Genomic DNA, 57,671 nt, shown 5'->3' with positions numbered 1-57,671 from the left:
GGGCGACGCCGCGGATATCCTCGATCTCGGCCCGGGTCGCCGGCTGGTGATAGGCAATAATCGCCAGCACCTCCAGCGCCGCACGCCCCAGCCGGCGGGGTTCGATCACCCGCGCCTGAAGATGGGCCGCCAGATCGGGTGCGGTGCGGAACGCCCAGGCATCGTCGCGTCGCACCAGTTCGATGCCGCGGCCGACATAATCGGCGGTCAGGTGGTGCAGCAGCATATCCACCGGCGCACCGGCCGGCAGATACTCGGCCAGACGGGCACGGGGCACCGGATCGGGGCTTGCGAACAGCACCGCCTCGATCACCCGCATGGCATGGCGGCGCTCCGACGCGTCATCCCCCGACGCGTCGTCGGCCGTCATGGGTGGCTGGTCGTCAGTCATGCGGCCCCTCCCCATCGACAGGCGCGGATATGGCATCACGGTCCGGGTGGATCATCAGCCGGGCCCCTGGTCGGGCCTGCGACATGGCGAGTTGGCCCTGCCGCGCCAGTTCCAGCACCGCCACGAAGCTTGCCGCCAGGGCCGAGCGGCGTTCCAGCCGCCGCACCCGGGCCGCTGCCGCCTGCCCCGCCGCGGCCGTCAGCTCATCCGCCCCGTCATCACCCGCCAATGACGATGCGCCGGCCGATGACGATACACCGGCCGATACGGGCAGGGCCGGAAGCAGGGCGATCAGCGGCACCCAGCGCCGTGGCAGGCCGGGCAGCATCGCCTGAAGCCGCTCGATCGCCTGATCGATGGTCATCAGCCGCGACGGCGTCACCGTCAGCACGCTGCGGAAGCGGCGTTCGGCGATGCGGGCATAGGCCGCGATCAGATCGCCCAGCCCGTCGGTTGCCTGGCGCCGCACGATCCGGCCGGGCGCGTCGGCGCCACCGGTGGGAAAGCGATCCAGCCACAGAAGCGGACGGCCGCGCAACGCCTCGCCCGCCCGCCGCATCGCCTCCAGCCGCCGCAGACGCTGGGCCAGCGCCTGGGCCATCTCCTCGGCACTCGGCTCGTCCTCGTCGCCGGGGGCATTGGCATCGGGCAGCAGCAGCCGCGATTTCAGATAGGCCAGCCATGCGGCCATCACCAGATAATCGGCCGCCAGTTCCAGATGCATCCGGCGGGCGGCCGCGATGAAGCCCAGATACTGATCGGCCAGACGGGTGATCGAGATACGGGCCAGATCGACCTTCTGGTCGCGGGCCAGCGACAGCAGAAGATCGATCGGCCCCTCGAAGCCGTCGAGGTCCAGCACCAGTTGCATCGGCCGTCCGGCGCCCGGCGCCGCAGTGTCGGCGATGCCTGGATCCATCATTGTTCAGTCGCCGATCAACCCGCTCAGCGCCTTGCGGTCGGCGGCGGCATCGATGCGGGGCTGACGGCGCCTGGCCGACCAGGCCGCCGCGGCATCCAGCCGGCGCCGTGCCTCGACGGCGACCGGCGCCACGGCCTGAAGCACGGCGCGGGTCTCGGCGGCGGCACCGCTGCAATGCAGAACCGCATCGCAGCCGGCGGTCAGCGCCGCCACAGCGCGCGACGGCATGTCGCCATCCAGGGCATCCATGCAGACATCGTCCGACAGCAGCACGCCGTCGAAACCGATCTCGCCGCGGATGATCTGCGAGATGACCGCGGGTGACAGGGTCGCCGGCAGGTCGGGATCGATCGCCGGATAGGCGACATGGGCGGTCATCGCCCAGGGCAGCCGGTTCAAGGCCACGAAGGGTGCGAAATCGGCCGCCCGCAGATCGTCGAGCGAGGCACCGACCACCGGCAGTTCCGCGTGGCTGTCAGCCGCCGCACGTCCATGACCGGGGATGTGTTTCACCACCGGCTGCACACCGGCCTCGCCCAATCCCGCCGCCATGGCGCCGGCCAGTGCCGCCACCTTGACCGGGTCGGTGCCATAGGCGCGGTCGCCGATCACCTCATGGGCGCCGGTGAAGCGGACATCGGCCACCGGCGCGCAATCGACGTCGATGCCAAGCGCGATCAGATCGGCACCGATCAGCCGGCCCACCAGCCGCGCTGCGGTCAATCCAGCCGCCGGATCCCTGCGGTGCAGATTGCCGATCGCCCCGGCGGGTGGCAGGGCATGCCAGAGCGGCGGCTTCAGCCGGCGCACCCGCCCGCCTTCCTGATCGATCAGCACCGGCGCATAGGGATTGCCCACCGCGTCGCGGAATTCCGCGACCAGGGCCGCCACCTGTTCCGGCGTGTCGACATTGCGGGCGAACAGGATCAGCCCCAGCGGCTGCTCGCCCGCGATCATCGCGCGCTCGTCAGCCGTCAGCCGGTGACCCTGGCAGCCGATGATCACCGGCTTCACGCCGGGCGGACAACTGGGAGAGGCGGCGCTCATGGTGCCACCGGGAAGCAGGCGAGCTTCGCCTTGGCGAACCGCTCGCACAGCGCCTTGGCGGCACCACCATCGGCAAGCGGGCCGGCCTGGAGTCGATACAAGGTTCCCTTGTCCTTCACCTTGACCGGAACGATCGCGGGTTGCAGCCCGGCGACCAGTTCCTTGTTGCGGGCGCGCAGCGTGTCCCAACCCTTGCGGGCCGCGGCCTCGTCGCTGAACGCGCCCAGCTGGACCTTCCATCCGGCGATGCCCGCGGTGGCATCGGCCCCGGTGCGCACATCGCGCAGATCCGGCGCCTTGGGCGGCTCGACCGGCTTTGGCGTCTCGACGGGTTTCGGGACGTCGACCGGCTTTGGCGTCTCGACCGGCGCCGGTGTGGGTTTCACCGCCTGGGGTGCCGGTGTGGGTGCCGGTGTCGCCGGTGCCGGCGCGGCGGGTTCCGGCGCCGCCGGCGCGGGTTCAGGCTCAGGCGGCACCGATGCCTGCGGCTCGGCCGGCAGCCCGGTGGCCTGATCCGGCATCTGATCAGGTGCCATGGCCTCGCCCGCATCGGCCAGCGCCGCCTCGTCGTCGGACGGCTCAGGCAGGATCGGCTCTTCCGGAGGCGGCAGCAGGCGTTCGACCGGCGCCCGCTCGGGTTCCGACGACGGCGCGGTGCCACTGCCACCCAGGGCGTCATAAACGGTCTTGTCGCGATGCGGCACGTCCATGCCGCCCGGTTCCTTGGGCAGTGTTTTCATCGGCGTCGAATCGGCGGCGATCAGCGGCGGCGGTGCGTCGCGCATCGAGGCATCGCGCTGGTCGAAGGCGTACCAGACCAGGCCTGCGAACAGCAGCGCCGCCGCCGCCACGGCGAAGGGGCGCAGCCGGTGCCGGCGCGACGCAAGCCGGGTGGCCGGTTCGAAAGCCTCGGTCCGCGGTGGTCGCGGCCCGCCGGCCGGCCGCCGCGGCTCGGCGCGAAGCCCGCCCTCGTCGTCGTCACCGTTGAGCGGCGGTTGCGCCATCAGTGCAGCTCCTCGACCGGTTGGACACCCATCACCTCCAGCGCCGACGCGATGACCAGACGGGCCGCCTCGATCAACGCCAGACGGGCGGCGACCAGTTCCGGGTCGCCGACGACGATGATCCGCAGGCTGTCATCCTCGCGGCCGCGCGTCCACAGCGCATGAAGATCCGCCGCCAGATCCTGGAGATAAAACGCGATCCGGTGTGGCTCGTGGGCCTCGGCCGCCCCTTCGATCAGCCGCGGCCATTCGGCGATCCGGCGGATCAGCGTCAGCTCCGCGTCATGGGTCAGCCGGTGCAGCGGCGCCGTTCCGGCCGCCGGCACCGCCACGCCGACCTGCTCTTCCGCATTGCGCTGAACCGAGCGGGCGCGGGCATGGGCGTATTGCACATACCAGACCGGATTGTCGCGCGACTGCTCCACCGCTTTCGCCATGTCGAAATCCAGCGAGGCGTCGTTCTTGCGGGTCAGCATGATGAAGCGGACAACGTCGCGGCCGACCTCGTCCACCACCTCACGCAGGGTCACGAAGGTGCCGGCACGCTTCGACATCTTCACAGGCAGGCCGTTGGCCATCAGATTGACCAACTGGCAGAGCAGGACGTCGAGTTCCGCATCGCCGCCTGAAATCGCCTTGACCGCCGCCTTCATCCGCTTGACATAGCCGCCATGGTCGGCGCCGAGCACGTCGATCTGCTCGGGCCAGCCCCGCCGGTATTTGTCGAAATGATAGGCGATGTCGGCGGCGAAGTACGTGTAGCTGCCATCCGATTTCTTCAGCGCCCGATCGACGTCGTCGCCGAAGGCGGTGGCGCGGAACAGGGTCTGAGGTCGCGGCTCCCAGTCATCGGGCAGCTTGCCCTTGGGCGGCTCCAGCACGCCTTCATAGATATGGCCGGCATCGGTCAGCGTCTTCAGCGCGGCATCGATGGCGTCGCCGTCATGCAGCGCCTTTTCCGAACTGAACACATCATGGACCACGCCCATCGCCGCCAGATCCTCGCGGATCAGCGCCATCATCGCCTCGACCGACCGGGCCTTGAACAGCCCCAGCCAGTCGGCGTCCGGCGCATCGACGAACCGGTCGCCGAATTCGGCGGCCAGCGTCTGCCCCAGCGGCACCAGATAATCGCCCGGGTACAGGCCGGCCGGGATCTCGCCGATCGTCTGGCCCAGCGCCTCGCGATAGCGCAGGTGAACCGACCGGGCCAGAACCTCGATCTGATTGCCGGCGTCGTTGATGTAATATTCGCGACAGACGTCATAGCCGGCCTTGATCAGCAGGCTGGCCAGCACGTCGCCGACCACGGCACCGCGAGCATGGCCGACATGCATCGGTCCGGTCGGGTTGGCCGAGACATATTCGATGTTCACCCGGCGCCCGGCGCCGATGGCGAGCGTGCCATAGCCGGTGCCGGCGGCGAGCACGTCGCGCACCAGCCCCTGCCAATAGGCGGGCAGCAGACGCAGATTGACGAAGCCGGGCCCCGCCACCTCGACGCCCTCGACATCGCCATCGGTGGCAAGCCGCCCGGCCAGCAGGGTCGCGATGTCGCGGGGCTTCATCCGGGCCGGCTTGGCCAGCACGAGGGCCGCATTGGTGGCGAGGTCGCCATGGGCCGGGTCGCGCGGCGGCTCGACCGCGATCGCCGCGGTGGCGAGACCCTGCGGCAGCAGCCCTTCGGCGCCCAGTGCCTCGACGATGCCGACGATCCTGGCGCGAAACTCTTCGAAGACGCTCAACATCACGTCCTGACGAATGGGTTGAACAAGGTTTCATACTCGTCGCGGGCAAGACGGTCGGTCATGCCCGCAACATAGTCCACGACCACACGGGCCGTCACCGCGGTTCCAGGCCCCTCGGTCCGCTCACGCCAGCCATCGGGCAGGCATTCGGGCTCGGCCAGAAACAGCGCCACCAGATCGCGCACCACCCGACGTGCCTTCGACGTCATCCGGTTGACCCGGACATGCCGATAGACCGCGCCGAACAGGTACGACTGGACCGCGCGCCTGTCTTGGTCCATCTGGGCGGAAAACGCAACCATCGGCGCGCCGGCATGGCGTGCATCATCGGCATGGCCGATCTTCGCGGCAGCGATCCGACCACGGGTTTCCTCAATCAGATCAGTCACCAGACGGTCGATCAGCCGGCGCAGAAGCTCGCCGATCAGCCGGCGCTGCTCCAGTCCCGGATATTCGGTGATCAGCCCCGCCAGCAGCGGCCCCACCAGCGGCAGCGCCGCCACCTGGTCGATCGACAGCAGCCCGGCACGCAGGCCATCGTCGATATCATGGGCGATATAGGCGATGTCGTCGGCCAGAGACGCGACCTGCGCCTCGATCGACGGCCAGCCGTCGAGGTCGAGCGGCTTCACCGCCGCGATCGCCGCCAGCGTTTCCGACACCACCGGCGGACGCTGTCTGGGTGCGGCATGGGGGCCGGTCAGCGGGCCGTTATGCTTGGCCAGACCCTCGATCGTCTCCCAGGTGAGGTTCAGGCCGTCGAAGGCGGCATAGCGGCGTTCGAACATCGTGACGACGCGCAGCGCCTGAACATTATGGTCGAAGCCACCGAACGCCGCCGCGGCGAGCGCCAGCGCATCCTCGCCCGCATGACCAAAGGGCGGATGGCCCAGATCATGGGCCAGCGCCACCACCTCCGCCAGATCCTCGTCCAGCCGCAGCACCCGCGCGATGGTGCGGCTGATCTGGGCAACCTCCAGGCTGTGGGTCAGGCGGGTGCGGTAGTGGTCGCCCTCATGGCTGACGAAGACCTGGGTCTTGTACATCAGCCGCCGGAACGACCGGGCGTGAACCACACGGTCCCGATCGCGCTGAAACGGCGATCGGATCCGGCTTTCCGGTTCATCGATCAGGCGGCCGCGGGCCGGGCGGCAGGCATAGGGGGCCAGATGGTCGGCGTCGGAGACAGGCAAGGCAGCGACCTTCGGGCAGATGCGGGCAGAGGGCGGGCAGCGGGTGCGCGAGGCCAAGGCTACCCCCAAGACCGGCCTGCTTCAACCACAGCCCCGAATACCGGCGGCCATCGGGCGGCGGCCATCGGGTGCTGGCGGCCATCGGGTGCCGGCGCCCCGGGGCCCGCGCAGAACAGCCCTGCCCCCGATCTGGTTGACCTGCCCCCCCGCCTTGCCTACATGATGGGGCAATGCGGCGACAGTTCCGGCCGCCGGTCCAGATTTTGTCAGGAGGTCATCCATGGCCGCTTCCGACGCCACCGATACCCTGGTCAGCAGCAGCGCGCCCGCGGGTGGTCTGCCGCCATTGACCCTGAGCGAGCGGGCCGCGCGCCATATCCGGCGGATTTCCGACAAGGAAGGCGCGCCGGTGCGGTTGCGCATCGCGGTCTCCGGCGGCGGCTGCTCGGGCTTTCAGTATGAATTCTCGATCGACAAGGGCGCCGTCGGCGCCGATGACGTGATCATCGCCCGTGATGGCGCGGAAGCCCTGATCGACGAGGCCTCGATCCCGTTCGTGCTGGGCGCCGAGCTGGACTTCACCGAGGATCTGACCGGTTCACGCTTCGCGATGACCAATCCCAACGCCACGGCCTCGTGCGGCTGCGGCACCTCGTTCAGTGTGTTCTGAGCGGCGGGCCCCCGGTTGATCATCGCCACCTGGAACGTCAATTCCCTGAAGGCCCGCCTCACCCATGTCCTCGACTGGCTGGGCGAGGCCGAACCCGACATCGTTCTGCTTCAGGAACTGAAGCTCGAAACCGACCGCTTCCCGGCCGCCGAGATCGAGGCGGCCGGCTATCATGCCGTGGCCCATGGCCAGAAGACCTATAATGGTGTCGCCATTCTGGCGCGCGCACCGATCCGCGACGTCACCCGCGGCCTGCCCGGCTTCGACGACGATCAGGCCCGCTGGATCGAGGGCACCGTGGCGCTGGGCGACCGCGATATCCGGGTCGCCAGCCTGTATCTGCCCAACGGCCAGTCGGTGACCTCGGAGAAATTCCCCTACAAGCTCCGTTTTCTGGATGCCTTCGAAGCTCACGCCCGGACGATGCTCGCCGATGCCGCGCGGCCGGCGGTGATCGGTGGCGACTTCAACATCGCACCCGAAGCGGTTGATCTTTATGACCCCAAGGGCTGGGCGGGCGATGTTCTGTTCCATCCTGAGGAACGCCGCCGCTATCGCGCCGTGCTGCATCAGGGCTGGACCGACGCGTTCCGCGCGCTGCATACCGAAGCCGGCCGCTATAGCTGGTGGGATTACCGCGCCGGCATGTGGCAGAAGGATCATGGTCTGCGCATCGACCATCTTCTGCTGTCGCCCGAAGCGGCCGACCGGCTGGAGGCCAGCGATATCGACCGCAGCCCGCGCGGCCGCGAGAAGGCATCGGACCACACGCCGGTCTGGGTGCGGCTCGCCGACAGCATGCCCGCCGGCGCGCCCTATGGCCCGCCGGAGGCGATGACCGAGGCCGTCGCCGTCGGCTGAACCAGCCGCTTTCATTTGACCGCCTGAGTGGCATAATATCACCAACAAATCACCTTTTGATGTTGGAGAGACGATGCCGGGCAGCGATTTCGAAGGCGGCTGCTTCTGCGGCGCGGTTCGCTATGCCGTGCGCGGTCGCCCGTGGTGGGTGGTCAACTGCCATTGCAACAGCTGCCGCCGGTCGACCGGCGCGCCCTTCTCCACCTATGGCTGCTGGCCCGAACGACAGTTCGATCTGCTGGCCGGCCGGCCATGCCGCCATGACGGCGGCAACGGTACGGTGCGCGATTTCTGTGCCGATTGTGGCACCACCCTGGCATTGCGCGGCCGGCGCTGGCCGGGCGAGGTTCACATCCTGACCGCCAGCCTGGATGATGCCGCAGATTTCGCGCCCAGCATGCATGTCTGGACGGAAGATGCCTTGCCCTGGGTGGCGCTGGGTGGATTGCCGTCGTCACCCCGCAGCGGCTGATAGCGCTTGACCGACTTATGCTCATTCTGACTATATAAGCGGGACACCGGCTTCGGCCGGTTTTTCCAGTCCCTGTAAATGCTCGATTTGAGCATAAACGTCTGCCGTTCCACAGCCGGACGGCGACAGGAGATGCCCGATGGCCAGCCTTCAACCCGCCCGCGCCGCCCGTTCCATCCCGATGCCGCCAATGCTGCGCCATGTGATGCCCGAGATCGAATGGGCGGTTCATGCCGAAGATGTCGCGGCGATCCGGCAGTTGAAGCGGGACCGCGACGCGATCATCCTGGCCCACAACTATCAGACGCCCGAAATCTTCCATGGCGTGGCCGATATCGTCGGCGACAGCCTGGCGCTCGCCCGTGAGGCGGTTACCGCCAAAGCCTCGGTGATCGTTCTGGCCGGCGTGCACTTCATGGCCGAGACCGCGAAGATCCTGAATCCCGGCCGGACGGTGCTGATCCCCGATGCGCGCGCCGGCTGCTCGCTGGCAAGTTCGATCACCGCCGCCGATGTCGCGGATCTGCGGGCGCGCCATCCCGGCGTGCCGGTGATCACCTATGTCAACACCTCGGCCGAGGTGAAGGCCGCATCCGATATCTGCTGCACCTCCGGCAACGCGCTGAAGATCGTGGAAAGCCTGGGCGTGCCGCGGGTGATCATGATCCCCGACGGCTATCTGGCCCGCAATATCGCCGCCCGCACATCGGTCGAGATCATCACCTGGGAGGGGGCCTGCGAGGTTCACGAGCGCTTCACGCCGGCCGACATCGCCGAGATCCGCGCCGGTCATCCCGGTGTCGCCGTGGTTGCCCACCCGGAATGCCCACCCGAGGTGGTGGCGGTGGCCGATTTCGCCGGATCGACCGCCGAGATGATCGATTTCGTCGCCCGCGACCGTCCGAAGCGGGTGGCGCTGATCACCGAATGCTCGATGAGCGACAATGTCGCGGCCGGCTTCCCTGAGATCAGTTTCGTGAAGCCGTGCAATCTGTGCCCGCATATGAAGCGCATCACCCTGCCCGGTATCCGCCATGCGCTGGAGACCCTGACCCATGAAGTGACGGTGCCCGATGCCATCGCCGCCGGCGCCCGGCGGGCGGTGGACCGCATGCTGGCGGTGCGGTGATGACCGCGCCATCCCGTCACGGGTCATCGACGCCACAGGCCGTGGTCGTCGTCGGGGCCGGCGCCGCCGGGCTTGCCACGGCGCTGAAACTGGCGCCGCTGCCGGTTCTGGTGCTGTCGGCGGGCCCGATCCTGGCAGACCGGCCGGGGGCAGGCAGTGCCGCCACCGGCTGGGCACAGGGCGGGATCGCCGCCGCGATCGATGCGGACGACCATCCGGGCCTGCATGCCGCCGATACCATCGCCGCCGGCGCCGGACTGGTCGATCCGGCGATGGCGGCGCGGATCACCGCCGCAGCACCCGCCTGCATCGACTGGCTGATGGCGATCGGCACCCGTTTCGACAGCGATGCATCCGGGCGGCCGACACCGGGCCTGGAGGCTGCCCATAGCCGACCCCGCATCCTGCATGCCGGCGGTGATGCCACCGGCCACGCGATCCTGAGCGCCCTGCTCGCCCGCACCCGCGCGACCCCTTCGATCCAGATCATCGAACACGCCCGGGCCACGGCCCTGTACCGCGATGCCGCGGGCGGCATCGCCGGGCTGGGTGTCATCATCGCCGGCCGTCCGGCCACCATCGCCACGCCAGCCGTGGTGCTCGCAACCGGCGGCATCGGCGGTCTTTATGCCGCAACCACCAACCCGCCCGGGGCCACGGGCAGCGGGCTCGCCCTGGCCGCAGGTCTGGGTGCCCGGCTGCGTGATCTGGAATTCGTGCAGATGCACCCGACCGCGATCGATATCGGCCGCGATCCGATGCCACTGGCCTCGGAAGCCCTGCGCGGGGCCGGCGCGGTGCTGATCGACGACCGGGGCCACCGGCTGATGGCCGGGGTCGATGGCGGCGATCTGGCGCCGCGCGACGTGGTGGCACGTGCGGTTGCCGCCGCGACCGCACGGGGCCGGGGGGTGTTCCTGGACGGCACCGAGGCCATCGGCCGTGATTTCGCCCGCCGCTTCCCCAACGCCCATGCCGCATGCGTGGCCGTGGGGCTGGACCCGGTGCGGCAGCCGATCCCGGTTGCCGCCGCCGCCCATTACCATATGGGCGGCATCGCCGTGGATGATCGCGGCCGGACCTCGATCGATGGGTTGTGGGCGGTGGGTGAAGTGGCGGCCACCGGGCTGCACGGCGCCAATCGCCTGGCGTCGAACTCGCTGCTCGAAGCCCTGGTCTGCGGGGGCTGGGCGGCCGAGGACATTGCTGGGCGGCTGCCCGCACATCAGCCACCCGGCGCCATGGAGGTACCCGCCAGTGCGCCGATAGGCGCCCCGACCTGCCGGAGCCGGATGATCGCCCGAACACTGCGCCGGATGATGACCGCCACCACCGGCGTGATCCGCGACCGCGACGGTCTCGATCGCATGATCGCCCAGGCGGATGCGGTGATCGATGATCCAACCCTGCCCGGCACATTGCGCGACCGGGCGCTGGTCTGCCGGCTGATCGCCGAGGCGGCCCGCGACCGGCCCGCCAGCGTCGGTGCCCATTATCGCCGCGATAGCGGTGCCGACGATGACAGTGTCCCCGATGACAATGCCACCGCATGGCAGCCGCCGCTTGAGCGTTCCGCCATCGTCAGTCAGCCTGCCCATCCATAAGCCGCGGGAAGCGAGCCCCATGAACCAGACCAGCATCGCCACCGAAATCGACCTGCCGCCATTGCCCGACATCCTGACCGAACCGGTGGTGCGGGCGGCGCTGATCGAGGATCTGGGCCGGGCCGGCGACATCACCAGCATGGCGGTGATACCGGCCGATGCCCGCCTGCGCGGTACCATCGCCACCCGCCAGCCGGGCGTGATCGCGGGGGCGGGCATCGCGGCGCTGGCCTTCCGTCTGCTCGATCCGGCAATCCGGGTCGACATCCAACGGCCCGACGGCACACGGGTCACAGCCGGCGATGTCGTGCTGACCATCGACGGCCCCGCCCGGTCGGTGCTGGGGGCGGAACGGGTGGCGCTGAACCTGTCGTCGCGGCTGTCGGGCATCGCCACGGCCACCGCCGGGCTGGTCGATGCCGCACGGCCCCACAAGGCGCGCATCACCTGCACCCGCAAGACCACGCCGGGCCTGCGGGCGCTGGAGAAATATGCCGTGCGGGCGGGTGGCGGCGCCAATCACCGCTTCGGCCTGGATGATGCCGTGCTGATCAAGGACAACCACATCGCGGTCGCCGGCGGTGTGACACAGGCGATCACCCGCGCCCGCCGCAGCATCGGTCATCTGGTGAAGATCGAGGTGGAGGTGGACCAGCTGGACCAGCTGGTGCTGGCGCTGGAGGCCGGCGTGGACGCCGTGCTGCTCGACAACATGACGCCCTCCATGCTGGCGGACGCCGTGGCGATCACCGCCGGCCGGGCGATCACCGAGGCGTCGGGCCGGATCAGCCGCGACACCGTCGCCGCTGTCGCCGCAAGCGGGGTCGACCTGATCTCGGCGGGCTGGCTGACCCACAGCGCGCCGATCCTCGACCTTGGTCTCGATGTCGGCTGATCAACCGCTGATGCCCGCCCTGTAAACGATTTCTCAATGATGTTCCGCTATGCATGACACAGTGAGTGTCATAGCGGCGGATACAACCCATCGTGGCAGGCCAGGGCGGTATTGACGAGGAAAGGCGGCCCAGCACGGTCGCAAGACTGCTGCTCGACGCGTCGGATCAGGATCTGGTCGATTTCGTTGAACTGGTGGCGACACCGGCTTTCGTGATCGATGCCGTGGAGGATGGCTTCGTGTTCCGGGCCAGCAACAGCCTGCACGAACAGGCGACCGGCATGGACCGCGCGACGATGATGGGCCGGCGTATGGACATGCCGCTGATGGCCGATATCTCGGCACAGGTCGCGCCCAACTACCGGACCTGCATCACCTCCCGGCAGATCCAGACCTATGACGAGTGCCTGACGATGCCGAACGGCGTGCGCTGGTGGCGCACCACCCTGATTCCGGTGCCATCACCCGACGGTTCGATCGGGCGCATTTTCGGCTCGGCGCTGGACATCACGCCCCTGCACGACCTGGAAGAGCGGGCGCGCCGGCTCTCGGCCGATCAGGATGCCCTTCAGGCGCGCCTGACCCGAACCCTGCGCACCGCCGTCGATGCCCTGGCAACCGCCGTGGAGACCCGCGACCCCTATACCGCCGGCCATCAGCATCAGGTATCGGAACTGTCGGTCGCCATTGCGGCGGCACTGGGGATCGACCAGGAAACCCGCGAAATGATCAGGCTGGGCGCGCTGCTGCACGATGTCGGCAAGCTGGGCGTGCCCACCAGCCTGCTGGTGAAGCCCGGCCGGCTGATCGACGAGGAACTCGCCCTGATCCGCGCCCATGCCCGTATCGGTGCCGACATGACCGGCAATCTGGACCTGCCGCAGACGGTCCGTCTGATCATCTCAAGCCATCACGAACGGCTGGACGGCAGTGGCTATCCGTGCGGCCTTGCTGGCGATGACATCCCGCTGCCGGTCAGGATCGTGATGGTCGCCGATGTCATCGACGCCATGCTCACCGACCGGCCCTATCGCCGGCATCTGTCCTTGTCGGCGGTGGACGCTGAACTGGCGCGCAATGACGGGCGCTGCTATGACCAGGACATCGCGGCCGTGGCACTGGCGGTCGTGCGTGGCGACATGCCGGGTTTCGCCCTGCCCGACAGTTGGATGTTGCAGCGCATCCCCCGCGCAATGGCATGATGGTCGTCCACCAGAAAAGCGCATCGGCGGGGGCCCTGGCTCCAGCCGCCGATGCACCACGACCGGGAGGACGACCCGATGCCCCGCAATCCCCTCGACGACTTCACGGTCGATCGTGCCCTGATCGGCACGATCGGCCACGATCTGCAACGCCCTGAATGCATTCTGGCCGAACCCGACGGCACACTGTGGGCGGCGGATGCCCGCGGTGGTGTCACGCGCATCGCCGCCGATGGCAGCCAGCGCTTTATCAGCCAGCGGGCCGATTCACGCTTCGCCGCCGCCGAGCAGGCATCCACAGCGGCGCTGGAAGCCAAGTTCACCCAGGGCACCCTGCCCAACGGCCTGGCCTTCGCGCGCAATGGCGACATCCTGATCGCCAATTTCGGCACCGATCTGCTGGAGGTCATGTCGCGCGACGGCGTGGTGCGCACGCTCTATGACCAGATCGACGGCCAGCCGATCGGCAAGGTGAACTTCGTTCTGCGCGACACCAGGGACCGCGTCTGGCTGACGGTCTCGACCCGGGTCAATCCATGGACCACGGCGGCATTGAGCCGTGTCAGCGACGGCTATATCGCAGTGATGGACGAACACGGTCTGCGGGTCGTGGCCGACGGCTTCGCCTTCACCAACGAGATCCGGTTCGATGCGGCGGAGGACTGGCTCTATATCGTCGAGACGACCGGCCCGCGCATCAGCCGGATGCGGGTGGTGGAAACCCCGAAGGGGGTCGCACTCACCGACCGCGAGGTCTTCGGCCCCAGCCATCTCGGTGGACCGCCCGACGGTATCGCCTTCGATGCCTATGGCAATCTGTGGTGTACATTGATCATGGTCGACCGTCTGGTCGCCATCACGCCCGAGGGCGATCTGCGCATCCTGCTGGATGATGGCGATCCCGAGATATCGCGCGACTATATGGCGAAGATCGACCAGGGGACCGCCACGGTCGACGACATGATGATGGCGCAGGGCACCTTGGCGCCATGGATGGCCAGCGTCACCTTCGGCGGCCCGGATCTGCGGACGGTGTATCTGGGCAGCCTGAGAGGCACCACGATCCCGTTCTTCCGCGCGCCTGTGGCGGGTCTGCCCATGGTCCATTGGCACGACGCGCGCTGAGACAGACGAACGGCCGCCACCCTTATGGGCGGCGGCCGTTCGCGGTCTCGGGTCAGATCTGCCGGACGATCACGCCTGACGCATGGCCTGAACCCGTGCCAGCGCCGCAACCAGGGCCGCACGATCGGCCACCGCCTGCTCCCGGCGCTCGCGATTCTCCTCCACCACCTCGGCCGGCGCCTTGGCGACGAAGGCCGGATTGTCCAGCCGCTTGTCGATGCCGGTGATATCGCGATCCAGCTTGGCGATTTCGCCATCCAGCCGTTTGGCCTCGACCGCGACGTCGATCACCGATGCGATCGGCAGCAGCACGACCTCGCCGCCGACCAGCGTCTCGACGGTGCCGGCGACCTCGCCTTCGACGAAATCGATCGCCTCGGCGCGGGCCAGCCGGCCGATGGCGTCGCCATGGGTGGCGGCACGGGCACGGGTGACATCCGATGCGGCCCGGAACAGCACCGGCACGCGGGCGGCGGGCGGCACGTTCAGTTCCGAGCGCACGCTGCGGACGGCCGACACCACCTCGATCAACCAGCCGATGTCAGCATCGGCGGCCGGATCGGACAGCGTCTTCGGGTCGAGCGCCGGCCACTGGCCGTTGATCGCGGTGCCGGCGCGGCTGCCGGGCCGCGTCGCCCACAGCTGTTCCGTCACGAACGGCATCATCGGGTGCAGCAGCAACAGGATCTGGTCCAGCACCCAGGCCAGCGTCGCGCGGGTTTCGGCCTGCACGGCACCACTGTCGCCGCCCTGCAGAACCGGCTTCGCCAGTTCCACATACCAGTCGCAGACGATGTCCCAGGTGAAGCGATAGGCGGCCTGTGCCGCCTCGTTGAAGCGGAACGCCTCCAACCCCTCGGTGACCGCGGCCACCGCGCGCGCGGTCTCGCCCACGATCCAACGGTTCAGCACATGGGTCACCGCCGCCGGATCGAACCCGGCGATGCTCTCGGCGCCGTTCATCTCGGCGAAACGGGCGGCATTCCACAGCTTGGTCGAGAAATTGCGATAGCCGGCGACCCGGGCCTCGGCCAGCTTGACGTCACGACCCTGAGCCGCCAGGGCCAACAGGGTGAAACGCACCGCATCGGCGCCGTATTTGTCGATCAGGTCGATGGGGTCGATGACGTTCCCCTTCGACTTCGACATCTTCTGGCCCTTCTCGTCACGGACCAGGGCGTGGATATAGACGGTGCGGAACGGCACATCGCCCATGAAGTGCAGGCCCATCATCATCATCCGGGCGACCCAGAAGAAGATGATGTCAAAGCCGGTGACCAGCACATCGCCGGGATAATAACGGGCAAGCTCCGGCGTCTGTTCGGGCCAGCCCAGCGTGCCGAACGGCCAGAGCGCCGAGCTGAACCAGGTATCGAGCACGTCGGTATCCTGGCTGAGCGTCACCGCCTCGCCATAATGGGCCAGCGCCGCTGCACGGGCTTCGGCCTCGGTTTCCTCGACGAACACCGCACCATCCGGGCCGTACCAGGCCGGCACCCGATGTCCCCACCAGATCTGGCGCGACACGCACCACGGCTGGATATTGCGCATCCAGTCGTAATAGGTGTTCTCCCACTGCCGGGGCACGAAGACGGTTTTGCCGCTTTCGACCGCCTCGATCGCCGGCCCCGCCAGCTTCGGCGCATCGACATACCACTGATCGGTCAGCCAGGGCTCGATCACCACGCCCGACCGGTCGCCGTAAGGCACCGTGTGGGTCACCGGCTCGATCGCCTCAAGCAGGCCGGCGGCCTCCATATCGGCAACGATCCGCTCGCGCGCCTGGAAGCGGTCGAGCCCGCGATAGGCGGCGGGGATCACCGCATCGGTCACGATCCGGCCATCGGCGTCGAGCACGTTGATCATCGCCAGATCATGGCGCCTGCCGACCTCGAAGTCGTTGAAATCATGGGCAGGCGTGATCTTGACCGCGCCCGATCCCTTCTCGGGGTCGGAATAGTCGTCGGCGACGATCGGAATCCGCCGGCCGGTCAGCGGCAGCAGCACCTCGCAGCCGATCAGGTCGGTATAGCGCTCGTCGGTGGGGTGCACCGCAACCGCCGTGTCGCCCAGCATGGTTTCGGGCCGGGTGGTCGCGACCACGATATGACGGCCGGACCCGTCGGCCAGCGGATAGCGCAGGTGCCAGTAATGGCCCTTCACCTCACGCGGCTCGACCTCCAGGTCGGAAATCGCGGTCTTGAGCTTGGGATCCCAGTTGACCAGCCGCTTGTCGCGATAGATCAGCCCCTGCTTGTGCAGAGTGACGAACACCTTGCGCACCGCATCCGAAAAGGCCGGGTCCATGGTGAAGCGCTCGCGCGGCCAGTCGGCCGAGGCCCCGAGCCGGGTCAACTGATCCAGGATGCGACCGCCGGACTGTTCCTTCCAGGCCCAGATCCGCTCGATCAGCCCGTCGCGGCCGACATCGTTGCGGGTGATCCCCCGCTCGGCCAACTGGCGTTCCACCACCATCTGGGTGGCGATGCCGGCATGGTCGGTGCCCGGCTGCCACAGCGCATCACGGCCGGTCATCCGCCGATACCGGGTCAGCGCATCCTGAATGGTCATGGTCAGCGCGTGGCCGATATGAAGGCTGCCGGTCACGTTCGGCGGCGGCATCATGATCGTATAGGGGGCGCCGCCGGCCTGCGTATCCGCCTGGAAGGCGCCGCTCCGGCGCCAGCCCTCATAGATCTCGGCCTCGGTGTCCTGAGGCCGGAAGGTCTTGTCCAGCATACCGTTCCGTTCCGCTGTCTTCTGGGGCGGCAGGCCAGAGCGATGACGCGGCCTATCCGCCGATCGATGCATCCGCAGTCGATGCGGGGCCGGACCCGGCCTGCCACAGGCCACGATCCGGGCCGGTGGCAGGCCATCAGGCCCGGCGGAATATCAGAGAGGTGGCGGCGGAACCGCGCCCGCCAGACACCGGTGCCGCGCTCACGGGCGCAGCGAGCGTTCTACCAGCCGCTGGATTTCCTCACGGACAAGCTGTTCCACCATCGGCGGCAGGTTGTGGTCCAGCCAATCCTTCAGCAGCGGCCGCAGGATATCGGCCACCAGATCCTCAAGCGTGCGGCCGCCGAAGGCCGCTTCGGGCCGGCGCTGATCGCCGCCGCCGCCCACCAGAGCCTGCCCCAGGCTGGCGAAGGCCGCGACCGTCGCGGCGCTTGCCGCCTGCGACATCAGGCCCTCGCCCGACGGAGCCGCAGCCGGCTGCGGCCGGGGTGCGGGCCGGGGTTCAGGGGCCGGCTGGGGTTCGGGCTCCGGATCGTCGAATGCCGCCTCGTCATCGGCGTCATTCAGCATATCCCATGGATCCTCGGCCGCAGGTGCCGCCGCCGGCTTGGCGGGCGCAGGCTTGGGCTCGTCATCGAACATGTCGTCATCCGCACTGGCAGCAAAGCTGGGACCGCGCGCGAAGTCGTCGTCGAAGTCGTCATCCGCGGCCATGTCGTCGCCCGGATCCGGTTCCGGCTCAGGCGCCGGATCATCGAAGGGATCGGGCTCGACCACATCGATCAGGTCGAGCACATCCTCGCGGTCATCCCGGCGTGCGGGTGCGGCCGCCGGTGCGGCTTGTGCCGCCGCGCCACCCTCCTCACCGTCTTCTTCGGCGATGATACGCCGGATGGAGGCGAGAATTTCCTCCATCGACGGTTCCTGGTTCTGAGTCCTGTCGGTCATCGGCCCCTTGGGGCTCCTCACGCGTGTCCGGTTGCCGCCACTCTAAGGCAGTCGGCGGATGAATGCCAGCGACGACGAGCCGGCCCCGCCTGTGACGGGGCCGGCTCGCTGGCTGGATCCGGTGTGGTTGCCGCCGCTCAGTCGCCGGTGCCCCACCAGGCGTCGCGAACTTTGCGGTAGTTGTCCTGCGGGTCGTAGACCGGCGTGGTCGCCGACACCGCGGCGATGTCGAGGGCGCCGATCGCCGCCGCCAGCTGGAAGCCGGCAACGATCACGTCGCGCTGAGCACCGACCAGGTTGACCCGGGCCTGAAACAGCTCCTGTTCGGCATCGAGCACATCCAGCGTGGTGCGGGCACCGACGGCTGCCTCTTCACGCACACCTTCCAGGGCGATGTCGGCCGCGCGCACGGCGGCGTCGATCGACACGATCGATGCCCGCGCCGATTGCAGCGTCTCCCAGGCGGCGGTGGCGCCCTCGACGGCCTGGCGCTCGGCGGTCATCAGCTCGCCGCGCCGCTGGGCGCGGGTCTCCTTAGCCTGACGGATGCCGGAAAACTCGCTGCCGCCCTGATAGAGCGGGACGGTCAACTGGGCCACGACCCGGCTGTCCTCAGTGCGGTCCAGCGCATAGGAACTGTCGCGCTCGCGCTGATGGCTGCCGACCAGAGAGACCTGCGGCATGCGGGTCGCCTGGGCCGACTGCACCTGCTGCTCGGCCACCTCGACCGTGAAGCGGGCCGAGCGCACCGATGGATTGTCATCGCGCGCCCGCGCAATGGCATCGGGACGCGACATCGGCAGGTCGGGAAAGGCGCGCGGGACTTCGAGCGCCTCGGGCGCCTGACCGACCACCCGCATATAGGTCGCCTCGGAACTGGCCAATGCACCGCGCGCGCGGGTCAGATCGGCCTGGGCCAGCGCCAGTCGGGCCTCGGCCTGCGCCACGTCGGTGCGGGTCACCTCGCCCACCTCGAAACGATCGCGCGTCGCCTGAAGCTGCCGCTCCAGAACCTTGATGTTATTGACGTTCAGCTCGACCACAGACCGGTCGCGATAGACGTCGCCATAGGCGGTCGCCGCCTCGCGCAGCACGTCCTGCTCAATGCTGCGGACCTGCTCCCGCGTTGCCATCACCTGCGCCTCGGCCTGACCGAGCTGAGCGTCGACCCGCCCCCCGGTCCAGACCGGCTGCGTGACCTGAAGGGTGACGGATCGGGGGTCGGTTCCATAGTCCTTGCTGTTCTCGACCGATGTCCAGGCACGGCCGGTGCTGCCCTGCACCTGTGCCTGTGGCCGGCGGCCGGCCAGGGCGGTGGGCACGTTCTCGTCAACCGCCCGCAACTGGGCGCGCGCCGCATCGATCCGGGGATTGGTGACATAGGACGCGACCAGCGCATCCTGAAGCGTTTCCGCCATGGCAGCCAACGGCGTGGCCAGCATCGTGCCGGCAGCGAGCACCGCTGCAAGTATCGATCGTCTCACCGTCCCATCCCTCGCTTGCGCAGATGGCGCACCATGATCGGGACCGCCGGCCTCCGGACACACCCGAAGGCGCGCTCTCCCACGGCGTACGGCGGCCAGTGGCCTAGAAAACGAAGCCGACCGTCTTGCGGAAGGCCGACAGCACCGGCGTCGCCGCGTCGAACAATGTCCGCCGCGCGACCGCCCCCGCATAATTGGTGAACAGGGTCGCATGGCCGACGCGGCCCTTGTCGTTCATGACCGCGACCAGACGGCCGCCATCGGCCAGTTGGTCGAGCAGCGCCTTGGGTTCCACCTCAAGCGCACCCTCGACGACGATCACGTCATAGGGTGCCTGGGCGGCATAACCCTCGGTCAGCGGGCCGGTGATCACGGCGGCGTTCTGAACGCCCAGTTGCTCGATCAACTCGCCTGCCTGTTCGGCCAGGTCGGTCTGTTCCTCGACCGCGACCACGGCCGACGCCAGTCGCGCCAGAACCGCCGCCGAATAGCCGGCACCGCAGCCGATATCGAGCACGGCTTCATGGGACCGGATATCGGCCGCCTGAAGCAGACGCGCGAACAGCATCGGCTCCATCAGGAACCGGCCATAGCCAATGGCCACATCCTCGTCGACATAGGCGACGGCGCGGTGGCTGACAGGCACGAACCGCTCCCGCGGCACGGTGCCCATGGCATCGAGCACACGGTCATCGGTGACCCTGTTCGGGAGGAGCTGGGTCAGCACCATGTTACGGCGGGCATCGCTATAGTCGTGCATGCTTCGGCTCTCGGCTGCTTCCGGTCGGTCCGGCGGCGCTGCGCGAACGGTGGCGCATCGCCCGCAACTTATACCGGGGGCGCGGGGGGATGACAATGACGGGGACACAAGCTTGTCACCGGACGCCCCGGCGAAAGCGCATCGTCGAGCGTCAGCGAGCCCGCGACGCTGCCGGCGTTCACGATACGTGCACCCGACGAGCCTGAGAAGCGGGAGCACCGCCTGATAGGCGGCAAACTGGCCGAGCATGCCCTATGTCGCGATCCAGTCGATGACACGTCCGAGGAAACCCACGCGTCAGACCTGGCGATCGGTGTCCGGCGCGTCCGGGGCGATGGTGGCTGGTAAAGTTTTGATGTCCGCGAACCGGATGTCTGTCATCTTTTCGGAGACATCCCAAAGCCGCTTGGCGACATGGGTGTCCAACGCTTGATGAGGAATTCCTGCTTCGGTCGGATAGCCCCGCGTTTCGCCGAGTCTGTTCGGACCATAGTACCCGCCTTTGCGGGCGTCAGGAGACGTTGCGGCGAACAATGTCGGCAGGGCACCTTGCGCCGCCGGCTGAAACAGGAACCACAGCCAGGAGCGAAGAAGACCCTGGGCACTGCGCCGGCCCGGCGCATTGTGCAGCAGATCCGTCCGCGCGACACCGGGATGAGCGGCGATACTCGTGATGCCCCATCCGGCGGCATCGCTCCGACGCTGCAGTTCGAACGCGAACATCAGGCAGGCCAGCTTGGACTGGCCGTAAGCCGGCATCGGCTTGTAGTCCTGCTTGGCCTGCAGGTCATCGAAGTTGATCGCGGTGCCGCGGCTGCGGACGGCGATGCTTGAAAGGGTCACGACGCGGGGGCTTTTTCCGAGACGGAGGAGCGGCAGAAGATGCGCCGTCAGGGCGAAATGCCCGAGATAGTTGGTGGCGAACTGCAGTTCGAATCCGTCAGCCGTGGTCTTCCGTGTTGGCGGCGTCATGACGCCCGCATTGTTGATCAGGACATCGACCTTGTCGCGGACAGCGGCGAGCCGCCGCCCGAACGCCGCGATCGAGGCCAGGTTTCCAAGGTCTGCCACTTCGAAGGTCACGGCGGCATCGGGTGCTGCCTGTTTGATCCGCGCGACCGCCTCGGCTCCCTTTGCGGCGTTTCGACCGGCGATGATCACATCGCCGCCGGCCCTGGCGAGCGCGCGGGCATCTTCGAAACCGAGCCCGCCTGTACCGGTCACGACGATGGTACGGCCGTGCTGGGACGGAATATTGTGGGTGGTCCAGTTCTCAGGCATTCGCGTTCCTTGATCGGTCAGATGAGGCATCGGCCCGGCTGTGGCCCTGCCGAGGATGCCTCCGGGGGCAGGCGGCGTTCTCCACGCCTCGCTTGGCTCGCATCTTGAAGCTAGACAGACTGTCCGATGATCAAAATGCCCGAACCCTCAATAAATTTGCCTATTCCTACAGATGTCGATAAATTACCGGCTGAGGGGCGTGTGTTGCGCTGGCCTGGTACTCGATAGGAGGCTCGCATGTCGTCGTCATTACTTGCTGCGGTCACCGCCTACATCGAGAAACAGGGTGGCGGTCAGGGCCTCTTTCCCACGCCGATCGAAAGCTTCAACATCGTTCGCTCCTTCCAGACGATGATGCCGATGCGCGCGCTGTACCGGCCGTCACTGTGCGTGGTGATCCAGGGCGCCAAGGAGATCGACTTCGGCCAGGAGCGGCTCGATTACGGCACTATGGAGTGCCTGGTCGTCAGCGTCGAACTTCCGGCCACCGGGCGGATCGTCGAGGCAAGCCCGGCCGCGCCCTATATCGGCGTCACATTGGACTTCGACGTGGCGACAGTCCGCGATGTGCTCGAACACTTGGACGAGCCGCCAACCCCGACTGCTCGTTCCGGCCCGTGCGTGTTCGTCGGCAAAGCCGATGACGCTCTGGCGGATTGCATTCTGCGCCTGATGCGGATGTTGGCGACGCCGAAGGCGATCCCGATCCTCTATCCCTCGGTGCTGCGCGAGGTCTGCTACTGGCTGCTGAGCGGACCTCACGGAGGAGAGATCTGCAAGCTGGCGCTACCGGAATCAAACGTCGAACGGGTGGTGAATGCCGTCTCGATGCTGCGCGTCAACTTCGCTCAGACATTGCGCATAGAACAACTGGCCGACGTGGCGCGCATGAGCCCGTCCTCGTTCCATCAGCACTTCAAGGCCCTGACGTCCATGACGCCGCTTCAGTTTCAGAAACAATTGCGGCTTCTGGAGGCAAGACGCCTGATGGTATCAGAGGCGATCAGCGTGGCGGAGGCTGCCTACAAGGTCGGTTACGAGAGCGCTTCGCAGTTCAGTCGGGAATATTCACGGATGTTTGGCGTCGCGCCGAAGCAGGACGTCCTGAACCAGCAGCGCCTATATGGCGAGTACGCCAGTCGAAAAGTGCAGACTGCGTAAGTCTGTACGCCTGGTACTTTGAATACTGCTCTTTGCAGCTTCTGATCATGCCCCGAGGCGCCGCGTAGCAGGCGCCCGCTCATTCGGACCTCCGGCGTGTGTGGCCGGATGGGTCATGCGTCAGCAGCGGGCACCGTCCCGGTGAGTGTGCTCTGCACCACATTGCCGATTAGAGAACGGCCTGGGACATGATCCGTGACGGTGACGCCGCGCACGGCTACACTGTTTTCGCGGATCGTGATGATCCGATGACGAAGCAGGGGTTGACCACACCCTGAGACGCCTCTATAAACCCGATCCGTCGAGGGGTGCTGCAGACTGCGGAAACGCAGGCGGCAGAGCCTGGAACATCAGCACGGTCTGCCTGTTCGGTACCAGAGATGGCGTCATGCCGGAGATGGTACGGCGCCAGAGATCATGTTGGACGACAAGCCCGGTGGCCGGGTAGCAAAGTGGTAATGCAGGGGACTGCAAATCCCCGATCGGCGGTTCGACTCCGCCCCCGGCCTCCATCTTCTCGTCAGACATTGATTGAGGACGATCGATAAAAATCGATCTGGACATGCCGGTCAGATGGTGATAAAAGCACGCCCCACAGACGAAGGCTATCACTGATCCCCGATAGCTCAGTAGGTAGAGCAGGTGGCTGTTAACCACCTTGTCGCTGGTTCGAGTCCGGCTCGGGGAGCCACTTCAAAAAAAGACCTTCGCCGTTATGCGGCGAAGGTCTTTTTTTGTGCATCAATCCGCTGCGCACCCCGGAAGGCACGGCCATGGCGATCGCCTTCAGGATGTGGATCAGGGAATGAATACCCCGAATACGCGAAGAACCTCAACGCCATAAAGCCTGTGCGATATATCCCGAAATCGCGGTTTTCTGCGGGCTTCACGGCTGCGTATGCCGGTTCACAAAGCCCGGTCGACACGCTAGGCTGGCCGCGCCGGCGCTCGTGACCGGCGGGTCGCTTCGGGGGGAGCGGCACCCGACGAAATGTCTTCATCCGCTTTCCGGTGGCGCGACGGGCGCCATCGCCGCGGTGCCCTGAACGGGGCCGCGTTCCTATGCAGAGACCAAGGGAGGATTCATGCGCGGCCAGATGATGGACACGCCGCTTCTGATCGCACCGCTGATCGAAACGGCCGCCAAGTTTCACGGCGATGTCGAAATCGTGTCGCGGACCTGCGAGGGGCCGATCCACCGCTATACCTATGCGGACGCATACAGCCGCGTTCAGCAGCTCGCCAACGCCCTCGCCTCGCGCTTCGGCATCGGCATGGGCGACCGGGTCGGCACGCTCGCCTGGAACGGCTATCGGCATTTCGAGGCCTATTTCGCGGTGTCGGGCTCGGGCGCCGTTCTGCACACGATCAATCCACGCCTGTTCCTTGAACAGATCGAGTATATCATCAATCACGCCGAAGACCGCGTGATCCTGGTGGACCTGACTTTCGTTCCGATTCTGGAAAAGCTGGCCGGCAAGATGCCGACCGTGGAAGCCGTGGTCATCCTGACCGACCGGGCGAACATGCCCGAGACGACGCTGGTCAACGCGATCTGCTATGAAGAGCTGATCGCCGATCAGCCCGCCAGCTTCGACTTCCCCCGGTTCGACGAGAACACCGCCTCGTCGCTGTGCTATACCTCGGGCACCACGGGTAACCCCAAGGGCGTGCTGTATTCGCACCGTTCCAACGTGCTGCATTCCTATGGCATCTGCATGGCCGACAGCCTGGCCGTGTCGGCCACCGACGCCGTGCTGCCGGTGGTGCCGATGTTCCATGTGAACGCCTGGGGCCTGCCTTATGCCTGCCCGATGGTCGGCGCCAAGCTGGTGTTCCCCGGCCCGCGCCTGGATGGTCCCGGGCTGGCCGAGCTGATCGAGATGGAACGCCCGACAATTCTGGCCGGCGTGCCCACGGTGTGGCTGGCGCTGCTGAACCATCTGGACGAGATCGGCCGCAAGATGGAAGGCGTGCGCATCGCCGTGGTCGGCGGCTCCGCCGCGCCCGAGGCGATGATCCGCAAGTTCCAGGAGAAGCACGGCACCTTCCTGCTGCATGCCTGGGGCATGACCGAGATGAGCCCGGTCGGCACCACCTGCACCTTCAAGGCCAAGCATCTGGGCTTGAGCCAGGAGGCGAAGTACAAGCTCCAGACCAAGATCGGCAAGGCGGTCTATGGCGTCGACATGCGGATCACCGACAGCGACGGCAACAATCTGCCGCATGACGGCGTGGCATTCGGTCATCTGAAGGTGCGCGGCCCCTGGGTGCTGAAGACCTATTACCGCCGCGAGGACGAAACCCTTCTGGACGATGATGGCTGGTTCGATACCGGCGACATCGCCACCATCGATGCCGACGGCTATGCCCAGATCGTCGACCGCTCGAAGGATGTGATCAAGTCGGGCGGCGAGTGGATCAGCTCGATCGACCTTGAAAACGCCGCCGTCGGCCATCCCGACGTCAAGGAAGCCGCGGTCATCGGTGTTGCCCATGACAAATGGCAGGAACGCCCGCTGCTGCTGGTGATCCCGCGCGAGGGCGCCACGCTCGACAAGCAGGGCATGCTCGACTATCTGGAAACCCAGGTGGTGAAATGGTGGCTGCCCGATGACGTGATCTTCGTCGACGAGCTGCCGCACACAGCAACCGGCAAGCTGCTGAAGATGAAGCTGCGCGAAGCCTATGGCGACTGGCTGACCAAGAAGGCCGGTTGATCAGACCAAAGACAGACGACAAAGGGCGGCTTCCGCAGGGAAGCCGCCCTTTGTCGTCAATTCTGATGGACATGGGGCCCGATGGACATGGGGCCCAGTGGACATGGGGCCCAGTGGACATGGGGGATGCAGCCTGTCAGGGCCACATCCCCCGTCGACTTCCGGGGGGAACCGGCAGCCATCCGTGAAGGATGACACGCCCGGACGGAAGCATCGTTGGCGACACGGTCCCGCCCAGGGCCCCGCTGCAATCGCGACGGCCGGCGGGCACCATGGCGCGGCATCTCGGTTCAGAGGATCGCCGACAGCTTCATCGCGACCGTCATGTCGCCCTCGACCTTGATCTTGCCGGTCATGAAGGCCATGGTCGCGGACAGGTCGCCGGTCATCAGACGGTCCAGGGTTTCGGCGGAACACCGGATGGTGCAGTCGGCATCGCGGTCGGCATCCGACACCTCGGCCGGGCTCGACCGGCCATCGACGAAGATCACCCCGTCCTCCAGCACGAATTTGACCGTGGCGCCAAGGTCACCGCCCTTGGTTGCCTTGTCCTGCATCCGGCGCACCAGATCATCGGTCGACATATCGTTCCTCCCGCGTTTGTTGACGTTAACGTAAACGTAAGACCATGTGCCGTCAAGATGGGCCGGACCGCTCTTCAACCACTGGATGGGATAGCGGTTCCAGATGGGCGGGCCATCCGGCGCCCTGCGTCGCCAATACGTCGATCACCGCCGGCGCGACCCCGACCGCGACCAGATCGGCCGCCGCACGGCGCATGGCTGCCGCCACCACGCCGGCCGCGCGATCATCATCCCCGTCCGCCGCCCGGTCCGCCAGCCCTTCCAGCGCGTCGGGAACCAGCGGCCAGCCGAAGCCTGCCCGCGCCAACGCGCGGTGAAGACGGTCCGGCGGCCATCCATCCGCGATCAACGCCGCAAGCCCGGCCTGCCCGGCACCGGCAAGCCGGCGGATCACCGATCCTGCCGCCGCCGGCACGGCGGCCACGCCGAAGCCGGACGTGCGCAGCCGGTCCATGGCGGCGGTCATCGCCCCTGGCGTGGCATCCGCCGGTATCAGCAACTCGGCGATCCGCCGCCGCCCCGGCGCCAGACCGGCCGGGACTTCTACGGTGAGGCCTTCTGCGCCCGGGCCATGCACCACCACCCCCATGCACCCATCGGGGCACGCTGCCGGCACCACCGGGCCAGAAACCGGGCCAGAAGACGTCAGCACCACGAGCGTCACATCGCCGTCCATGGCAGGCGCCGCGCCGCCATCGCCGGCGATCCCCACCGCCGCACAGCCATCACCGGCACGAACGCGCGGCGCCGCCGGTGCCAGCACCGGCAGCGCTGGCCGCCCGATCCCCCGCGCCAGGGCCCGCCCCGCCAGAAATCCGCCCGCCACCAGCCGATGCGGCTCAGGCTGTGCCATCAGCGCGGCGAAGCGCCCGGCTTCAAGGGCCAGCGCCGCATCGAGATCGAGGGACTGGCCATCAAGCACGGCGGTACAGGTGGCAAGAACACCCGGCCGGCGATGGCGCAGCGCGCGTGCCCGGCTCAGGATCCCAGCCTCCTCCGCCGTCGCGCCGGCGGAGGATGACTGTTCGTCGCTCGACGGGCGGCGGAACACCGACGGGTCGCCGGCATGGATCGCCTGGATGATCTGCCATGCCGCCGTCTCGGCTGCGGCGATATCGGCAAAAGGTGGCGCATCGAGGATACCCGTGTCCCAGGCTGCGTCGGGATCGAGCGTGCGGCCGGCGGCCAGCATCGCCAGCGCCGGAAGCCGGCCGATCAGGCGTGGCAGGCGCTGCGTGCCACCGCCGCCGGGCATCGTGCCGATCGCGGCTTCCGGACAGCCGATGGCGAAGCGGCCGGCCACGGCCAGCCGCGCATCGGCCGCCAGCGCCAGTTCGAACCCGCCGCCCATGCAGGCACCCGCGATCAGCGCCACCACCGGCGCATCCAGGCGTTCCAGCCGCCGTGTCGCTGCATGAAATGCGGTCGAGAAGCCGTGGCTGCGCGCGGGATCGCGCAGCGCATCCAGCCGGGTGAGATCGGCACCGGCCAGAAAATCCCGCCCGCCCGATTCCAGGAGCACGCCCGCCAGATCGGACATGGCCTCAAGGGCGTCGATCGCCCGATGCAGATCGTCGATCATCAGGTCGTCGACCAGATTGGCCGGACGATCCCGGCGCTGCAGCCACAGCCGGATGATGCCCGGGCGCGGTCCGGCGCGAAGCTGCACGGCGTGCCCCATGACCTGACCGACACCCATGACGGCGTTGCCCGGCGATCCGCTGGAGGGTGCATGTGATGGCCCGCCATCGGTGCTGTGAAGCCGCTCGTTCATACCGCGCGTCCCTCTGTGTCCAGGATCCAGTGGTTCGGTTTCCCGACCTTAAATGTATTTATAGTTGAATTGCATCCAATATTCTTGCAAGTACCGCGGGGCGTGCCGTCACTGTACACTGAGCCTTGAGCGGAGCGGCGGCTATCCGGCGTTCGAACCATGCGCGGAGCTCGTATCTGTCGATGAGCCGTATATGAACGGGAATGACTGGATCTCGATGTTGCTGCCGCTCAGCCAGAACCTCGGCCTTCTGGCTCTGGCGGCGCTTGGCTTCGGCATGGTGAACCGCTGGCAGCACCGGCTTGGCAGTCATGGCCATGGGCTGTGCGTGGGCGTGTTGTTCGGGGTGGTGTCGATCGCCTCGATGCTGCTGCCGATCACGATCGAAGACGGGCTGTTTTTCGATGCGCGGTCGGTGCTGCTGATCCTGTCGGCACCATTTGGCGGCCCGCTTGCCACCGTCATCACCGGCATCATGATCGGCGGCTGGCGGATGCTGTCGGGCGGCGCGGGCGTCGCACCGGCTTTGGCATCGATCGGGGTGATCGGCGTGCTGTCGATCGTCTGGTGGCTCTGGCGGCGATCACCGGGTATCCGGTTCACCGACCTGCCGATCGCGGGCGCGCTGGTCGGGGGCAGTCCTTTCGTCGTGGTTCCGGCCTTCTTCGGGATAGTGGAAGGCGGGAGGATCCTGTCGGTGATCGGCACGCCGATCATGCTGGTGTCGGTTGTCGGCACTATCGTCTTCGGCAGCCTGATGCTGATGGAACGCCAGCGCCGGCGCACCGAAACCGCCCTGCTGTCGGAACGTCAGCGGTTCCGCGCGATGGCCGACAGCGTGCCGGGTGCTTTCCTGCAATGCCTGCTGCCGGCCGATGGTCCGCCGGCGATCATCTATGCCGGCAATGGCATCCGCGATATCACCGGCGGCATCGATGCCGCCCGGATCTGTGCCGATCCCGCACAGCTGGATGATCTGGTGGCCGACCATGCGCCGCGCCGGGTGACGGCCGCCATCCGCGATGCCATGCTGGGCATCGGGCCATCCCGTTTCGGGCTGCCGCTGGTGGGCCGCGACGGCATCATCCGCTGGGCGATGCTTCACGTGGCGGCGCCGCAGACCCTGGCGAATGGCGACCGCGTGGCCGATGTGCTGGCGATCGACGTATCCGACCTGCACCGCACCGAAGAGGAACTGCGCGCGGCACAGGTCACGGCCGAACAGGCCAACGCCGCCAAGTCGATGTTCCTGGCGAATATGAGCCACGAACTGCGCACGCCGATGACCGGTGTTCTGGGCATGCTGGATCTGCTGGACGCAAGCCCGCTGAACGACAAGCAGCAGCGCTGGGTCACCGCCATGCGCCGATCCGCCGGCGGCCTGATGACGCTGCTCGACGATATTCTGGATCTGTCGAAGATCGAGGCCGGCCGGCTCAGCCTGTCGGAAGAACCCCTGGTGCTGGACCGGCTTGTGGGCGATGTGCTGGGCCTGTTCGAAGGCCGCGCCTCGCAGAAGGGGCTGGCCCTGACCGTGCGCCGGGGCAGCGGTCTGCCCGATGCGATCCTTGCCGATCCGATGCGGTTGCGTCAGGTGCTGATGAACCTGGTCGGCAATGCGATCAAGTTCACCGACAGCGGCTTCATTGAAATCAGGCTGGATGTACTGGCCGGTCGGCACGGTGGTCCGCATCGCATCGCCATCGCCGTCGCCGATACCGGTGTCGGTATCGCATCGCAGGATCTGGCGCAGATCTTCGATCCGTTCACACAGGCCCGTGGCCCGATGAGTGGCCAGCCCGGCGGCACAGGGCTCGGGCTTGCGATTTCACACCGCCTCACCACCGCCATGGGCGGCGAATTGTCGGTCGACAGCCTGCCCGGCGTCGGATCGGTGTTCACGGTCTATCTGCCCTGTCGGCCGGTCAGCCCGCCCGCCACCGCCGCCGGGCCGGTGATCGGCAATGACGCGACGGCATTGACCGGAGACCGCTTCTCGGGAAGGCGGGTGCTGGTGGCCGAGGACAATCCGGTCAACCGCGAGCTGATGGGCGAAGCGCTGCACCGGATGGGTTTCACGGTCACCGTGGTCGAGGATGGTGCCGCCGCGGTCGACATCTCGGCGCGCCAGCCCTTCGACGTGATCATCATGGACATGCAGATGCCGCGGATGGACGGTGTGGCCGCCACCCGCGCGATCCGCGCGCGTGGCGACACGGTGCCGATCATGGCGCTGTCGGCGGATGCGATGGTTGAAAACCGGCCGCGCTATTTCGACGCCGGCATCGATGCCTTTGTCGCCAAGCCGGTGAACTGGGTCGAATTGCGGACCACCCTGATTACACTGCTCGCCGGTGCGCCGCCATCGCGGCCGGTCGACCACAGTCCGCTGTCACCATCCGCGCCCGCAGACGATCCCTCGGACTCCGGTGTCGATCCCGGGCAAGGTGCCGCCCCCCTGGCGCGGCTGACGGCCATGCCGGTCATCGACGACCACAGGCGGGCCGCGCTCGATATGGCATTGGGTGCCGATCGATCGACCATGCTGTATGCGCTGTTTGCCGAAAGCGCGATCGGCAGCGGCCGGCAGGTGCAGGCCGCAATCGCCGATGGCGACGCCAATGCCTATCACAGCGCCTTGCATGCGCTGAAGGGTCTGGCGGCCAATTACGGCTTCGTGCGGCTGGCCGCCATCTGCGCGTCGCTGGAAGCCATGTCCCTGGCCGAGGCCGAAGTGCTGACCGAGCGGCTGGACGCCGAAATTCATGCCGCCGCCGCACAGAGCTGAGCGTGACCACCCTCGCAAGTCTGTGGCTGTTCTTTTTCTAGACGATCGGTCTATAATGGGCCATGACCATCGCACCCAGTCCGGACATTCAGCGGAAGCGCGGCCGGCCCCGCAAGGCGGCAGCAGCGCATGGTGACACCCGCGACATGCTGTTGCGTGCCGGTGTCGTGGCCCTGACCGAGCGGGGCTTTTCGGCCGTGGGGCTGGACGAGATCCTGCGGGCGGCCCGGGTGCCGAAAGGCTCGTTCTATCACTATTTCGCCAGCAAGGAGGCATTCGGCGCCGCGTTGATCGACGCCTATGCCGCCTATTTCGCCCGCAAACTGGACCGCTGGCTGACCGACGAGACCCGGCCGCCGCTGACGCGCCTGGCGGATTTCATCGCCGATGCCACCACCGGCATGGCACGCCATGGCTATCGTCGCGGCTGTCTGGTCGGCAATCTGGGCCAGGAGATCGGCACCCTGCCCGACCGGTTCCGTGCCCAGTTGCAGCAGGTCTTCGCCGACTGGCAGGCCCGCACCGCCGCCTGTTTGCGCGCGGCCCAGGCCGATGGCGCGATCGCGCGCGATCATGACTGCGACCAGCTTGCGGCACTGTTCTGGATCGGCTGGGAAGGGGCGGTGCTGCGGGCCAAGCTGGAGCGGAGCCCGGCCGCGCTCGACCTGTTTGCCCGGGGATTTTTCAGGGGGCTGGCCGCAGCCGCCACACCGGACCCGCCGACACCTGCCCCCACCACCGACCTGCTGCCTGATATCCAGCGCGCCTGATCCCCCACCCGACACTGCCTTGCGGCCCGTCTCTTCTGGCCGAACTCCGGAGTGCTTCCCCCATGACCACCATGCCGATCAACACCGCCATCAGCCGCTTTTCCGTGCCGGCCCTGGCCGACATGCCCCAGGACATCCGCGACCGCCTGCTGGCGGTTCAGGAAAAATCCGGCTTCATCCCGAACGTGTTTCTGGTGCTGGCGCGCCGCCCGGATGAATTCCGCGCGTTTTTCGCCTATCACGACGCGCTGATGGACAAGCCCGGCAATCTGAGCAAAGCCGAGCGAGAGATGATCGTGGTGGCGACCAGCAATGCCAATGGCTGCCAGTACTGCGTGGTCGCCCACGGCGCCATTCTGCGGATCCGTGCCAAGAATCCGCTGATCGCCGACCAGATCGCGATCAACTATCGCAAGGCCGACATCACCGATCGACAGCGCGCCATGCTCGATTTCGCCATGAAGGTGGCGTTCGAGGCGCAACTCGTGGACGAAGACGACTATGCCGGCCTGGCAGCCCATGGTTTCACGGAAGACGACGCCTGGGACATTGCCGGCATCGCCGCGTTCTTCGGCCTGTCGAACCGGATGGCGAACGTCACCCGGATGCGCCCGAATGATGAGTTCTACAACATGGGTCGTTGAACCACCGACCATCCGGCCATGGTGCAGACACCGGCCTCCGCAACGATCCCGACCGCCGGCAGCATTCCGCTGCCGGCGGTTCTCGTTTGATGAAGCGATGTTCAGCCTGAACCCTGCATCGTTCAGGACGGCGGACAGATGATGCCGTGAACCCCGGTGAAGGCCGGCTGGCCATAAGCCAGAACCCGATCGTCGAACCGGTCGGAACCACCGGCCACGAATGCCGCGATGGCGAAATCGCCGTCGTCATCGGCATTCTCGGCCTCGGCGCCATCGGTCGCACCCGGTGCGCGACCGCCATCGGCCAGCAATGCGCCGCCGCCAGGACCGTGGGCCACCAGCACCACCACCGGATGCGCCGGAGAGCCGCCGGCAAGCGACAGCGCGTCGAAACCATCGGCGCCCGCGCACCAGGCAGCAAGGCTGTCGGTCGCGGTTGCGCGGGCATCGACCGCATAGGTGAAGGGCCGCCGCCAGCCATCGACCACGGCATCGCCCGGCAGGCCCAGACTGGCCGCCGGAACCCGCCCCACGGCAGCATCGCTGCAACCTGCCGCGGCAATGCCACCGCCTGCATCATCCGCCGGTGCCGGGCATGGCAGGTGACCATGTCGTGAAAGTTCAGCCGCAAGAACAGCCATCACCGCATCCAATCTTCTTTCGGTTGCAGTCGCTCGGGCTGCCGCGGCCTGTCCCCGCATCAGCGGCAGCACACTGCCGATCAGCAAGGCGAGCACGAATAACGCAATGGCAATCTCCACCAGAACGAAACCATCCTCAGCCTTTGATCGTCCCACGCGATTCCGACTCGACAAGTGATAACCCCTTCAGTATTTCATTCTAGACGATGGTATCTCGATAACCAGAACACCTTATACGGTCTTATTCCACAGCTTTTGCGTTATTTCTATAGGTAGTGGATTTTCATTATGAATATGATTAACGGTAGCAATTCCACCAGCAGGCCCCGGGATCTGGTTGATGCGCTGGTGGCGCGGGGGCTGATCGCGCCGGATGCGGCCGATCTGGTCCGGCGCGAGGCCGCACGCATTCCCGGCGGCTCATTTGTGCGAGCCGTGGAACATATGGCGCTGGTCGACGAGGCCGATCTGGTGTCGGTGCTGGCGACCGAATCCCGCCTGGGTGTGTGGGCGGGTGTGGATGGCGGGCCGGACCACCCGCCGCTCGATGCGGCGCTGGGCCGGCGGATGACCGCCGAGGCGCTGGTCGCCGCCGGCACGGTCCCGATCGCCGTCACGACCGGACGGCTGGTCCTTGCCATGCTCGATCCGGACGATCTGGCGGCGGCCGAAACCATGCGGCGTCGCCTGGGGCATGGCGGCGGCATCACGGGCGTGGTCATCGGCCGCACGGCCTTTGCCGGCCTGATCGGCCATCTCCATCGCGGTACGGAACTGGTGGATGCCATGATCCGCGCCGCCACCGATCGCGGCCATGGCGACGGCCTGACGATGGCGGCGGAGGCCGCCGCATCCGACGATCCGTTCCGCGATGCCCATGCGCCCGCCGCGGAAGAGAGCAGCATCACCCGGCTGGCAGACGGGCTGATCACCAGCGCGGTGCGCGCCGGGGCATCGGATATTCATCTGGATCCCGCCGCCGGCCATATGCAGTTGCGGCTGCGGATCGACGGGGTGCTGAACGCCTATCGGGTGCTGGATGCCAGCCTGGCGCTGGGCCTGATCACCCGGCTGAAGGTGCTGGCGGGACTGGATGCCGTGGTCACGCTGCAACCGCAGGATGGCCGCTTCACCACCAGCGCCGACGGCCTGCCGGTGGATATCCGCATCGCCACCCACCCGACGGTTCACGGCGAGGCCGCGGTTCTGCGCCTGCTGGATGCCGACCGGCAACTGATGCAGCTTGGCGGGCTGGGGCTGGCGCCGCCGGTTTCGGCCGCACTGGCCCGGGTGGTGCTGCGGCCCGACGGGATCATCGTGGTGGCCGGGCCGACCGGCAGCGGCAAGAGCACCACCTTGCGGGCGCTGGTGGGCGCGATCGACCGGCGGCGGCTGGCAGTGGCGACGCTGGAAGATCCGGTGGAATACCCGCTCAACGGCGTTCGCCAGACCGACCTGTCGCGCCTGCCGGGGCTGGACTTCGCCAGCGGCATCCGGTCGCTGATGCGCCAGGACCCGGACGTGCTGCTGATCGGCGAGATGCGTGACGAGGCGACCGCCGCCATGGCTTATCGCGCCGCGATCACCGGCCACCGGGTGTTCACCACGCTGCATGCCGGCGACGTTCTGGGGGTGATCGACCGGCTGCGCGATCTGCGCCTGTCGCCCGTCAGGTTGGCAGGCGTGCTGTCGGCGGTGGTGGTTCAGCGGCTGGTCCGGCGGGTCTGCCCATCCTGCACCGATCCGGTCCCGCGCGATCCAGATGCCGTCGGCATGAAGGTGCGCGCGCGGCCGCGTGGCTGCCCTGCCTGCGGCTTTCAGGGTTTCCGTGGCCGGATACCGGTCTGCGAACTGCTGGTGCCGGATGCGGCGTTCGAGGCCTTGCTGGCCGAGGATGCGCCCCGGCCGCGTCTGGCGGCCGCCCTCGCCGCGGCCGGGCACCGACGGCTGATCGACCATGCCCGCGACCTGCTGGCCGGCGGCCAGACCACGCGGGCCGAGATCGAAGCCGTGATCGGGCCGCTCGACGCATGACCACACCATCCGATCCGATGGCCGGGCCGCAGGCGGGCCTGTGGCGGTTCCGTGCCGTCGATGCCGACGGCACGCTGATCCGTGGCCGGATAGCGGCCAGCGATGTCGATGCGGCCGCCGGCCGGCTGGAGGCACGCGGACTGGACCCGATCGCCATTCGCCGCATCCGCGATGGCGGACGGTGGCGGGCGCGCCTGTCGGGCTTGCTTGCGGGAGAGGCCGAACGCCATGCCGCCCTGGCCGAAGGCTGGTCGGCGGTGGCGCTGCATCTGTCGGCCGATCGCGATCTGCCGGCAGCGCTGGATGCCGCCTGTCGCGGCGGCCTTGCCCGCACCGTGGCGCGGCCGTTCGCGGCCATGGCCGGGGCGATCCGCACCGGCCGGTCGCCAACCGACGCCGCCGCGGCCTGCGCGTCCGATCTGGGCCCGGTGGCACCGGCGGTGTTCGCGGTGGCCGAACGCACCGGCCGTCTGGTTCGGGCGATCGAGGATCTAGCCCGCCATCACGAGATGGAAGGCGGCATTCATGGCCGCATCACCCGCGCGCTGCGCTATCCGATGGTGCTGGGCCTGACCACCACCGCATCGATGGTGGCGCTGATCGGCGGCGCCCTGCCGGAACTTGCCGGCCTGATGACCGAGCTGGGCGTGGACAGCGACGACCCCACCCTGGCGCTGGCGATCGCCATCGGCGATGCGCCCGAACTGGCCATCGGCCTGATCATCGGCCTGCCGGTCGCACTGGTTCTGGGCCTGCGGCTGGCAAGCCGCAGACCCAGCGTGGCCCGACTGCTGGACCGCTGGTCGCCTGTGATGCGGCTGCGTCATCAACTGGCGGCCGCGCGCAGCCTGCGGGCGCTGGTTCTGGCGGCCGATGCCGGCGCGCCGGTGACCGATGCCCTGGCACTGGCGGCAATCGGTGCCGCCGATCCCGACCTTGCCGGCCGGCTCGACGATGCCCGGCGCCTGATCGCACGCGGCATGCCGCCCGCCGATGCGCTGGCAATGCTGGAACCCTGGCCACCGGTTGCCCAGGGGCCGCTGGTCGCGGGCGCCGCCGCCGGCCGGCTGACCGAGGCGGCACGCAGCGCCGTGAAGGCGCTGGATCGCAGCATCGAACGCTCGGTCGACCGGCTGACCGCCTTGCTGGAACCGGCGCTGGTGATGGTCCTGGCTCTGGTCATCGCCGGCATCGGCCGGCTGGTGCTGGGCGCGCTCTATTCCGGTCTGGCAGAGGTCGGCGGATGAAGCGGTCGGTCATCGGCCCACGAACGCCGCGCCCCGTGCTGCTGCTGGATCAGGGCGGGCGGCTTTGGACGATCGGCCGGGTGCCGGGCGACCCGCACGGGCTGATCGCGCATCCCGGCCCCGACACATCCGGCAGATGGCGGCAGTTCGCAACCGATGCCGGTCGTCACTGGTGGCGTCGGGCCGCGATCCCGCTGGTGGTCGATCGCGGCCGGCCGGCGGTGGCGGTGATCGCCGTGCCGCGGCTGGGCCGGCGGATGCGACGCGCCATCGAAGACCGCCGCTGCCACGCCGCCGGTCAGGAACTGGGTATCACCGCCGGCTTCGCCTGCCTGTCGCCGCTGCCACCATCCGACAACCAGGCCCTGCAAGACCCCCGGCGACGGCCCATGCGGCTGAGCCTCAGCCTGATCGCCGCCGATGATGCGCTGATGCAGGTGGTCGCAGACGCCTCGGCCGCAGATATCCGGCTATGCCCGGTTGCGCCGGTCGCCCTGCCCGGCCCGACCGTCGACAGCGCCGCCGGCGACGCGGCTCCCACCGATATGGCAGTGGTTGCCGGTCCCCGCTGGACCGCCCTGCATGTGGCGTTACAGACCACGGCCGGTCATGCCGGCACCATCGACCAGATCCTCTATGAAGCCGGCCATCCGGTTTTTGCCAGCCGGCGGCCGCTCGACGGGCTGTCCGCGGCCGATGCGGCGATGGATGGCGGCCGGGCTGTCAGACGACATCTGCGGCGGCAGCATCAATCCCCGGCACTCGACACCATCCTGCTCAGCGATACCAGGCCGGAGATCACCCCGTGGGCCGGACTCTCGGCAGCCGGACGCGGCACGCCGGAGGATGACGACCAGCCACCACGCCATGTGGAACCGCCGCGGATCAGCGGCATGGGGGCCGCGCCGGGGCATCTGGCGCTGATGGCGGTGGCCGGGCTGGTGGATGGCGCGCCGCTGCCGCACCTGCGGACCATCGGCGATACGCCCGGCCGGGGCACGACGGCGGCTCAAGGGCTGACCGCCAGCCTTGGTGAGACCGGCCCCCGACGGCTGGGCATGGCAGTGGCGGCGCTGGGGCTGGCACTTGCGGTGGTGCTGCCGGGTGTGCAGGCGGCGCGGCTGGTCGACGCGTCCGAGATCGCCAGCCATCGCAGCCTGATCACCCGCACGATGCTGGAGGCAGCCACCCGCATGGCCGGCGGTGCCGCTCCGGCACGGATCGCCGCCGGCGAGCGGGTGGCCGCGGCCCTGGCCGGACTGGCCGCCATGGAGGCGGCGGACCCTGTCGACCTGATCTGCGTGCTCGACCAGCTGGCGATGCTGCGACCCGACGGCATCGTCATCTCCGGCATCGAACGCCAGCCCGGCGATCTGATGCTGACCCTGACAGTGTCGATCGCCGATCCCGATGCCGCCAGCGCCGAACAGCGGCGGCAGGATTTTCTGGGAGCGATCGATGCCGCCGCCTTTGGCCTGGTGGCCCGGAACGGCCCCGCCGGCAGTGCCCAGGCCATGGCGCCGCTGACCCGGCCGCCCATGGAGCTTGTGGTCGCAGACAGCCCGATGCCGGACGCGGCGGCCCCGTTTCTGGGCAAGGTGGTCCTGATCCCGGACAGGCAGCAACCTGCCACCACCGATACCGCAGGTGCTGTCTGTCGGCGGGGCGGCCCGCCACTGCAATCCACGACGGCGGCGCCGGCCTCCATGCCGGGCCCGATGTCACCGGCCATCGCCTCTCGGGCCGGCCGACTGCGGCCCGGCTGGCAACTGCGGACCGGCTGGCGACCGCGAGGTGGCTGGCGACCGGGGCAACCGCGTGGGACCGCCGCGCCTGTGGCCGGGATGCAGCAGAATACCAGTCACGATGCGAAGCGGCGGCGGACCCTGTCGCTGCCGCTGGTTCTGCTGGTGGTGGCGGTGATCATGGTCGGGGCGGTTGATCTGCGGCTGGCGCTGGCGGTACGCGATGCCGCGGCCCGCGCCGAGACGGCAGCCGCGCTGACCGATGCCGCCGCCACCGATCGGACCCGGGCCGAAGCGGCCCAATGGCGACTGGAGACGGGGCGCGATCTTCTGGCACGCGACCCGCGACCGCTGTTCATGCCACCACCGCCGGGCGCGCTGCTTCGCGCGTTGAGCGACCGGGCCGCGGCGGCGGGGGTCACCGCGATCCGCCTGTCGCTGAGCGACGCCCCGACAGAACCGGTGACGGCGGCCGGTCGGCAGTCCGGGCCCCGCACCCTGCCCCATCCGCCGTCCGACGACCTGCTGCCACGGTTGCGACCGGTGGTGGTGACGGCGGACCTGACCGCGCCGTCGGATGTGGAACTGCGACTGGCCATCGCCGCGATGCGGACGGTTCTGCCCGGCCGCGCGGTGCCTTCGCTGATCAGCATCCGCGACCAGCCGGCCGAAGGCGCCACTGTCGCCCGGGTGGCGTTGCGCTTCACCACCATCGATCCAGCATCGCTGCCCGGCTGGACCATGACCACCGCCGACCCGCTGGCACCCTATCTCGCGGCCGAAAGCGCCATCCCGCCTGCCGCCGCCGCCCATCGCGCGCGCCTCAATGACGGCAGCTTCCGGTCGCTGATGCTGTCGATGGCCGACCATCGCCGGCGGCTGAACCAGCGCGACGCGGCGGATGACGACACCGGTGGCGATGCCGCCCCGCCGCCGCGGCTGGTGACACTGGATGGCATCGCACGCGGCCGTGACGGCGGCTGGCGGCTGTGGCTGAACGGCCGCCGGATCAGCGACGCGGCGGAACCGTCGCCGGATGATCCGGTGATCCGGGCGGTGGGTCGCGATCATGTCAGCATCGCCGCCGATCGTCGTGGTGTCGCCGTGGCATTGAAGATCGGTCAGACCCTGTGCATCGGCTCCGCCGGGCAACTGCCGTTGGAGGCGTGCCGATGATCCCCCGCCTGCCGACACGGCCGATCAGGCCCCTGCTGATCATGCTTCTGATCATGCTGCCGGCCCTGATGCTGGCCGCCTGCGGGGCCGCCGATCAGCGCGACCGGGCGCAGGGGTTGAACCGCGACGACTATCGCGCGCTCGCAGGCAGACCGTCCGCCACGCCGCCGCCGGATCAGGGGCCGGTGGATCAGGGACCGGTGGTCCAGCCACCGCCGGTGCCTGATCCCGATGATGACGAGGCCGTCGCCGTGCCATCCGCCGCCGATCTGGCGCTGTTGAACCGCCCGGTGACGATCACCGCCACCGACCGGGTGCCGGTTGCGGATCTGGTGGCGGAACTGGCGGGGCAGGCCGGCATCGATGTGGTGATCGATCCGGCGCTGGATGGTGCCGCACGGGTGTCGCTGGACCGGGCGCCGCTGGGACGGGCGCTTGCGGCGATCGGCCGGCAGGCGGGCTTCGTGTCGCGGATCGAGGACGGCGTTCTGGTGGTGGAACGCGACCGGCCGGTGGTCCGCACCTATCGCATCGAGCAGCCCGATATGGTGCGCAGCGTGCAGGGCGCGGTTGCCGCCTCGTCGGAACTCGACACCGTCGGCGCCGGTGGTGGCGGCAATGCCGATCGCAACGGATCGTCGATCGCGATCCGCAACCACACCGACGGCGATTTCTGGACCGATCTGGAAGGCTCGCTGGCGGCCGTGCTGGGGATTCCGGCTCTGGCATCCGCCGATGTCATGGCCGCCGATCCCGCCCGCCCGCGGCTGACGGTGAACCGCCGTGTCGGTCTGGTCGCCATTTATGGCGATGCCCGCGCACAGGAGGCCGCCCGCCGGGTGATCGACGGCCTGCGCCGCACGGCGGCACGCCAGGTGCTGATCGAGGCGCGGGTGGTGGAAGTTGCGCTGAACGAAGGCTATGAGGCGGGCATCAACTGGTCGGCGGTGCTGTCGGGCGATGTGGTTCTGGGCGGCCGGTTCGGTGCACCCGCCGCCCGGATCGCCAACGGCGTCGATGATGTGTTCAGCGTGGGCATCAATGGCAGCGACATCGATGCGCTGATCGGGCTGGTGGCACGGTTCGGCGCGGTGCGCACCCTGTCGAGCCCGCGCATGACGGTGCTGAACAACCAGACCGCCCTGCTGAAAGTGGCCGAGAACGCGGTCTATTTCACGCTGGATGTGGAACGCGAGACCGATGACGAGACCGGCGACACCCGGCTGACGGTGAATTCCCGCCTGAACACCGTGCCGATCGGTCTGGTGCTGGCGGTGCAGCCGGTGGTGTCGTCCAACGGCAGCACCGTGGTGATGACCGTGCGCCCGACCATCACCCGCGTCGCCCGCGAGGTACCCGATCCCGGCGTGGCGGTGGTGTCGCAGAACCAGGTGGAAAGCCTGGTGCCGGTGGTGGAGGTGCGCGAGCTGGACTCGGTTCTGCGCATGCAGTCGGGCGAGATCATGATCATGGGCGGGTTGATGGAAGAACGCGCCCGCCTGGATGAAAGCGGCGCACCGGTGCTGAAGGATCTGCCCTGGCTGGGCCGGCTGTTCCGCGCCGACAGCGACCAGACCCGGACGGTGGAACTGGTCGTGTTTCTGCGCGCCACCATTCTGGCCGCCCCCGGCGCGGGCCAGGGCAGCGGCACCGTGGCGCCTGCCGATATCGATCTGTATCGCGGCTTCACCACCGATCCCAGACCGTTGCCATTTCCGTCGCCCCGCGATCGCCCGGCGGTGCCGCCGCTTCCGCCTGCCCCCACCTCGAACATCCTTCCCCCGATTCCCATCCCAGATGAAAGCGAGCCCCAAAGATGACGGACATCACATCCATCCGCCCCGACACGGATCAGCCCGCTCCTGGCGCCAGCGATCGGCGCGACCGGCCGGGCGATGGCGATCGCGGGTTCACCCTGGTCGAGGTCGCGATTGCCCTGGTGGTCATCGCCCTGCTGGTCGGCACGGTTCTGCAGGCGCAAGGCATGGTCGGCAATACCCGCGTGCAGGCGCTCATATCGGATGTCGGTGCCATCCGGACCGCCTTCTCCCAGTTTCAGGAACGCTATGGCGCCCTGCCGGGAGATTATGCCGGTGCCGCTGGTCTGAGAACGGGGCTCGCGTCCGGCAATGGCGACGGCGTGCTGGCCGGCACCGGCCCCAGCGATGAAAGCGCCGCGGTCTGGCAGCATCTGACCGCGGCGCAGTTCCTGACCAATCTGAAGATCCCGGCGACGGGTGTCCTGGTGCCGGCAACGCCGCTGGGCGGTCAGTACCAGGTCTTTCAAGATTCCACCGGCACCTGGTTGCGGATCGGCAACATGGCGACCAGCGACAACTCGGGGCCCCTGCTGACGGTCGAACAGGCGCGGCGACTGGATCAGGAACTGGATGACGGTCTGCCCGCCACCGGCGGCATCATGAACAAGACCCCCGCCTGCCAAGGCGAGGGCATCAACATCTATAACCTTACATCCAGCGCCACCTGTCTGGTTCAGGTGCTGATGCCGTGACCGGGCGCGGCACGATGTTTCGAACGGTTATGGTGGTGGCGGCAATCCTGGTCATGCCGCCACCACCGCTGAGTGACCCGCTGCCGCCCGAGCCCGGCCCATCCGTGCTGCGCGATCTTGTGCCCAGAACATCGACACTGGCAGCGCTGACGATGGGCATTCCCGATCAGGGAGTGGACGCCGATGTTTCGCCTCCCGCCACGACATGAAGCCGTCCTGCAACCCGCATCGACGGCAGATGAATGGTCACCGTGGTGCCGATGCCCACGGTGCTGTCGATCTCCAGCCGGCCGCCATGCAGTTCGACGATCGCCTTCGACAGTGGCAGCCCCAGCCCGGTGCCCTCGAAGCGTCGGCTGAGTGCACTTTCGATCTGGCCGAACGGGGTCAGCACGCGATTCAGATCGGCGGGTGAAATGCCGATGCCGGTGTCGCTGACATGAATGTCCAGCCCGCCATCGTCAGGCAGGGTGGCATGAACGGTGACCCGCCCGCCGCGTTCGGTGAACTTCACCGCATTCGACAGCAGGTTCAGCAGCACCTGTTTCATCCGCCGTTCATCGACCATGATCTTGGGCAGATCCGGGGCCAGCCGGGTCTCCAGGGTGATGGCGGCGGCATCGGCCCGGGCCTGCACCATACCGCGGGTGCGGACGACGATCGGCGCCAGGGCGACCGGCCTCTCGTCCAGATCCAGGCGGCCGGCCTCGATCTTCGACATGTCGAGAATATCGCTGATCACCGCCAGCAGGTGGCCGCCGCTATCGGTGATGTCACGGGCATATTGCAGATAGCGCGGATTACCCACCGGCCCCAATGTCTCCAACGCGATCATTTCGGAAAATCCGATGACCGCGTTCAACGGGGTGCGCAATTCGTGGCTCATATTGGCCAGAAACTCGCTCTTGGCCCGGTTGGCCAGTTCGGCCGCCTCCTTGGCGTCCAGAAGGGCGGCCTCGGCGCGCCGGCGTTCCGCCCCCACCAGAGCCAGGGCGATCAGATCGGCCAGAGAGCCCGCGAAGTTCACCTCATCCTGCGCCCATTTGCGCGGCGCGCCGAAATGTTCGCAGCACAGAATCCCGACCAGACGGCCATCGACCCGCACGGTCGCATCCATCAGCGCGCCCAGCCGGTTGCCGCCGCGGGGCAGGTCCATCACTTCGGCCATGGCCGGATGGCCAATGGCATGTTCCACCACCAGCACCCTTTCGGGCATCAGGGCGGCGAAATAGCGCGGCATCGCGGTGATCGAGATCATCCGCCTGTCTTCGGCAAGACGCTGATCCAGAGGCATGTGCGCGCCGGCACTGGCATCGAAATGGTCGACGCAGACAAAATTGCCGGGGGCCGCGCGGCTGGCGGCATCGACCACCGTGTCATACCCCCCTGCCAGCCAGATGGTGACCCGGCCGACATCGATGATTTCCGCCGCCGTCTCGGCCACCACCCGCATCACGCTCAACGGGTCGCCGGTGAACAGGCCACCGCCATGGGCGATTGCTGCGATGGCGCCGTTCTGCCGCCGCAGCCGGGTTTCGCGGCTGCGCAACGCATCTTCGGCCAACCGCCGGTCGGTGATGTCATGAACCACCACCAGTTGTGACGCGGCACCGGCATAGCGCAGCGCGCAGGCGCCAAGCAGCCCCCAGAACGCCCGGCCATCGGCCCGCATCATCGGCGTCTCGAACCGTTCGCTGGCCGTGATGCCCTGCAATTCGGCCAGGGCCAGACCGGCAACGGCAGGGTCGGGAAACAGCCGGTCGAAAACGATGCCGCCGGCGATATCGCCCCCCACCATGTCATCCAGGCCGAACGCCTCGATGGCGGTGCGGTTGGCGAACAGCAGCCGGCGGGTTTCGTGCATGACGATCAGCATCGGCAGGGGTGCTGCCTCGGCAATGGCGCGGAAGCGTTCCTCGCTTTCGGCCAGGGCTCGTTCACGGCGCCGGATGTCTGTGGCATCGCGTGCCACCACCACCAACCCGCCATCGGCGGTGGCCCGCTCGCTCAACTCGATCATCCGGCCATCGGCCAGTTGCACATCGATCAACCCGTCGACCTGCCGGCTCTGGATCTCGGCGTAACGGCGCATGGCCGCATGAACGGTCCCCGCCGTCCCGCTGCGATATGCACCCCGTGTCACACCGGCCCGGATCAGATCCTCAAGCCGGGCGCCCGGCTCCAGCAGGTCTGCGACCATGCTGAACAGGTCGACCATCCGCCGGTTCACCGTCACCAGACGAAGCTCCGGATCATAGATCGCGATCCCCTCGCGGGTGCTGTCGAGCGCATCCAGCATCAGGCGATGGGCTGTCCAGGCACGCGCCTCGGCCTCCAGACGGTCGGTGATATCGCTGGAGACCCCGCGATAGCCGATGATCCGGCCGCGCGCGTCCAGGATCGGCCGGCCGCTGTCCTCGATCATCCGCCGGCCACCCTGGGCATCGATCAGTTCATAGCGCATCCCCTCGAAGCTCTCGCCGGCCTCGACCACCGCCAGATGCGCCTGCCAGCGGCGGTCCTCGGCAGCCCGCCAGTCAGCGGCGGGCAATTCGGCCCGCCGGGTGCCGATCAGCCGCTCGGCGGCAAGCCCCAGCCGGTCGGCGATGCGGCGCGACACATAAGTGAAGCAGCCGTTATTGTCGATTTCCCAGATCCAGTCGGTGGTGATGCCCGAGACGTCCCGGAACCGCTGTTCCGACGCGCTGAGCTGGCGGTTGCGGTCGGCAACCAGCCGCGCATGGTGGGTCACGGTCCGCACGGCCTGCCGGGCGCGTGCCGCAGCACTCCACACCAGCCCCATCATCAGCAGCAATGCAATCGCGACCAGCGGCATGGTCTGCACCAGCAGTGCCCGGCCCGGTCGCGACGGTTCCCAGCTCAGCCAGGCCGCCGGCCGGTTGTCGCCGTCACCCAGGGCGAAAGCCGCGTCGGATGCGGGCTTATGCGGCGTTACGACCATATCGGCCAGACCGGCCACAGCGAAATGATCGATGAAACTGTCGTCCAGCCATTCATAGGCCACCAGGGCCGCAGGGTCGGTCCCGGCCGCGGCCAGTTCGGTGCCAAACACGCTCAACCGTGCGACCAGAACCAGAGCCGACCGGTCGCCCAGCCGCACCACGGCAGCGGTGGCGTCGGGAGGATTGTTCGACGCGGTAAAGGTGCGGCCGACCAGCGGCGCCACCGCCTTCAACAGCGCCAGCGCCGTCCGGTCGACCTCGACGCCATCACCTGCCGCCTCAGCGGCCACGGCCAGATACACCACCGACAGGTCCGGGCGCACCACCACGCTGCCGTCCAGGCTGAACATCCGGTGCATATAAGCCCCGTAATTATCGGTCAGCCATGCGATATCCACCGGTGACGATGCCGCCCGTACGGCATCGTCCCACCAGGTATAGTCGATCATGGTGCGCCGCAGATCATCGACGCGGGCGTCATACAGCCCCTTCACCAGCCGCTGCTGTTCAGACAGCGCGCCCCGGTCCTGAACGATCGCGGCCGATACCACAATCACGCCGACCAGCAGAATACCGATCAGCATCACGCCCAGAATTGGCCGGATCAGCTTGCCGAAGCTGACATTCGCAAGCCCGGCTCCACCGGCTGTGGTCTGGTTCGATCGCTGACTGCCCGGCGCCCCGTTCTCCGGTCGGTTGCGATGCTGGATGCCGATGCGCACGGACGCCCTATCTCCTCACCGGATCACCGGACCGGGCCTGCAGCCGTCTCGGACTGTGGATTCCGCGGGCTGCGACGTTCCGTGGAACATCAATGTTCCATGGCGGAAGTGTTGCAGCCCGCGAGACCCGGTGCAAGCCTGCGAGACCCGGTGCAGGCCAAGACCCGGTGCAGGCCAAGACCCGGTGCAAGGCGAGCCGCGCCGTTTCACATCGGCCTGCCCTGTCCTGCCCCCTGCCATATCAGGCACCCGGGTCCGCCCGGTATCCGGCCGATGCTGTGTTGTCTGACCTCCTCATGTTTACAGCATCATCCGCCCGGTTGTCGCGGCAAGATCAGGCCGCATGGGTGCGGGCAAGCCGTTCACCCAGTTTGCCGGGCGCCTCCTGCAGCCGGGGATCGCCGGCGGTGATTTCGGCAAGACCCTGGGTTGCCGCCGCCAGATCGATGATCAGACGCGGAAGCTCGACATCCGGCACCAGCGCCTCGATCCGGTCCCAGCCAACCGGCTGGGCCACCGCCTCCAATCCCATGATCTGGCCACGGGCGGCCTGAAGCACCGCATGCATACGGGCGGTGGCCGTGCCCGGCGCCGTCACCTTCACGGGCCGCAAGGGTTCCAGCAGCACCGGATCGCCTTCGGCCAGGGCATCGGCCATCGCCTGACGCGCCGCGGTCCGGAAGGCCATGTCGGAACTGTCGACCGCATGATGCTGACCATCCAGCAGCGCCACCGCCACATCGACCACCGGAAACCCCAGCGGCCCGGTGGTCAGGGCATCGCGAATGCCGGCTTCGACGGCCGGCACGTAATTGCGTGGCACCGATCCGCCGACGGTCCGATCCTCAAAATGAAAGCCCTCGCCCCGATCGAGCGGCACGACCTCGATCGAGACATCGGCAAACTGGCCATGGCCACCGCTCTGCCGCTTGTGGCGGCCGCGGGCACCGGCCGGGCGGCGCAGGGTCTCACGAAAGGCGATCTTCGGTGGCCGGGCCTCGACCTCGATTCCGAACCGCAGCCGCAACCGCTCCACCGCCAGAGCCAGATGGCGTTCTCCCTGCCCCATCAGCACCGTCTCCGAGGTCTCGGGGCGGGGGTCGACGCAATAGGACGGATCCTCCTCAACCAGCCGGGACAAGGCCGCACCCAGCTTGGTTTCGTCGGCGGCGCGGCTGGCGACCAGGGTGAGCGCCGCGATCGGCGCCGGGGCCTGCACGTGCCGCCGGTCATCGGGTTCATCCAGAATACCCGTGGCATCGACCAGTACCCCCGGCGGCACGGCTTCCAGCCGCGGTAGCACCACAACCTCGCCCGCAACCGCCGGATCGGAACGGCGGATCAGGGCCGGTCCATCGAGCATGCCGGTCTGGCCCAGCCGCTGGCCGGCGAAATCGCATCCTTCGGCAACGGTGCCGGACCAGACCCGCGCCAGCCCCACCCGGCCCAGATGCGGCAGATGCAGGATCTTGAACACCCGCGCCCGCATCCGTCCGTCATCGACCCCGCGGACAGGTGCCTCCGCCCCGGCGGCGGCGCTCTCGCCCCCGGTCCTCGCACCATCCGCCATCATCTCGCCCGGGGCGAGGACACCCTGGCGGCAGGCGGTCACCGTCACATCGGGGGTTTCATGGCGCAGCGCCTTCATCAGCCGCCGCACGCCGAAGCCTTCCAGGGCCGTGCCGAAGAACACCGGCACGATATGTTCTCGACCGAATTCGCGGCCCAGATCCTGATAGATCTCGGCACGTGGCGGCTGGGTCTCATCCAGCAGCTGCTCCAGCAGCACGTCATCGAAATCCGCCAGAGTCTCCAGCATCACCCGCCGGGCATCCTGTTCCCGTGCGCTCAACGATGCCGGCAGCCGCACCACCTCCGACGCCGATCCGGGCCGATAGCGATAGGCGCGCTCGCTGGCCAGATCGACATGGCCGACCACCCGTTCGGCGCCGCCGGGGCCGTGCTCACGGATCGGCACCTCGCGCAGCACCAGCGGCCGGCGGCTGACCGACTGAAGGGCATCAAGGATCTCGGCAACCCGCACGCTCAAGGTGTCGACCTTGTTGATGAACACCATATGCGGCATGCGCGTGCGTTCAAGCAGCGCAAAGATCGGCGCCAGCGCCTCCACCCGCGCCGGGTCGGGCTCGCACACCACCACCGCCACATCGGCGACGCTCAACACGTCACGCATGTCCTGGCGGCAATCGGCGGCGCCCGGACAGTCGAGGATGGTCCAGCGCTCGCCCAGATAGTCGATCCGGGCCGTGTTCAGGGTCAATCCACCCGATATCTGGCCACGTGCCTCGGGCCAGGCATCACCGCGGGCGGAGCCGTCCGACACCCGGCCAAGCCTGGCGGTGGTGCCGGAAATCCACAGCATCGCTTCCAGAAGACTGGTCTTGCCGGTGCCATACGGGCCGATCAGGGCGGCGCAGCGCGGCGCCGCCGGTGCTCTGTCGGGCATCGCCGCCCCACCGCCCCTGGTACCATTCATGGTCGTGGACATGGACATCCTCCCCAGCGGGCCAAGGCCGCGGTCGGCCAACTGGGCCGCACGGTCCCGGCCGGGTGCGCGGGACGTGATGGGGACGTGGTCTGGTCGTCGGGGTGCGTGGCAGGTACCGGTCGGGCAGCATCCGCCCCACAGCATCCGCCATGTCAATCGCCCCCCGCGACGCGGGTCCGCGATCCGTCCCTTTCCGATTGTCACGGAACCCCCCGGCAGCAATGCGGGGTGCCTGTCTGCGGCAGGTGGCTCCGGCTCGATCTGGTCGATCACTCATGCTCGCGCGCTCCAGGCGACGACGCAAGGGAAACCGCATCCACGATCATGGACAGAAGACGATGACAGCGGCACGGAAGCCGCCGCTCCGGATGCCGGTCTCAGACTCCGGCTTGACTCCATCCCGGCCCGGGATTAGAACAAAAAGAGAACAAAATGATCTGCCCGCCGGCCTCCGGCATGGCCCGATCAACCGCTCCAGGGCGCGCTCCAGGGGGACCGATACCATGCCGCCGATCAGGCCGTTCAGCATCGTCGCCACCACCACCACCCCGCCCGTGCTGCCGGCCGCGGCCGGACTGCCCATCGCGGGATGGCAGGTCAGGCCGGCGCGACCGGTCATGCGCCGGCTGCCGGGCGATGACCGGGTGTTCGGCACCTGTGGCGGCCGTCTGCCGCCCGCACCGATGCTGGCCGATCTGGCCCGCATGGTGACGGAAGCCAGGGCTGGATCATGCCCGCAACACTCGGAGGATGCCATGCCACGTGCCGATCGGCTTGCCAGCCCGCGCAGCATTCCGCAGACCCGCGATCCGGGCATCCGCGTGCGACCGTCACGGCTTCTGGCCGCGGCCGCGATGGCCACCGCCGAAGCGGCACTGCGCGAGACCGATCCACGGGCGGTGGACGACACCCCCGTGAACGACGTCCCTGTGGACGAGGTCTTTGTGGACGAGGCATTTGTGGACAAGACATTGGCCAAAGGCGGGCGGGCGGCGACACGCCCCGACAAGATTGCTCAGTTGAAGGCCACCATCGCCCGGATCGAAGGCCAGACCACTCCGGCCCGCGTAGCTTCGGGACGCAACGATCCGGCAGTGCGGGTGATCAGCACCGGCTGTGACGAGATCGACGGCCTGCTGGGCGATGGCGGGCTGGCCCTTGGCCGGCTGCACGAAATCATCACGGCCGAAGCCGGTGACTATCCGGCAGCCGGCACCGCCCATGGCACAGGGCTGGGTCTGGCCGCCCTCTGGGCCGCCACGGTCGCGGGCGGCCATCAGGGTGCCGATCAGGGGGGCATCGGATCCGGTGGTCCGGTGCTCTGGGTCGGCGGCTGGCCGGCACCCTATGCACCCGGCCTGGCTGATTTCGGCCTGGACCCGGCGCGGCTGCTGGTGGTGCCGGCCCGGCGCAGTGCCGAGCGGCTGTGGGTGATGGAGGAAGCAATCCGCAGCGGCGCGGTCGCAGCCGTGGTCGGTGAGGTGGCCGATGCCGATCCTCTGGCGACCCGGCGCCTGCAACTGGCCGCGGCGGAAGGTGGTGGCATGGTCCTGCTGATCAGGCCGGTGGCACACAGCCTGCTCAGGCCAGCCCCCCGCGATGCAGCCGGGCGGGATGACGGCAACGATCCGGCAGCCCTGCTCGCCCGCCTGCCACCCAGCGCCGCCGCCAGCCGCTGGGCCGTCACCGCCGCGCCCGCCGCCGCGGCATCCTGGCCGGCCGCCGCCGGTTACCGGACCCGGCCGATCGGCCGGCTGCACTGGCAACTGGACCTGTTGCGCGCGCGCGGCAGCCTGCCCGCCCGGCTGATGGTCGGCTGGTCTGCCGACCAGCCCGGCCGGCTGTCGATGGCATCGACCGAGGCCGGCATGGCGCAACCGGCCATGGCCAGGATACCGCAGGCCGCCGGTGACGCCCTGCCCCGGCGCGGCTGGTTCGGGCTTGGGCGCGGCGGCGGCCTGAACGGCATCCGCCCCGGCGCCACCGGCTGAATGGTCACCGGATCTCCGGCGGCCGGCTTCTCGCCCCCCGTTCGTCAATCCGGTTCCCGCCATGCCAGACATCCCCGTTCCCGCCCGGCGGCGACAGATCCTGCCCCGACGCGTGCTGGCCCTGTCTCTGCCGAGCCTCGCCCTTGACCGGCAGGCAGCCCTTGCCGCAGCGGCCGGGGACGATCAGGCGGCGCGCGACTGGCGCCATGGCCCGGCCGCCTGTCATGCCCCCGGCCCACGCGGACCGGTGCTGACCGCAATCAGCCAGATCGCCCACGACCAGGGCGTGCGGCCGGGCATGACACTGGCCGAGGCCCGGGCCCGGCTTGCCACGATCCGCCTGGCGCCGGCCGATCCGCGTGGAGACCGCCATCTTCTGGCCCGGCTGGCCGATATGGCCGATCGCTTTTCACCAGCCGTCGCCCTGGATGGCGGCCGGGGGCTGCTGCTCGACATCACCGGCGTCGCCCATCTGTTCGGCGGCGAGGCGGCCTTGGCGGCGCGGGCCGTGCGCCTGTTGAGCCGGCAGGGGCGGTTGACGATCAGAACCGCCATTGCCCCCGGGCCGCTTGCCGCCTCGGTCCTGGCCCGCCACAGGCAGCCATCGCTGATCATCACGCCGGATGGTGCCGATGCCGCCGCCGCCCTGGCCCATGCGGTTGGCCCCCTGCCGATCGAAGCGATCGTGGAAGACCATCCACAGGCCGTGCAGGGGCTGGCGCGGCTGGGCATCCGCCGGATCGATGCGCTGAATGCCCTGCCCCGGCAATCGGTTGCCGAACGTTTCGGACCCGATGTGATTGCGGCACTCGACCGGTTGTATGGCCGCATGGCCGATCCGCTGCACCCGCGCCGGCCGCCGGCCGCGGTGGAGGCGCGGATCAGCTGGGCCGAGCCGATCGGCCGGTCGGAAGACATCGCCGCCGCCACCGCCTCTCTGATCGACAGGCTGGCCGGCGATCTGGCCACGGCCGGTCTGGGGGCCCGGCAGTTGCTGCTGTCGGCCCATATCGTCGATGGTGCCGTGCGGTCGGCCGAGCTGGGGCTGGCCATGGCCAGCCGCGACCCGGTGCATCTGATGCGGCTGCTGGCCGAACGTCTGGACCGGATCGATCCGGGCCTGGGGATAGAGGTGATGGTGCTGTCGGCACCCCGTGTGCAACGGCTGGGCGTGGCCGATCGTGCCCTGCCGGGCCTGATCTCTTGCGCCCTGCCGGAGCTGGCCGGCCACGGACAGGCGGTTCCGACAGGCCAGCCGGTGGCGATCGCCGCGCTGATCGACCGCATCGATGCCCGGCTGGGCAGCGGCCGGGTGCGGGCGGTGCGGATCGATGCCGCCGTCATGCCCGAAGCCGTGGCCAGACTGGTTTCCGCCACCGGACAGGCCATCGGGCTGGACAAGCCGCCCACGCGCCCGCCCGCGGCGCTTGACGGGCCGCACCGGCCCACCGCCCCCCGGCCGCCACGGCTGCTGCCACGACCCGAACCGGTCACCGTGATCGCCGCCCTGCCCGATGACCCGCCGGCCCAGTTGCGCTGGCGCGGCCGGCTGCACCGTGTGCGACTGGCCGATGGCCCTGAACGGCTGCACGGTCCCTGGTGGCAGATGCCGGGGCAGGTGCCGGGGCAGGTGACTGAGACCCGCGATTACTATCGCATCGAAACCTGGGACGGCGATCGCCTGTGGGTCTTCCGCGCCGGCACCGCACCGGGCCTCGGCGCCGATATCCCGCCGACCGGAACAGAGGAGCCCGGCTGGTTCGTCCCCGGCTGGTTCGTCCCCGGCTGGTTCGTCCATGGAATTTTTCCATGATCTTTCAAAACGGTCCTGGACGTTCCAGGCCCCTTTCCTTCAGATCAGGACTTAATCCCCATGCAGGCACCAGAATGTGTCGAACTGGAGATCACCAGCAATTACAGCTTCCTGCGCGGTGCATCGCATCCTGAGGAACTAGTGGCCACGGCCGCGGCCCATGGTTTCGACCGGCTGGCGATCGCCGATCGCGCCAGCCTGGCCGGGGTGGTGCGCGCTTATGTGGCGGCGCGCAAACTGGGGATGGTGCTGCATGTGGGGGCCCGGCTGGACCCCGCCGATGCGCCGCCCATGCTGGTCTATCCGCGCGATCGGGCGGCTTATGGCCGGCTGTGCCGGTTGCTGACCCTGGGCAAGCGGCGGGCGCCAAAGGGCGGCTGCGATCTGCGTCTGGCCGATATTCTGGCCGCCGTGCCGGATCATGAAATCCTGCTGCTGCCGCCGATGTCCTGCCCGGCCGGCGGCCCTCACCCCGACTGGGATCTGCATGCCGCAACCGCAGCCCGGCTGGCCGCCGCCTTTCCCGATGCGGTGCATCTGGCGGCCCGCCATCTGCTGGGCGGTGACGACGATATCCGCATCGGCCGGATCGATGCCCTGGCCGGCCGGCTGGGGATCGACATGGTGGCGACCGGCGATGTCCGGATGCATGTCCCGGAACGGCGGGTGCTGGCCGACCTGCTGGTCTGCATCCGCGAGCATGTGGCGATCGATCAGGCCGGGCACCGTCTGGCCCGCAATGCCGACCGTTATCTGAAACCGCCCGCCGAGATGATGCGCCGCTTCGCCCGCTATCCCGATGCGATCGCCGCCAGCCGCAGGATTTCGGACCGGCTGCTGTTCCGGCTGGACGAGCTGTCCTATGACTATCCCCTGGAAGGCGGTCTTGAGGGGGAAACCCCGCAAGGCGCGCTGGAAAGGCGCTGCCGCGAGGGGCTGGCCTGGCGCTATCCGGCGCGGCTCTGGCCCGATGGTCCGCCGCCTGAGATAAAGGCCCGTATCCGCACCGAACTCGATCTGATCGGCCGTATGGGCTATGCGCCCTATTTCCTGACCGTCGACCAGATCGTCCGCTTCGCCCGCGATCAGGGCATTCTGGCGCAGGGCCGTGGTTCGGCGGCGAATTCGGTGGTCTGTTTCCTGCTGGGGATCACCGCGGCCGATCCGTCGAAAGTGGATCTGCTGTTCGAACGCTTCATCAGCGAGGCCCGTGACGAGCCGCCCGATATCGATGTCGATTTCGAGCATGAGCGCCGCGAAGAGGTGATCCAGCATATCTATACGAAATATGGCCGCGCCCATGCGGCCCTGGCCGCCACCGTGATCAGCTATCGCCCCAAAAGCGCGCTGCGTGACGCCGGTCGGGCACTGGGCCTGGACGACGACACCACCGGCCGGCTTTCAGGGCTGATCTGGGGTCGGTCGGATGATCCGATCGGGCGGGATCAGTTGATCGAGGCCGGGCTCGATGCGGATGCGCCACGTATCCGGGCAACGCTGACCTTGGCCGCCAGCCTGCTCGGCTTTCCACGGCATCTGTCGCAGCATGTCGGCGGCTTCGTGCTGACCCGGCGGCCGCTGGAGGAAACCGTGCCGATCGGCAATGCCGCGATGCCCGACCGGACCTTCGTTGAATGGGACAAGGACGATCTGGATGCCCTGGGAATCCTGAAGATCGACATTCTGGCGCTGGGCATGCTGACCGCGCTGCGCAAGGGGTTCGACCTGATCGCCCAGACCACCGGCCGCCACTGGACCATGGCGACGGTGCCGCCCGAGGATCCGGCGGTGTACGACATGCTGTGCCGGGCGGATGCGGTGGGCGTGTTCCAGGTGGAAAGCCGCGCCCAGTTGAACATGCTGCCCCGCCTGCGGCCGCGCGCCTATTACGATCTGGTGATCGAGGTGGCAATCGTTCGTCCCGGCCCGATCCAGGGCGACATGGTCCACCCCTATCTGCGCCGGCGCGCCGGGCTGGAGCCGGTGGAATACCCGTCCGAGGCCCTGCGCATGGTGCTTCAGAAAACTCTGGGCGTGCCGTTGTTCCAGGAACAGGCGATGCGGATCGCCATGGTCGCCGGCGGATTCAGCGGCGCCGATGCCGATGCCCTGCGCCGGTCGATGGCTGCCTTCCGGCGCAGTGGATCGATGCACCGCTTCCACGACCAGCTGATCGGCGGCATGATCGCCAACGGCTATGATCCGGTCTTCGCGGAACGTTGCTTCAAGCAGCTGGAAGGCTTTGGCGAATATGGCTTTCCCGAGAGCCATGCCGCCAGTTTCGCGCTGATCGTCTATGTCTCGGCCTGGATGAAATGCCACCATCCCGCGGCCTTCACCTGCGCGCTGCTCAACAGCCAGCCGATGGGATTCTATGCACCGGCACAACTGATCCGCGATGCAGCCAGCCATGGGGTGGAGATCCGGCCGGTGGACATCAATCACAGTGCCTGGGACTGTACGCTGGAGCCTGGAGAGGTCGGGAAGGTCGGGCAGCCGGCGCTGCGTCTGGGGCTGCGGCTGGTGAAGGGTCTGGCCGAAGCCGATGGCCGCCGGCTGGTGGCGACGCGGCCGGCCACGGGTCATGCCTCACCCGCCCATGCCCTGCGCGCGGCCGCTGTGCCGCCTGCCGCCCTGATCCGGATTGCCGAAGCCGATGGCTTCCGCGGCTTGAATCTGGACCGGCGGCAGGCGCTGTGGGCATTGCGACGGTTGGAGACACATCCCCTGCCATTGTTCGCGGGGCTGGGCGATGACGGCCGCATGGCCGAGCCGGCGGCCCCCCTGCCCGCCACCCCGCCGGCACGGGCGATGGTGGAGGATTATGCCGCAACCGGCCTGACCCTGCGCCGCCACCCGATGACCCTGATCCGGGCGGAACTGGGCACGCAGAGTGTGGTGCCGGTCGCGTCCCTTGCCCATGCGAAAAGCGGCAGCCGCACGGCCGTGGCCGGGCTGGTGACCACCCGCCAGCGTCCGGGCACCGCCAAGGGCATCATCTTCATCACATTGGAGGACGAGACCGGCCATGCAAACCTGATCGTGCGGCCCGATATGGTTGCCCGATACCGGGTGCTGGTCCATACCGGCCGCGTCCTGGTCGCCCGCGGCCGGGTCGAGCGCAGCGGGCAGATCATCCATCTGCTGGTCGAGGTACTGGATACGGCGGAGCCGGCGTTGACCGCGGCCATCAGCCGGGCCGATGATGCCGCCACGGCCGCCCATCTGGCGGCATTGAACATTGCCGCAGAACCGACCGCGCCGTCAGAGCCACCAGCCCTGCGCCTCAGATCCCGCGACTTTCATTAGCACGTCACCTGGCATTAGCACGTCACCTGGCACTAACCCGTCACCGGCCGAAGCCGTAGATATGTCATAGATCACCATCATCAACCGTCGCTATGATGATGTCTGGACATGCCTGCAGAGCCGCAGGCCTTCGACCACTGGCGTTCGGAGCCGCCGGTATTTGACACCGGGTCTCCGCGACCACTGACGGATGATCTGTACATGGCCGATAGTCTGTTTCTGCGTGAATTTCTGCGGGCACCCTTGCGCACCGGCGCCCAGCAACCGTCCAGCCGCGCCCTTGGCGCCGCCATGGCCGCCGAGATCGATTCCAACGGCACCGACCCGGTGGTGGAACTGGGCCCCGGCACCGGTGTCATCACCCGCGCCCTGCTGGACCGCGGCATCGACGAGCATCGGCTGGTGCTGATCGAGTTGAACCCCAGTTTCTCAGATCATGTTCAGCGCAGCTTTCCACGCGCCACTGTGCTGACCGGGTCCGCCTTCGATATGCGCCGGCTGCTCACCACCGAAATCGGCGGCGGTATCGAGCCCCGCATCAGTGGCGTCGTCTCCGGCCTGCCCCTGCGCGGCCGCCCCGACGCGCTGCGCCGCCGGCTGTTGCAGGACACGCTGGATCTGGCACGTCCGGCCGCCGGCTGCTTCGTTCAGTTCACCTATTGGTATGACAGCCCGGTCCCCTTCGACCGCGCCGACATCAATGGTCGCCGGACCCGCTTCGTCCCCTTCAATCTGTGGCCGGCATCGGTCTGGACCTATCGCCGTCGCACCGGCTGACAGAGATCACCGGCAGACGTCATGACGTGCATCGCGATCAGAAGGGGGCGGCGATCAGGAGGGGCCGGCCACAGCGCGGTCGAAATTGCCCGCACCCATGCCGTCATGCCCAGCGAGCAGCCCGCCCGGCAGCCCGGCAGCACCGGCGACCGGCAGCGAAACGACATTCGCGTCCCCTCCAGCGGCGATGATGCGCGTCGGCGGCAACATCAACGTCGCCGTGGTGCCGACATTCTTCTCGCTCGTCAGGGTGAGCGTGCCGCCATGCAGTTCCGCCAGCATACGGGCCAGTGGCAGACCAAGCCCGGTGCCGTCGAAACGGCGGTTCAGATTGCTGTCCACCTGACCGAAAGCTTCCAGAGCCACCGACAGTTCATCGGCCGACATGCCGATGCCTGAATCAGATATCGTCACCACCAGCGCGCCGCCGGCCTCGCGTTCGACCCGCATGACCACCCGTCCGCCTGAAGGCGTGAATTTGATGGCATTCGACAGCAGGTTCAGCACGATCTGCTTGATCTTGCGCCCGTCGCCCATTATCGGCGGCAGATCCCCGACAAGATCGATGTCCACGGTGACCCCCGCCGCCTCGGCCCGCTCCCGCAGCATGCCCTGGGTCTGGGCAATCACGGCCGGCAGACGCACGACCTCTTCCACCAGATCGAGCTTGCCCGCCTCGGCCTTCGACAGATCCAGAATGTCGTTGATCAGCGATAGCAGATGCTGGCCCGAGACCCGGATATCCCCGATATATTCCCGCTGCTTTGCCGTCAATTCTCCGGCGTAACCGGCTGTCAGAACCTCGGAAAATCCGATCACCGCATTCAACGGCGTCCGCAGTTCGTGGCTCATATTGGCCAGAAACTGCGACTTGATCTGATTGGCGGTTTCGGCCTGCTCCTTCGCGGCGCGCAGCGCCACCTCCACCCGCTTGCGCCCGGTCACGTCGCGCAGATTGACCACCACGCCGCCGACCGCCGCATCCTCGAACCGGCTGCGGCCGATGGCCTCCACCGTCAACCAGTGGCCAAGGCGATGACGGACCCGGAACTCGATCACCGCCGTCAGATGCGGATCGTCGATCGCCGTGCGGTAGACATCGGCGATACGGGCGCGATCATCAGGATGAACCAGCGTAACGAAGGCCATCTGCTCCACCTGAGCCGGATCGAGCCCCAGAACACGTCCGGTGCTCGGGCTGGCAAAACTGACGCCGCCGTGGCGATCCAGGATCAGCACGACATCCAGCACGTTTTCGATCAGGGCCTTCAACCGCCGGTCGCGCAGCGTGACCTCGTGCTGGGCCTCGGCACGCTCCGTGATGTCGCGGGCAATCGCCATCATCCGTGCGCCACCGCTCTGCGGCCCCGCCAACTGCATCACCAGGGTCTCACACTGTCCGATCCGGCCATCAGGGCGCCGGAAATCCAGCATGCCGCGCCAGCTTCCCGTCTGCCGCACCATCTGGCGGATCATCGCCAGCCGTGCCTGCAGATCATCACCCGCCAGCACGTGATCGATGGTGAAGCCGTCGACGCGCCCGGCATCCAGGCCGGTCATCCGGGCGGCACCACCATTCCAGCCCACCACCCGCGCGCTGCTGTCCAGCAGCACGACGCCATCATTGATCCGGTCCCACAACAATCCGACGCCATCGATCAGGCTGCGCGGGCTGACGGCACTGCGCCGCAGCGCCACCAGCCACACGACCAGCACCGCCCCGAAAACCAGACCGGCTACAACCAGACCACCCGCCAGCGCCGGCGGCGGAATGGTGACGACGCCCAGAAGGTCGAACAGCCCTGCCACACCGACCGCAAGGCACAAACCTGCCGCAACGGCCGCAACGGCATCAAGCGGGTAGCCCGCAGCCGTCACGTCTCCGACACCGATATATGCGCGGGCGTATGCCGCGTCATCCGCCGCCTTGGCAAACGGTTGACGATCGGTACGCCTGCGCCGGATGTGCAAGCCTCCCCAGGCCACGCGCTGAACCCCATGCCCCACCCGATCCACCGCGGCCTCCCCCAGCCGGATGTCTCCGGTGATACGACCGTCATCATGCCGCGGCGATGCCATTGCACCACCGCTCATGATCCGGCCGTTTGTTCCCGATCTTTTTTTATCGCCTGCGCGAAGTAGACGTCGAACTGAACCACTAAAGCGCCTGTCTGTCAATGCGGGGTCACTCGTCGCCAGGGCCCCGAACTCGGGTTAACGCGGTTTACGGCTTGCTCGTGCCGTGATTCTCTGAATCACCCTGATTTGGAGGACTGCTATGCCGCTGACTGGCCCGGCCCGTGGAGAGACGTCGCG

At 68.1% G+C, this 57,671-nt stretch carries 39 protein-coding genes and 2 tRNA genes (1 of these 41 running past the window's edge); 24 read left to right on the top strand and 17 right to left on the bottom strand.

What is annotated here, in order from left to right; all coding sequences use genetic code 11:
• The 6 genes in view from scpB to WG924_RS23285 are tightly spaced (at most 3 nt apart) and all read right to left on the bottom strand, a layout consistent with a single transcriptional unit that may run on beyond the window.
• Positions 1–391: the 5' portion of an SMC-Scp complex subunit ScpB gene (gene scpB / locus WG924_RS23310; RefSeq protein ID WP_345935445.1), read on the bottom strand. Its footprint begins 380 nt before the window's first position; only the first 391 of its 771 coding nucleotides appear in the window; the start codon lies at positions 389–391; its stop codon lies off the left edge, out of view.
• On the bottom strand, positions 384–1,313 hold the full coding sequence (locus WG924_RS23305; RefSeq protein WP_345935444.1) for a segregation and condensation protein A: 930 nt from the start codon (positions 1,311–1,313) through the stop codon (positions 384–386). The genes scpB and WG924_RS23305 overlap by 8 nt, the downstream gene beginning before the upstream one ends.
• 3 nt (positions 1,314–1,316) lie before the next feature.
• Entirely contained in the window at positions 1,317–2,360 is a 1,044-nt protein-coding gene (nagZ, locus tag WG924_RS23300; RefSeq protein WP_345935443.1) for a beta-N-acetylhexosaminidase, read from the bottom strand.
• Complete coding sequence (locus WG924_RS23295; RefSeq protein ID WP_345935442.1) at positions 2,357–3,364, bottom strand: SPOR domain-containing protein; 1,008 nt, start codon at positions 3,362–3,364, stop codon at positions 2,357–2,359. The genes nagZ and WG924_RS23295 overlap by 4 nt, the downstream gene beginning before the upstream one ends.
• Positions 3,364–5,109, bottom strand: coding sequence for an arginine--tRNA ligase (gene argS / locus WG924_RS23290; protein ID WP_345935441.1), 1,746 nt, complete (start codon positions 5,107–5,109; stop codon positions 3,364–3,366). The genes WG924_RS23295 and argS overlap by 1 nt, the downstream gene beginning before the upstream one ends.
• 2 nt (positions 5,110–5,111) lie before the next feature.
• Positions 5,112–6,305: a deoxyguanosinetriphosphate triphosphohydrolase gene (locus WG924_RS23285; RefSeq protein ID WP_345935440.1), complete on the bottom strand. Its 1,194-nt coding sequence runs from the start codon at positions 6,303–6,305 to the stop codon at positions 5,112–5,114.
• 280 nt (positions 6,306–6,585) lie between these two features.
• Here WG924_RS23285 and WG924_RS23280 point away from each other — a divergent pair, with 280 nt between their 5' ends.
• The 8 genes from WG924_RS23280 (at position 6,586) to WG924_RS23245 (ending at position 14,263) form a co-directional block, all read left to right on the top strand.
• Positions 6,586–6,975, top strand: coding sequence for a HesB/IscA family protein (locus WG924_RS23280; RefSeq protein WP_345935439.1), 390 nt, complete (start codon positions 6,586–6,588; stop codon positions 6,973–6,975).
• 15 nt (positions 6,976–6,990) lie between these two features.
• On the top strand, positions 6,991–7,836 hold the full coding sequence (gene xth / locus WG924_RS23275; RefSeq protein WP_345935438.1) for an exodeoxyribonuclease III: 846 nt from the start codon (positions 6,991–6,993) through the stop codon (positions 7,834–7,836).
• Between the two features lie 73 nt (positions 7,837–7,909).
• Positions 7,910–8,308: a GFA family protein gene (locus tag WG924_RS23270; RefSeq protein WP_345935437.1), complete on the top strand. Its 399-nt coding sequence runs from the start codon at positions 7,910–7,912 to the stop codon at positions 8,306–8,308.
• 139 nt (positions 8,309–8,447) lie between these two features.
• On the top strand, positions 8,448–9,437 hold the full coding sequence (nadA, locus tag WG924_RS23265; RefSeq protein ID WP_345935436.1) for a quinolinate synthase NadA: 990 nt from the start codon (positions 8,448–8,450) through the stop codon (positions 9,435–9,437).
• Complete coding sequence (locus WG924_RS23260) at positions 9,437–11,041, top strand: L-aspartate oxidase (RefSeq protein WP_345935435.1); 1,605 nt, start codon at positions 9,437–9,439, stop codon at positions 11,039–11,041. The genes nadA and WG924_RS23260 overlap by 1 nt, the downstream gene beginning before the upstream one ends.
• Positions 11,042–11,060: 19 nt before the next feature.
• Complete coding sequence (nadC, locus tag WG924_RS23255; protein ID WP_345935434.1) at positions 11,061–11,936, top strand: carboxylating nicotinate-nucleotide diphosphorylase; 876 nt, start codon at positions 11,061–11,063, stop codon at positions 11,934–11,936.
• 92 nt (positions 11,937–12,028) lie between these two features.
• Complete coding sequence (locus tag WG924_RS23250) at positions 12,029–13,138, top strand: HD domain-containing phosphohydrolase (protein ID WP_345935433.1); 1,110 nt, start codon at positions 12,029–12,031, stop codon at positions 13,136–13,138.
• Positions 13,139–13,216: 78 nt separating this feature from the next.
• Positions 13,217–14,263 (top strand): SMP-30/gluconolactonase/LRE family protein, encoded by a 1,047-nt coding sequence (locus WG924_RS23245; RefSeq protein ID WP_345935432.1) that lies wholly within the window; start codon positions 13,217–13,219, stop codon positions 14,261–14,263.
• Positions 14,264–14,332: 69 nt separating this feature from the next.
• Here the strand turns inward: WG924_RS23245 and WG924_RS23240 are convergent, their stop codons facing one another.
• The 5 genes from WG924_RS23240 to WG924_RS23220 form a co-directional block, all read right to left on the bottom strand.
• Positions 14,333–17,002 (bottom strand): valine--tRNA ligase, encoded by a 2,670-nt coding sequence (locus WG924_RS23240; RefSeq protein ID WP_345935431.1) that lies wholly within the window; start codon positions 17,000–17,002, stop codon positions 14,333–14,335.
• A 201-nt stretch (positions 17,003–17,203) separates the two neighbouring features.
• Positions 17,204–17,950 (bottom strand): DUF2497 domain-containing protein, encoded by a 747-nt coding sequence (locus WG924_RS23235; RefSeq protein ID WP_345935430.1) that lies wholly within the window; start codon positions 17,948–17,950, stop codon positions 17,204–17,206.
• 137 nt (positions 17,951–18,087) lie between these two features.
• The gene (locus WG924_RS23230; RefSeq protein WP_345935429.1) at positions 18,088–19,434 is read right to left on the bottom strand and encodes a TolC family outer membrane protein; all 1,347 of its coding nucleotides are present in this window, start codon (positions 19,432–19,434) and stop codon (positions 18,088–18,090) included.
• Positions 19,435–19,537: 103 nt separating this feature from the next.
• On the bottom strand, positions 19,538–20,194 hold the full coding sequence (locus WG924_RS23225) for a protein-L-isoaspartate O-methyltransferase family protein (protein WP_345935428.1): 657 nt from the start codon (positions 20,192–20,194) through the stop codon (positions 19,538–19,540).
• A gap of 297 nt (positions 20,195–20,491) precedes the next feature.
• Complete coding sequence (locus WG924_RS23220) at positions 20,492–21,475, bottom strand: SDR family oxidoreductase (RefSeq protein ID WP_345935427.1); 984 nt, start codon at positions 21,473–21,475, stop codon at positions 20,492–20,494.
• Positions 21,476–21,712: 237 nt separating this feature from the next.
• On the opposite strand from WG924_RS23220, the gene WG924_RS23215 reads away from it, so the two are divergent.
• From WG924_RS23215 to WG924_RS23200, 4 genes are all read left to right on the top strand, one after another.
• Positions 21,713–22,636, top strand: a complete 924-nt coding sequence (locus WG924_RS23215; protein WP_345935426.1) for an AraC family transcriptional regulator — start codon at positions 21,713–21,715, stop codon at positions 22,634–22,636.
• Between the two features lie 438 nt (positions 22,637–23,074).
• Positions 23,075–23,148: transfer RNA gene (locus WG924_RS23210), tRNA-Cys, on the top strand.
• Between the two features lie 103 nt (positions 23,149–23,251).
• Positions 23,252–23,327 (top strand) — tRNA-Asn (locus WG924_RS23205).
• 394 nt (positions 23,328–23,721) lie between these two features.
• Positions 23,722–25,356, top strand: coding sequence for a 3-(methylthio)propionyl-CoA ligase (locus WG924_RS23200; protein ID WP_345935425.1), 1,635 nt, complete (start codon positions 23,722–23,724; stop codon positions 25,354–25,356).
• A gap of 290 nt (positions 25,357–25,646) precedes the next feature.
• Here the strand turns inward: WG924_RS23200 and WG924_RS23195 are convergent, their stop codons facing one another.
• Complete coding sequence (locus tag WG924_RS23195) at positions 25,647–25,940, bottom strand: SCP2 sterol-binding domain-containing protein (protein WP_188574588.1); 294 nt, start codon at positions 25,938–25,940, stop codon at positions 25,647–25,649.
• Positions 25,941–25,992: 52 nt separating this feature from the next.
• Entirely contained in the window at positions 25,993–27,714 is a 1,722-nt protein-coding gene (locus tag WG924_RS23190; protein WP_345935424.1) for an enoyl-CoA hydratase/isomerase family protein, read from the bottom strand.
• Positions 27,715–27,907: 193 nt separating this feature from the next.
• On the opposite strand from WG924_RS23190, the gene WG924_RS23185 reads away from it, so the two are divergent.
• The 3 genes from WG924_RS23185 (at position 27,908) to WG924_RS23175 (ending at position 31,916) form a co-directional block, all read left to right on the top strand.
• Positions 27,908–30,502 (top strand): ATP-binding protein, encoded by a 2,595-nt coding sequence (locus WG924_RS23185; protein WP_345935423.1) that lies wholly within the window; start codon positions 27,908–27,910, stop codon positions 30,500–30,502.
• A 62-nt stretch (positions 30,503–30,564) separates the two neighbouring features.
• On the top strand, positions 30,565–31,272 hold the full coding sequence (acuR, locus tag WG924_RS23180) for an acrylate utilization transcriptional regulator AcuR (protein WP_345935422.1): 708 nt from the start codon (positions 30,565–30,567) through the stop codon (positions 31,270–31,272).
• Positions 31,273–31,334: 62 nt separating this feature from the next.
• Complete coding sequence (locus WG924_RS23175; protein WP_372045112.1) at positions 31,335–31,916, top strand: peroxidase-related enzyme; 582 nt, start codon at positions 31,335–31,337, stop codon at positions 31,914–31,916.
• A gap of 122 nt (positions 31,917–32,038) precedes the next feature.
• Here the strand turns inward: WG924_RS23175 and WG924_RS23170 are convergent, their stop codons facing one another.
• Entirely contained in the window at positions 32,039–32,557 is a 519-nt protein-coding gene (locus WG924_RS23170) for a hypothetical protein (protein WP_345935421.1), read from the bottom strand.
• 288 nt (positions 32,558–32,845) lie between these two features.
• Between WG924_RS23170 and WG924_RS23165 the strand changes: the two genes are divergently transcribed.
• From WG924_RS23165 to WG924_RS23145, 5 genes are read left to right on the top strand one after another with little or no spacing between them, the layout of a single operon-like run.
• Positions 32,846–34,591 (top strand): GspE/PulE family protein, encoded by a 1,746-nt coding sequence (locus WG924_RS23165; RefSeq protein WP_345935420.1) that lies wholly within the window; start codon positions 32,846–32,848, stop codon positions 34,589–34,591.
• A complete protein-coding gene (locus tag WG924_RS23160; RefSeq protein ID WP_345935419.1) occupies positions 34,588–35,838 on the top strand; it encodes a type II secretion system F family protein in 1,251 nt (416 codons plus the stop codon). The genes WG924_RS23165 and WG924_RS23160 overlap by 4 nt, the downstream gene beginning before the upstream one ends.
• A complete protein-coding gene (locus WG924_RS23155; RefSeq protein WP_345935418.1) occupies positions 35,835–38,759 on the top strand; it encodes a hypothetical protein in 2,925 nt (974 codons plus the stop codon). The genes WG924_RS23160 and WG924_RS23155 overlap by 4 nt, the downstream gene beginning before the upstream one ends.
• Positions 38,756–40,579 (top strand): type II secretion system protein GspD, encoded by a 1,824-nt coding sequence (locus tag WG924_RS23150; RefSeq protein ID WP_345935417.1) that lies wholly within the window; start codon positions 38,756–38,758, stop codon positions 40,577–40,579. The genes WG924_RS23155 and WG924_RS23150 overlap by 4 nt, the downstream gene beginning before the upstream one ends.
• Positions 40,576–41,271, top strand: coding sequence for a type II secretion system protein (locus WG924_RS23145; RefSeq protein ID WP_345935416.1), 696 nt, complete (start codon positions 40,576–40,578; stop codon positions 41,269–41,271). The genes WG924_RS23150 and WG924_RS23145 overlap by 4 nt, the downstream gene beginning before the upstream one ends.
• A gap of 166 nt (positions 41,272–41,437) precedes the next feature.
• On the opposite strand, the gene WG924_RS23140 is transcribed toward WG924_RS23145, so the two are convergent.
• Complete coding sequence (locus tag WG924_RS23140; protein WP_345935415.1) at positions 41,438–44,956, bottom strand: ATP-binding protein; 3,519 nt, start codon at positions 44,954–44,956, stop codon at positions 41,438–41,440.
• A gap of 334 nt (positions 44,957–45,290) precedes the next feature.
• Positions 45,291–47,465, bottom strand: coding sequence for an elongation factor G (locus tag WG924_RS23135; RefSeq protein WP_345935414.1), 2,175 nt, complete (start codon positions 47,463–47,465; stop codon positions 45,291–45,293).
• 503 nt (positions 47,466–47,968) lie between these two features.
• Here WG924_RS23135 and WG924_RS23130 point away from each other — a divergent pair.
• The 4 genes from WG924_RS23130 (at position 47,969) to WG924_RS23115 (ending at position 55,355) form a co-directional block, all read left to right on the top strand.
• The gene (locus WG924_RS23130) at positions 47,969–49,456 is read left to right on the top strand and encodes an ImuA family protein (protein ID WP_345935413.1); all 1,488 of its coding nucleotides are present in this window, start codon (positions 47,969–47,971) and stop codon (positions 49,454–49,456) included.
• Positions 49,457–49,517: 61 nt separating this feature from the next.
• A complete protein-coding gene (locus WG924_RS23125) occupies positions 49,518–51,269 on the top strand; it encodes a Y-family DNA polymerase (protein ID WP_345935412.1) in 1,752 nt (583 codons plus the stop codon).
• Between the two features lie 60 nt (positions 51,270–51,329).
• Positions 51,330–54,578 carry an error-prone DNA polymerase gene (locus WG924_RS23120; protein ID WP_345935411.1) on the top strand — a complete coding sequence of 1,083 codons (3,249 nt, stop codon included), beginning with the start codon at positions 51,330–51,332 and terminating at the stop codon, positions 54,576–54,578.
• A 201-nt stretch (positions 54,579–54,779) separates the two neighbouring features.
• Positions 54,780–55,355, top strand: a complete 576-nt coding sequence (locus WG924_RS23115) for a class I SAM-dependent methyltransferase (RefSeq protein ID WP_345935410.1) — start codon at positions 54,780–54,782, stop codon at positions 55,353–55,355.
• Positions 55,356–55,409: 54 nt separating this feature from the next.
• Here WG924_RS23115 and WG924_RS23110 read toward each other — a convergent pair whose 3' ends face one another.
• Positions 55,410–57,233 carry a PAS domain S-box protein gene (locus WG924_RS23110; protein ID WP_345935409.1) on the bottom strand — a complete coding sequence of 608 codons (1,824 nt, stop codon included), beginning with the start codon at positions 57,231–57,233 and terminating at the stop codon, positions 55,410–55,412.
• Between the last annotated feature and the right edge of the window lie 438 nt (positions 57,234–57,671).

Source organism: Tistrella arctica (assembly GCF_039630945.1).
Taxonomy (GTDB): domain Bacteria; phylum Pseudomonadota; class Alphaproteobacteria; order Tistrellales; family Tistrellaceae; genus Tistrella; species Tistrella bauzanensis.
This window is presented reverse-complemented; position numbering and strand designations above follow the sequence as displayed.

Excerpts from the sequence above, each read along its gene's own strand:
- WG924_RS23280 (WP_345935439.1), top strand. The coding sequence starts at position 6,586 with ATGGCCGCTTCCGACGCCACCGATACCCTGGTCAGCAGCAGCGCGCCC.
- WG924_RS23235 (WP_345935430.1), bottom strand. The coding sequence starts at position 17,950 with ATGACCGACAGGACTCAGAACCAGGAACCGTCGATGGAGGAAATTCTC.
- nadC (WP_345935434.1), top strand. The coding sequence starts at position 11,061 with ATGAACCAGACCAGCATCGCCACCGAAATCGACCTGCCGCCATTGCCC.
- WG924_RS23130 (WP_345935413.1), top strand. The coding sequence starts at position 47,969 with ATGCCGCCGATCAGGCCGTTCAGCATCGTCGCCACCACCACCACCCCG.
- WG924_RS23270 (WP_345935437.1), top strand. The coding sequence starts at position 7,910 with ATGCCGGGCAGCGATTTCGAAGGCGGCTGCTTCTGCGGCGCGGTTCGC.
- WG924_RS23225 (WP_345935428.1), bottom strand. The coding sequence starts at position 20,194 with ATGCACGACTATAGCGATGCCCGCCGTAACATGGTGCTGACCCAGCTC.
- WG924_RS23125 (WP_345935412.1), top strand. The coding sequence starts at position 49,518 with ATGCCAGACATCCCCGTTCCCGCCCGGCGGCGACAGATCCTGCCCCGA.
- acuR (WP_345935422.1), top strand. The coding sequence starts at position 30,565 with ATGACCATCGCACCCAGTCCGGACATTCAGCGGAAGCGCGGCCGGCCC.
- WG924_RS23240 (WP_345935431.1), bottom strand. The coding sequence starts at position 17,002 with ATGCTGGACAAGACCTTCCGGCCTCAGGACACCGAGGCCGAGATCTAT.
- WG924_RS23245 (WP_345935432.1), top strand. The coding sequence starts at position 13,217 with ATGCCCCGCAATCCCCTCGACGACTTCACGGTCGATCGTGCCCTGATC.
- WG924_RS23175 (WP_372045112.1), top strand. The coding sequence starts at position 31,335 with ATGACCACCATGCCGATCAACACCGCCATCAGCCGCTTTTCCGTGCCG.
- WG924_RS23115 (WP_345935410.1), top strand. The coding sequence starts at position 54,780 with ATGGCCGATAGTCTGTTTCTGCGTGAATTTCTGCGGGCACCCTTGCGC.
- WG924_RS23190 (WP_345935424.1), bottom strand. The coding sequence starts at position 27,714 with ATGAACGAGCGGCTTCACAGCACCGATGGCGGGCCATCACATGCACCC.
- WG924_RS23170 (WP_345935421.1), bottom strand. The coding sequence starts at position 32,557 with ATGGCTGTTCTTGCGGCTGAACTTTCACGACATGGTCACCTGCCATGC.
- WG924_RS23260 (WP_345935435.1), top strand. The coding sequence starts at position 9,437 with ATGACCGCGCCATCCCGTCACGGGTCATCGACGCCACAGGCCGTGGTC.
- WG924_RS23215 (WP_345935426.1), top strand. The coding sequence starts at position 21,713 with ATGTCGTCGTCATTACTTGCTGCGGTCACCGCCTACATCGAGAAACAG.
- WG924_RS23165 (WP_345935420.1), top strand. The coding sequence starts at position 32,846 with ATGAATATGATTAACGGTAGCAATTCCACCAGCAGGCCCCGGGATCTG.
- nadA (WP_345935436.1), top strand. The coding sequence starts at position 8,448 with ATGGCCAGCCTTCAACCCGCCCGCGCCGCCCGTTCCATCCCGATGCCG.
- WG924_RS23195 (WP_188574588.1), bottom strand. The coding sequence starts at position 25,940 with ATGTCGACCGATGATCTGGTGCGCCGGATGCAGGACAAGGCAACCAAG.
- WG924_RS23305 (WP_345935444.1), bottom strand. The coding sequence starts at position 1,313 with ATGATGGATCCAGGCATCGCCGACACTGCGGCGCCGGGCGCCGGACGG.
- WG924_RS23135 (WP_345935414.1), bottom strand. The coding sequence starts at position 47,465 with ATGTCCACGACCATGAATGGTACCAGGGGCGGTGGGGCGGCGATGCCC.
- WG924_RS23200 (WP_345935425.1), top strand. The coding sequence starts at position 23,722 with ATGCGCGGCCAGATGATGGACACGCCGCTTCTGATCGCACCGCTGATC.
- nagZ (WP_345935443.1), bottom strand. The coding sequence starts at position 2,360 with ATGAGCGCCGCCTCTCCCAGTTGTCCGCCCGGCGTGAAGCCGGTGATC.
- WG924_RS23295 (WP_345935442.1), bottom strand. The coding sequence starts at position 3,364 with ATGGCGCAACCGCCGCTCAACGGTGACGACGACGAGGGCGGGCTTCGC.
- WG924_RS23220 (WP_345935427.1), bottom strand. The coding sequence starts at position 21,475 with ATGCCTGAGAACTGGACCACCCACAATATTCCGTCCCAGCACGGCCGT.
- WG924_RS23185 (WP_345935423.1), top strand. The coding sequence starts at position 27,908 with ATGAACGGGAATGACTGGATCTCGATGTTGCTGCCGCTCAGCCAGAAC.
- WG924_RS23160 (WP_345935419.1), top strand. The coding sequence starts at position 34,588 with ATGACCACACCATCCGATCCGATGGCCGGGCCGCAGGCGGGCCTGTGG.
- WG924_RS23145 (WP_345935416.1), top strand. The coding sequence starts at position 40,576 with ATGACGGACATCACATCCATCCGCCCCGACACGGATCAGCCCGCTCCT.
- WG924_RS23120 (WP_345935411.1), top strand. The coding sequence starts at position 51,330 with ATGCAGGCACCAGAATGTGTCGAACTGGAGATCACCAGCAATTACAGC.
- WG924_RS23155 (WP_345935418.1), top strand. The coding sequence starts at position 35,835 with ATGAAGCGGTCGGTCATCGGCCCACGAACGCCGCGCCCCGTGCTGCTG.
- WG924_RS23150 (WP_345935417.1), top strand. The coding sequence starts at position 38,756 with ATGATCCCCCGCCTGCCGACACGGCCGATCAGGCCCCTGCTGATCATG.